At 69.9% G+C, this 53175-nt stretch carries 57 protein-coding genes (1 of these 57 only partly in view); 22 read left to right on the top strand and 35 right to left on the bottom strand.

The window, feature by feature from the left end; genetic code table 11:
* The 4 genes from I7X39_RS20220 to I7X39_RS20205 all read left to right on the top strand — a co-directional run.
* Nucleotides 1-1278: the 3' portion of a GGDEF domain-containing protein gene (locus I7X39_RS20220; protein WP_198112993.1), read on the top strand. Its footprint begins 261 nt before the window's first position; only the last 1278 of its 1539 coding nucleotides appear in the window; the start codon falls outside the window, past its left edge; the stop codon is at nucleotides 1276-1278.
* A gap of 46 nt (nucleotides 1279-1324) precedes the next feature.
* Nucleotides 1325-2023 carry an aspartate/glutamate racemase family protein gene (locus I7X39_RS20215; protein ID WP_198112992.1) on the top strand — a complete coding sequence of 233 codons (699 nt, stop codon included), beginning with the start codon at nucleotides 1325-1327 and terminating at the stop codon, nucleotides 2021-2023.
* Nucleotides 2023-2346, top strand: a complete 324-nt coding sequence (locus tag I7X39_RS20210) for a hypothetical protein (RefSeq protein WP_198112991.1) — start codon at nucleotides 2023-2025, stop codon at nucleotides 2344-2346. The genes I7X39_RS20215 and I7X39_RS20210 overlap by 1 nt, the downstream gene beginning before the upstream one ends.
* Nucleotides 2347-3132: 786 nt before the next feature.
* Nucleotides 3133-4995 carry a M64 family metallopeptidase gene (locus I7X39_RS20205; RefSeq protein WP_198112990.1) on the top strand — a complete coding sequence of 621 codons (1863 nt, stop codon included), beginning with the start codon at nucleotides 3133-3135 and terminating at the stop codon, nucleotides 4993-4995.
* Here I7X39_RS20205 and I7X39_RS20200 read toward each other — a convergent pair.
* Nucleotides 4967-5791, bottom strand: coding sequence for a helix-turn-helix domain-containing protein (locus I7X39_RS20200; protein WP_198112989.1), 825 nt, complete (start codon nucleotides 5789-5791; stop codon nucleotides 4967-4969). The two genes, I7X39_RS20205 and I7X39_RS20200, sit on opposite strands and share 29 nt — an antisense overlap.
* A 235-nt stretch (nucleotides 5792-6026) precedes the next feature.
* Here I7X39_RS20200 and I7X39_RS20195 point away from each other — a divergent pair, with 235 nt between their 5' ends.
* Together I7X39_RS20195 and I7X39_RS20190 are read left to right on the top strand one after the other, a co-directional pair.
* Nucleotides 6027-8111, top strand: coding sequence for a DUF1800 domain-containing protein (locus I7X39_RS20195; protein WP_198112988.1), 2085 nt, complete (start codon nucleotides 6027-6029; stop codon nucleotides 8109-8111).
* A gap of 14 nt (nucleotides 8112-8125) precedes the next feature.
* Nucleotides 8126-9550 (top strand): DUF1501 domain-containing protein, encoded by a 1425-nt coding sequence (locus I7X39_RS20190; RefSeq protein WP_198112987.1) that lies wholly within the window; start codon nucleotides 8126-8128, stop codon nucleotides 9548-9550.
* 21 nt (nucleotides 9551-9571) lie between these two features.
* Here I7X39_RS20190 and I7X39_RS20185 read toward each other — a convergent pair whose 3' ends face one another.
* Both I7X39_RS20185 and I7X39_RS20180 read right to left on the bottom strand, forming a co-directional pair.
* A complete protein-coding gene (locus I7X39_RS20185) occupies nucleotides 9572-11482 on the bottom strand; it encodes an acetyl-CoA hydrolase/transferase C-terminal domain-containing protein (RefSeq protein ID WP_198112986.1) in 1911 nt (636 codons plus the stop codon).
* 57 nt (nucleotides 11483-11539) lie between these two features.
* The gene (locus I7X39_RS20180; RefSeq protein WP_198112985.1) at nucleotides 11540-11992 is read right to left on the bottom strand and encodes a hypothetical protein; all 453 of its coding nucleotides are present in this window, start codon (nucleotides 11990-11992) and stop codon (nucleotides 11540-11542) included.
* 60 nt (nucleotides 11993-12052) lie between these two features.
* Here I7X39_RS20180 and I7X39_RS20175 point away from each other — a divergent pair, with 60 nt between their 5' ends.
* Complete coding sequence (locus tag I7X39_RS20175; protein ID WP_198112984.1) at nucleotides 12053-12307, top strand: YkgJ family cysteine cluster protein; 255 nt, start codon at nucleotides 12053-12055, stop codon at nucleotides 12305-12307.
* A gap of 13 nt (nucleotides 12308-12320) precedes the next feature.
* On the opposite strand, the gene I7X39_RS20170 is transcribed toward I7X39_RS20175, so the two are convergent.
* Together I7X39_RS20170 and I7X39_RS20165 are read right to left on the bottom strand one after the other, a co-directional pair.
* Nucleotides 12321-12788, bottom strand: coding sequence for a nuclear transport factor 2 family protein (locus tag I7X39_RS20170; protein WP_198112983.1), 468 nt, complete (start codon nucleotides 12786-12788; stop codon nucleotides 12321-12323).
* A 55-nt stretch (nucleotides 12789-12843) separates the two neighbouring features.
* Complete coding sequence (locus I7X39_RS20165) at nucleotides 12844-13770, bottom strand: DMT family transporter (RefSeq protein ID WP_198112982.1); 927 nt, start codon at nucleotides 13768-13770, stop codon at nucleotides 12844-12846.
* Between the two features lie 96 nt (nucleotides 13771-13866).
* On the opposite strand from I7X39_RS20165, the gene I7X39_RS20160 reads away from it, so the two are divergent.
* Complete coding sequence (locus tag I7X39_RS20160; protein ID WP_198112981.1) at nucleotides 13867-14499, top strand: LysE family translocator; 633 nt, start codon at nucleotides 13867-13869, stop codon at nucleotides 14497-14499.
* Between the two features lie 92 nt (nucleotides 14500-14591).
* Nucleotides 14592-14876 (top strand): hypothetical protein, encoded by a 285-nt coding sequence (locus I7X39_RS20155; protein WP_198112980.1) that lies wholly within the window; start codon nucleotides 14592-14594, stop codon nucleotides 14874-14876.
* Between the two features lie 18 nt (nucleotides 14877-14894).
* On the opposite strand, the gene I7X39_RS20150 is transcribed toward I7X39_RS20155, so the two are convergent.
* From I7X39_RS20150 to I7X39_RS20135, 4 genes are read right to left on the bottom strand one after another with little or no spacing between them, the layout of a single operon-like run.
* The gene (locus I7X39_RS20150; protein WP_198112979.1) at nucleotides 14895-15701 is read right to left on the bottom strand and encodes a LytR/AlgR family response regulator transcription factor; all 807 of its coding nucleotides are present in this window, start codon (nucleotides 15699-15701) and stop codon (nucleotides 14895-14897) included.
* The gene (locus I7X39_RS20145) at nucleotides 15698-16774 is read right to left on the bottom strand and encodes a sensor histidine kinase (protein ID WP_198112978.1); all 1077 of its coding nucleotides are present in this window, start codon (nucleotides 16772-16774) and stop codon (nucleotides 15698-15700) included. The genes I7X39_RS20150 and I7X39_RS20145 overlap by 4 nt, the downstream gene beginning before the upstream one ends.
* A 31-nt stretch (nucleotides 16775-16805) precedes the next feature.
* Complete coding sequence (locus I7X39_RS20140; protein ID WP_198112977.1) at nucleotides 16806-17471, bottom strand: hypothetical protein; 666 nt, start codon at nucleotides 17469-17471, stop codon at nucleotides 16806-16808.
* The gene (locus I7X39_RS20135; RefSeq protein WP_198112976.1) at nucleotides 17468-18301 is read right to left on the bottom strand and encodes a DUF2306 domain-containing protein; all 834 of its coding nucleotides are present in this window, start codon (nucleotides 18299-18301) and stop codon (nucleotides 17468-17470) included. The genes I7X39_RS20140 and I7X39_RS20135 overlap by 4 nt, the downstream gene beginning before the upstream one ends.
* Before the next feature lie 205 nt (nucleotides 18302-18506).
* Here I7X39_RS20135 and I7X39_RS20130 point away from each other — a divergent pair, with 205 nt between their 5' ends.
* Nucleotides 18507-18974: a DUF1203 domain-containing protein gene (locus tag I7X39_RS20130; RefSeq protein WP_198112975.1), complete on the top strand. Its 468-nt coding sequence runs from the start codon at nucleotides 18507-18509 to the stop codon at nucleotides 18972-18974.
* On the opposite strand, the gene I7X39_RS20125 is transcribed toward I7X39_RS20130, so the two are convergent.
* The 5 genes from I7X39_RS20125 to I7X39_RS20105 all read right to left on the bottom strand — a co-directional run bounded on the left by I7X39_RS20125 (nucleotide 18947) and on the right by I7X39_RS20105 (nucleotide 23773).
* Complete coding sequence (locus I7X39_RS20125; RefSeq protein WP_198112974.1) at nucleotides 18947-19159, bottom strand: DUF2061 domain-containing protein; 213 nt, start codon at nucleotides 19157-19159, stop codon at nucleotides 18947-18949. The two genes, I7X39_RS20130 and I7X39_RS20125, sit on opposite strands and share 28 nt — an antisense overlap.
* Before the next feature lie 111 nt (nucleotides 19160-19270).
* On the bottom strand, nucleotides 19271-20290 hold the full coding sequence (locus I7X39_RS20120) for an acyltransferase family protein (RefSeq protein ID WP_198112973.1): 1020 nt from the start codon (nucleotides 20288-20290) through the stop codon (nucleotides 19271-19273).
* Between the two features lie 26 nt (nucleotides 20291-20316).
* Entirely contained in the window at nucleotides 20317-21498 is a 1182-nt protein-coding gene (locus I7X39_RS20115; protein WP_232352083.1) for an ABC transporter permease, read from the bottom strand.
* Entirely contained in the window at nucleotides 21498-22292 is a 795-nt protein-coding gene (locus tag I7X39_RS20110; protein WP_198112972.1) for an ABC transporter ATP-binding protein, read from the bottom strand. The genes I7X39_RS20115 and I7X39_RS20110 overlap by 1 nt, the downstream gene beginning before the upstream one ends.
* Nucleotides 22289-23773: an alpha/beta fold hydrolase gene (locus I7X39_RS20105; RefSeq protein ID WP_198112971.1), complete on the bottom strand. Its 1485-nt coding sequence runs from the start codon at nucleotides 23771-23773 to the stop codon at nucleotides 22289-22291. Before I7X39_RS20105 ends, I7X39_RS20110 begins: the two co-directional genes overlap by 4 nt.
* A gap of 153 nt (nucleotides 23774-23926) precedes the next feature.
* Here I7X39_RS20105 and I7X39_RS20100 point away from each other — a divergent pair, with 153 nt between their 5' ends.
* Together I7X39_RS20100 and gstA are read left to right on the top strand one after the other, a co-directional pair.
* Nucleotides 23927-24328 carry a GlcG/HbpS family heme-binding protein gene (locus I7X39_RS20100; RefSeq protein ID WP_198112970.1) on the top strand — a complete coding sequence of 134 codons (402 nt, stop codon included), beginning with the start codon at nucleotides 23927-23929 and terminating at the stop codon, nucleotides 24326-24328.
* A gap of 91 nt (nucleotides 24329-24419) precedes the next feature.
* Nucleotides 24420-25028 carry a glutathione transferase GstA gene (gene gstA, locus I7X39_RS20095; RefSeq protein ID WP_198112969.1) on the top strand — a complete coding sequence of 203 codons (609 nt, stop codon included), beginning with the start codon at nucleotides 24420-24422 and terminating at the stop codon, nucleotides 25026-25028.
* Here gstA and I7X39_RS20090 read toward each other — a convergent pair whose 3' ends face one another.
* From I7X39_RS20090 to I7X39_RS20070, 5 genes are all read right to left on the bottom strand, one after another.
* Nucleotides 25029-25796, bottom strand: coding sequence for a substrate-binding periplasmic protein (locus tag I7X39_RS20090; RefSeq protein WP_198112968.1), 768 nt, complete (start codon nucleotides 25794-25796; stop codon nucleotides 25029-25031).
* A gap of 133 nt (nucleotides 25797-25929) precedes the next feature.
* Entirely contained in the window at nucleotides 25930-26865 is a 936-nt protein-coding gene (locus tag I7X39_RS20085; RefSeq protein ID WP_198112967.1) for an NYN domain-containing protein, read from the bottom strand.
* A 658-nt stretch (nucleotides 26866-27523) separates the two neighbouring features.
* On the bottom strand, nucleotides 27524-28027 hold the full coding sequence (locus I7X39_RS20080; RefSeq protein WP_198112966.1) for a hemerythrin domain-containing protein: 504 nt from the start codon (nucleotides 28025-28027) through the stop codon (nucleotides 27524-27526).
* Nucleotides 28024-28410: a SirB2 family protein gene (locus tag I7X39_RS20075; protein ID WP_232352082.1), complete on the bottom strand. Its 387-nt coding sequence runs from the start codon at nucleotides 28408-28410 to the stop codon at nucleotides 28024-28026. The genes I7X39_RS20080 and I7X39_RS20075 overlap by 4 nt, the downstream gene beginning before the upstream one ends.
* Before the next feature lie 22 nt (nucleotides 28411-28432).
* Nucleotides 28433-30337: a TonB-dependent receptor plug domain-containing protein gene (locus I7X39_RS20070; RefSeq protein WP_198112964.1), complete on the bottom strand. Its 1905-nt coding sequence runs from the start codon at nucleotides 30335-30337 to the stop codon at nucleotides 28433-28435.
* A 184-nt stretch (nucleotides 30338-30521) separates the two neighbouring features.
* Between I7X39_RS20070 and I7X39_RS20065 the strand changes: the two genes are divergently transcribed.
* Nucleotides 30522-31463, top strand: a complete 942-nt coding sequence (locus tag I7X39_RS20065; protein ID WP_198112963.1) for a hypothetical protein — start codon at nucleotides 30522-30524, stop codon at nucleotides 31461-31463.
* A 721-nt stretch (nucleotides 31464-32184) separates the two neighbouring features.
* Here I7X39_RS20065 and I7X39_RS20060 read toward each other — a convergent pair.
* On the bottom strand, nucleotides 32185-32874 hold the full coding sequence (locus I7X39_RS20060; RefSeq protein ID WP_198112962.1) for a Crp/Fnr family transcriptional regulator: 690 nt from the start codon (nucleotides 32872-32874) through the stop codon (nucleotides 32185-32187).
* A 142-nt stretch (nucleotides 32875-33016) separates the two neighbouring features.
* Here I7X39_RS20060 and I7X39_RS20055 point away from each other — a divergent pair, with 142 nt between their 5' ends.
* A complete protein-coding gene (locus tag I7X39_RS20055; protein WP_198112961.1) occupies nucleotides 33017-34084 on the top strand; it encodes a hypothetical protein in 1068 nt (355 codons plus the stop codon).
* Between the two features lie 32 nt (nucleotides 34085-34116).
* Nucleotides 34117-35037 carry a LysR family transcriptional regulator gene (locus I7X39_RS20050; RefSeq protein ID WP_198112960.1) on the top strand — a complete coding sequence of 307 codons (921 nt, stop codon included), beginning with the start codon at nucleotides 34117-34119 and terminating at the stop codon, nucleotides 35035-35037.
* 716 nt (nucleotides 35038-35753) lie between these two features.
* On the opposite strand, the gene I7X39_RS20045 is transcribed toward I7X39_RS20050, so the two are convergent.
* Nucleotides 35754-36164, bottom strand: a complete 411-nt coding sequence (locus I7X39_RS20045) for an Imm10 family immunity protein (protein WP_198112959.1) — start codon at nucleotides 36162-36164, stop codon at nucleotides 35754-35756.
* Nucleotides 36165-36294: 130 nt separating this feature from the next.
* Entirely contained in the window at nucleotides 36295-37536 is a 1242-nt protein-coding gene (locus I7X39_RS20040; protein ID WP_198112958.1) for a metal-dependent hydrolase family protein, read from the bottom strand.
* Nucleotides 37537-37730: 194 nt separating this feature from the next.
* Here I7X39_RS20040 and I7X39_RS20035 point away from each other — a divergent pair, with 194 nt between their 5' ends.
* Both I7X39_RS20035 and I7X39_RS20030 read left to right on the top strand, forming a co-directional pair.
* Entirely contained in the window at nucleotides 37731-38162 is a 432-nt protein-coding gene (locus tag I7X39_RS20035) for a potassium channel family protein (RefSeq protein ID WP_198112957.1), read from the top strand.
* Between the two features lie 36 nt (nucleotides 38163-38198).
* Nucleotides 38199-38696, top strand: a complete 498-nt coding sequence (locus tag I7X39_RS20030) for a GNAT family N-acetyltransferase (RefSeq protein ID WP_198112956.1) — start codon at nucleotides 38199-38201, stop codon at nucleotides 38694-38696.
* On the opposite strand, the gene I7X39_RS20025 is transcribed toward I7X39_RS20030, so the two are convergent.
* A complete protein-coding gene (locus I7X39_RS20025; protein WP_198112955.1) occupies nucleotides 38681-39298 on the bottom strand; it encodes a glutathione S-transferase family protein in 618 nt (205 codons plus the stop codon). The genes I7X39_RS20030 and I7X39_RS20025 overlap by 16 nt on opposite strands.
* Nucleotide 39299: 1 nt before the next feature.
* Nucleotides 39300-39929 (bottom strand): LysE family transporter, encoded by a 630-nt coding sequence (locus I7X39_RS20020; RefSeq protein WP_198112954.1) that lies wholly within the window; start codon nucleotides 39927-39929, stop codon nucleotides 39300-39302.
* Between the two features lie 15 nt (nucleotides 39930-39944).
* Here I7X39_RS20020 and I7X39_RS20015 point away from each other — a divergent pair, with 15 nt between their 5' ends.
* Complete coding sequence (locus I7X39_RS20015; RefSeq protein WP_198112953.1) at nucleotides 39945-40817, top strand: hypothetical protein; 873 nt, start codon at nucleotides 39945-39947, stop codon at nucleotides 40815-40817.
* 33 nt (nucleotides 40818-40850) lie between these two features.
* On the opposite strand, the gene I7X39_RS20010 is transcribed toward I7X39_RS20015, so the two are convergent.
* Entirely contained in the window at nucleotides 40851-41300 is a 450-nt protein-coding gene (locus I7X39_RS20010) for a YybH family protein (RefSeq protein ID WP_198112952.1), read from the bottom strand.
* A 172-nt stretch (nucleotides 41301-41472) separates the two neighbouring features.
* Here I7X39_RS20010 and I7X39_RS20005 point away from each other — a divergent pair, with 172 nt between their 5' ends.
* The 4 genes from I7X39_RS20005 to I7X39_RS23845 are packed head-to-tail and all read left to right on the top strand — an operon-like array spanning nucleotide 41473 to nucleotide 43763.
* Complete coding sequence (locus tag I7X39_RS20005; protein ID WP_198112951.1) at nucleotides 41473-41802, top strand: ArsR/SmtB family transcription factor; 330 nt, start codon at nucleotides 41473-41475, stop codon at nucleotides 41800-41802.
* A complete protein-coding gene (locus I7X39_RS20000) occupies nucleotides 41799-42251 on the top strand; it encodes an SRPBCC domain-containing protein (protein ID WP_198112950.1) in 453 nt (150 codons plus the stop codon). Before I7X39_RS20005 ends, I7X39_RS20000 begins: the two co-directional genes overlap by 4 nt.
* Nucleotides 42252-42262: 11 nt before the next feature.
* Complete coding sequence (locus I7X39_RS19995; RefSeq protein WP_198112949.1) at nucleotides 42263-42850, top strand: SRPBCC family protein; 588 nt, start codon at nucleotides 42263-42265, stop codon at nucleotides 42848-42850.
* Nucleotides 42834-43763 carry a GNAT family N-acetyltransferase gene (locus I7X39_RS23845; RefSeq protein ID WP_375140807.1) on the top strand — a complete coding sequence of 310 codons (930 nt, stop codon included), beginning with the start codon at nucleotides 42834-42836 and terminating at the stop codon, nucleotides 43761-43763. Before I7X39_RS19995 ends, I7X39_RS23845 begins: the two co-directional genes overlap by 17 nt.
* Before the next feature lie 12 nt (nucleotides 43764-43775).
* Here the strand turns inward: I7X39_RS23845 and I7X39_RS19985 are convergent, their stop codons facing one another.
* The 10 genes from I7X39_RS19985 to I7X39_RS19940 form a co-directional block, all read right to left on the bottom strand.
* Nucleotides 43776-46094: a calcium-binding protein gene (locus tag I7X39_RS19985; protein WP_198112948.1), complete on the bottom strand. Its 2319-nt coding sequence runs from the start codon at nucleotides 46092-46094 to the stop codon at nucleotides 43776-43778.
* A 133-nt stretch (nucleotides 46095-46227) separates the two neighbouring features.
* Nucleotides 46228-46833, bottom strand: a complete 606-nt coding sequence (locus tag I7X39_RS19980) for a DJ-1/PfpI family protein (RefSeq protein ID WP_198113016.1) — start codon at nucleotides 46831-46833, stop codon at nucleotides 46228-46230.
* 55 nt (nucleotides 46834-46888) lie between these two features.
* Nucleotides 46889-47803 (bottom strand): glutaminase, encoded by a 915-nt coding sequence (locus tag I7X39_RS19975; protein ID WP_198113015.1) that lies wholly within the window; start codon nucleotides 47801-47803, stop codon nucleotides 46889-46891.
* A 58-nt stretch (nucleotides 47804-47861) separates the two neighbouring features.
* Nucleotides 47862-48029, bottom strand: a complete 168-nt coding sequence (locus I7X39_RS19970) for a hypothetical protein (RefSeq protein ID WP_198112947.1) — start codon at nucleotides 48027-48029, stop codon at nucleotides 47862-47864.
* A gap of 65 nt (nucleotides 48030-48094) precedes the next feature.
* Nucleotides 48095-48394 (bottom strand): antibiotic biosynthesis monooxygenase, encoded by a 300-nt coding sequence (locus I7X39_RS19965; protein WP_198112946.1) that lies wholly within the window; start codon nucleotides 48392-48394, stop codon nucleotides 48095-48097.
* Nucleotides 48395-48477: 83 nt separating this feature from the next.
* The gene (locus I7X39_RS19960) at nucleotides 48478-48963 is read right to left on the bottom strand and encodes a P-loop nucleotide/nucleoside kinase family protein (RefSeq protein ID WP_198112945.1); all 486 of its coding nucleotides are present in this window, start codon (nucleotides 48961-48963) and stop codon (nucleotides 48478-48480) included.
* Nucleotides 48964-48981: 18 nt separating this feature from the next.
* Nucleotides 48982-49362, bottom strand: coding sequence for a DUF1801 domain-containing protein (locus tag I7X39_RS19955; protein ID WP_198113014.1), 381 nt, complete (start codon nucleotides 49360-49362; stop codon nucleotides 48982-48984).
* 51 nt (nucleotides 49363-49413) lie between these two features.
* Complete coding sequence (locus tag I7X39_RS19950) at nucleotides 49414-49992, bottom strand: hypothetical protein (RefSeq protein ID WP_198112944.1); 579 nt, start codon at nucleotides 49990-49992, stop codon at nucleotides 49414-49416.
* Nucleotides 49993-50215: 223 nt separating this feature from the next.
* Complete coding sequence (locus I7X39_RS19945; RefSeq protein ID WP_198112943.1) at nucleotides 50216-51457, bottom strand: hypothetical protein; 1242 nt, start codon at nucleotides 51455-51457, stop codon at nucleotides 50216-50218.
* Nucleotides 51458-51516: 59 nt separating this feature from the next.
* Nucleotides 51517-53175 (bottom strand): nitric oxide reductase activation protein NorD (locus tag I7X39_RS19940; RefSeq protein ID WP_198112942.1); only part of this gene is annotated, 1659 nt, incomplete at its 5' end.

The following is a 53175-nucleotide window of genomic DNA, read 5'->3' as shown; positions in this document are numbered from 1 at the left end:
CGCCAGCGCGCCCAGGCGGCCATCGCCAGCGGCATCCTGCTCAACTACGTCATCACCGATGCTCAAGGGCGTCAGCTGCTCAATACCCTGGTGCCGCCCGGTCAGCCCCTGCCGCAGGGTGGCACGCCGCCGGCCTTGCGGCGGGTGTTCAGTGAACGCCGCACCGTGCTGACCGACTGGTTCGTCGGCCCCGTGACCGGCCGTGCCACCGTGGCCATGGGCGTGCCGGTGCGTGTGGGCGATGAGGTGCGCTACAGCCTCAACATGGGCCTGCCGGCCGCGCGCCTGAGCGAGTTCCTGACCCGCCAGGCCCTGCCCGACGGCTGGCTGGTGGCCCTGGTGGACCGCTCGGGCCGCATCGTCACGCGCTCGCGCGACGCCGCGCGCTTCATGGGCCAGCCCGTCACCCCCGAACTGGCCGAGGCCCTGAGCCGGCAGCGCGAGGGCCGCCTGAAGAGCACCACCAAAGACGGCGTGCCGGTCTACACCGCCTTCACCACCTCCGAGCGCTGGGGCTGGCGCGTCGCCGTGGGCGCGCCGGTGGCGCTGCTGCAGGCCGAGCAGCTGCGCCTGCTGCGCGACCTGGCGCTGGCCGGCGCCCTGGCCCTGCTGGCCGGCGTGCTGACGGCGGTGTGGCTGGCGCGCCGCGTGCTGGCCACGGTGCGCGCGCTCAACCAAGCGGCCGCCACCCTGCAGCAGGGCAGCGCCCTGCAGCTGCCCCAGCTGCAGTTGCGCGAGGCCGAGGAGGTGGGCCAGGCCCTGCAGCGCGCCGCCCAGGCCATGGAACAGGTGCAGTACCTGGCCAACCACGACCCGCTGACCGGCCTGGCCAACCGCGGCCTGTTCTTCGAGCTGGGCCACCAGCGCCTGGAGCTGGCGCGCCGCCAGCAGCGCCCGCTGGCCCTGCTGGCGCTGGACCTGGACGGCTTCAAGGGCGTCAACGACCACGAGGGGCATGCCGCCGGCGACGCCGTGCTGAAGGAAGTGGCGCAGCGCCTGCAAGCCGGTAGCCGCAGCGCCGATGTGGTGGCGCGCCTGGGGGGCGACGAGTTCATGCTGCTGCTGGGCGACAGCGATGCCGAGCAGGCCCGGCAGACCGGCGAGCGCCTGCTGGCCGCGCTGGCTCCGCCCTGGGCTGCCACGCAGCAGCCCGTCAGCGTCAGCATCGGCCTGGCGCTGTTCAGCGGCGGCGAGGAAGACCTCGAAGCCCTGATGCTGCGGGCCGACCGCGCGCTCTACGCCGCCAAGGCGGCCGGCAAGCACCGGCTTTCCACGTAGCCCCGCCTTGCCAGATGCGGCCGGCGCCGCCATGCTCCGGCCCAGCATGGACACCCTCAAAGCCATTGGCATCGTTGCCTGCTCCTCCGAAGGCGCGGCGCTCTGCTACCGCACGCTCTGCCTGGAAGCGGCCGAACGCATGGGCCCGCATGCCCACCCCGAGGTGGTGATGCACGGTCATTCCCTGGCCCGCTATGTGGAGGCGCTCGACGCTGGCGACCTGCCCGCCGTGGCCGCGCTGATGCTCGACTCGGCGCGCAAGCTGGCCAAGGCCGGCGCGGGCTTCCTGATCTGCCCCGACAACACCATCCACCAGGCCCTGCCCTGGGTGCTGCCCAAATCGCCCCTGCCCTGGATCTCGATCGCCGATGCCGTGACCAAGGCCGCGCACCAGCGCGGCCTGCGCCGCCTGGGCCTGCTGGGCACCAACTGGCTGGTGGGCAGCGAGGTCTACCCGCAGGCGCTGGCGGTGCGCGGCATCGCCTGCGTGCGCCCGAACACGGCCGAGCGCGAGCGGGTCTCGCAGCTCATCATGGACGAGATGGTGCGCGGCAGCTTCACCGACACCGCGCGCCAGCACTGCCTGCAGGTGATGCAGCGCCTGCGTGACGAGGAGCGCTGCGACGGCGTGGTGCTCGGCTGCACCGAGCTGCCCCTGCTGATGGCCGACACCGAGGGCCCGCTCCCCATGCTCGATTCGACCCGCCTGCTGGCACGCGCCGCGCTGGCGCGCTCGCTCGACTGATGCGCCGCACCGCGGCCCTCGCCGCCGTGCTGCTGCTGACCGCCTGCGCCTACCCGCGCACCGTCAGCGTGTACGACGCCGAGTGCCAGGTCGAGCGCCGAAAGATGGTGCTGGAAGTGGCGGAGTACCACCGCGTGCGCGGCTGCGTCAACGAGGGCTGCGTGGCCCAGCTGGTGTTCGAGGGCGCTGTGCTGGCCACCTCCACGGTGATCTCGGGGAGCATCGTGTTGGTGGGGAACATCGTGTATTGGTTGGAGCAGCGGCGGGGGTGTCCGGAGGTGGTGGTGCCGGCTGCTTCGTCGGCTTCGGCGGTGGGGCGATGAATGCTCTGGCTCGTTGCGCCTATCGAGCGTCCATCGAGGCAGCCCTCGGGGGCTTCGCCCCCGAACCCCGACCCGCATTTCTTTGCTGCGCCAAAGAAACGCGGGGCAAAGAAAGGCGCTGAATGCACGCAGCCGGCCTCGGGCCGGCCGCGACTGCACGTCCGGTTCACATGGCTCCGAGACCCCTCCTGGGACTGCGAAAACCTGCCCGCTAAGCTGGCCGGAGTACCGGCCGACTAGACCACTGCGAACCATCACGGGCTTTCTGCGATGAGCGGAGCCCCATCCAGCACAGGAAGAGGTTTTGTGCTCGTTGGGGGTTTGTTCTTCGGAGCGCCAAGGGTGATGGTCTGCGGTGCCCGGGACGACCGGTACTCCGGGCGCCTTCGTCGTCCTGCCCGTGGAAGTCAGATGAGGGCTCGTGTCAGTGTGAGCCCAAGCACCGCCATCACAGTTCGCCCCGAGGGCGACTGTGCGGGTTGGCGCCCTTCTTTGCCCCGCGTTTCTTTGGCAAGACAAAGAAATGCGGGTCGGGGTGCAGGGGTTGAAGACCCCTGCGGGCTGCGGGCTCCCACACACAAACACCGCCGAACACGATGCGCCCTGGCCAGGATGGCTTTAAGGTCTCACGGGATTGCGGCAGCACACCAGTCCCGGTCTGCGCGATACGGTTACAAGCCCGCACACCCCCTTGTACGCATTGCGGCCCGCGCCCGCCATTGCGTACAAGCCAGCCCGCTCGCATCTGCCGAGCATGCCGGTCCCCCTGTTCACCGGAGACCGACCATGTCCACCCCCCGCCTCACGCTGCTGGCCAGCGCCCTGGCCTTGCTCAGCGCCGGTGCCCAGGCCCAGCAGGTATTGCTGCGCATCCAGCAGGATGGCCAGCAGCAGCTCTCGATCAGCCATGCCCAGAAGGGTCGTTTCGCGCTGCAGCCCGAGCGCAGCGAGGTGGCCGAGGGTGAGCTGCTGGTGATCGGGCGCGATGCCCAGGGTCAGGAGCTGTTCCGGCAGGCCACGCGCCGGCCCAACCACATTCGCGCCGAGGTGTTTGACCCGCGCACCGGCAAGATCCAGCAGGCCAAGGATCTGAGCGGCGCGGGTGCGTTGGAGGTGCGCCTGCCCTATCCCGAGGGCCTGGCCAGCGTGGAGCTGCAGGAGCAGCGCAGCGGGCGCATGACGATCAGCGCCGCCAACGCGCTCAAGCGCATCGGCCGCAACGAGATCGAGGCTCTGGCCCAGGCCGATGCCGCCGCGCGCAGCCGCATCAGCCCGCTGGCGGTGGCCAGCGGCAGCGCCATGCTGTGGGAATCCGGCGCCACCGGCGCGCGCATGGACTTGATCCTGATCGGCGACGGCTTCACCAGCGCCGAGCTGGGCCGCTGGCAGACCGAGGCGCGCCGCATTGCCGACGGCATCCTGGCCGACCCGCTGTTCGCCCGCCACAAGAACGCCTTCAACATCCGCCGCGTGGATGTGGCCAGCGCCCAGTCCGGCGTCAGCGAAGGCGGCGTGACGCGCAACACCGCGCTGGGCACGGTGATCGGTTGCTACAACATCGAGCGGCTGGTCTGTGTGGACGAGAACAAGGTGCTCAACACCGTCAGCCCGCTGACCCCCGCCGATGGCCGCGACGTCTACCTGGTGGTGGCCAACAGCAGCACCTATGGCGGCGCGGCGCTGGGCAATGTGGGCACCATGACCCTGCACCCGCAGTCCATCGAGGTGGCGCTGCACGAGATCGGCCATTCCGCCTTCAACCTGGCCGACGAGTACGACTACGGCAGCTGCGCCACCAGCAGCGAGCCCAGCGAGGTCAACGTCACCCGCCAGACCGCACGCGCCAACATCAAGTGGCGCCAGTACATCAATGCCAACACGCCGGTGCCCACGCAGGCCGGTTCGGTGGCCAACGGCACGGTGGGCCTGTTCCAGGGCGCCAAGTACTGCACCAGTGGTGTTTACCGCCCCACCGAGAACTCGCGCATGCGCGCGCTCAACAACCCCTGGCATGTGGTGAACGAGGCGCGCGCCCAGGTGGTGTTCGACTCCTACACCGGCACCCAGGTCAGCCTGCCCACCATCAGCAGCCAGCCCGCCAGCGTGACGGTGGACGCCGGCCGTACGGCGACCTTCAGCGTCAGCGCCAGCAGCAGCGCGGCGCTGAGCTACCAGTGGCGCCGCAACGGCAGCAACATCAGCGGCGCCACCGCGCCGAGCTACACCACGCCAGCCACCACGGCGGCCGACAACGGCGCCAGCTTCTCCGTCGTCGTCAGCAACAGCCGCGGCAGCGTGACCAGCAACAGCGCCACGCTGACGGTGCGGAGCAGCGGCGGCGGCAGCACGGTGAGCGGCAACCTGACCAGCGGCGGCAAGGCCAGCTACCCCAGCGCCTCGCCCGGCTACCACTACAGCGCCAACGGCGGCACTTTCAGCGCCACGCTCACGGGCCCCGCCGCGCCGGTGGATTTCGAGCTCTTCCTCTACAAGTGGAACGGCAGCGCCTGGGCGGTGGTGGCCAAGTCCGAAGGCCCGACCAGCCAGGAATCCATCAGCTACAGCGGCAGCGCCGGCTACTACTACTGGGAGGTCCGCTCCTACAGCGGCAGTGGCAGCTTCACGCTGAACTACAGCCTGCCCAACTGAGCAAGCCCGGCAGGCTCCCCAGCCCTGGCAGCAGCCAGGGCGAGGGGGCGCGCCGCACCTGCTCGCGCAGCTGCGAGGGCGAGAGCCCCATGACGCGACGGAACTGGCGGCAGAACTGCGCCTGGTCGTAGAAGCCGCAGCCCTGGGCGATCTCGGCCAGGCTCTCGTCGCCCTGCAGGCGCAGGGCCGCGGCGCGCACGCGGTTGTGGACGATGAACTCCATCGGCCCCATGCCGAAGATGCGCCGCACCAGGCGCGCGAAGCTGGCCGGCCGCATGCCCGCCAGAGCGCTCAGCTCGGCCACCGTCAGCCGGCCCTCGCTGGCCTTGGTCATGCGGTCCACCGCCTCGATCAGCCCGTCGTCCACCGCCGCACGCGCCAGGCCCTCGATGTCGCGCGACAGGCTCAGCAGCCCGCATTGCTCGCCGCGCGCGTTCAGCAGCGGGACCTTGTGCGTCACCGCCCAGCCCGGCAGGCCCTCGGCCAGCAGGATGGGGTCGAGCTGCTGCAGCAGCGGCTGGCGGTGCTGCGCCACCCAGTCGTCCTGGCTCTCGTAGCGCTGCGCCAGCGCGGCGGGCCAGATCTCGCGCGCCGGCCGCCCCAGCAGGCGCTCCACCTCGCGCCGGCCCAGGCGCCGCGCCAGCGAGGCGTTGAAGGACACATAGCGCCCGGCGCCGTCCTTGACAACGAACAGCAGGCCCGGCACGCCGTCCAGCAGCATCGCCGTCTGCGCCGCCCCGCGCAGCAGGGCCTGGCTCTCCCCATCGTCGGCCGGCAGCAGGTTCCAGCACTGCACGCAGGGCGCAGCGGCTTGAGGCGACGCGCGGCGGTGACGGGAAGGAAGGGACACGGCAGGCCAGCCAGGGCAAGGGTCGCGCATCCTGCCCGCGCGGCCCGCGCCGCGCGCTCGGGGGCGGCCCGATCCGGTGTGCCCTGACTTGCGGGCGGGGGACGGGCGTGCTTGCGCTCATGGCAAGGTCGGTGGGAAACGATCCGGCAAACTGTGCGGCCCAGAGATTCCGCTGCTGGTCATGACTCAAGCCGCCCACTCACGCCCCACCCCACAAACAGAGGGCGACTCGTCGCAGGACACGACGCGGCTTGCCGCCCTGGGCCTGTTGGCCCTGGCGGCCTGTCAGGACCAAGACGAAACGGCCTGGCCTGCTGCGGCCGGCCATCCCAGCCAGGCTCAGCCGGGTAACCAAATGCGGCGCCGCAGCGCTGTCGGCCCCAGTGCGCGCGTGCCCGACGCGCAAACCCTGATGGACTGGGCCGAGCGCGCTTACCCGCAGTACTTCCCCAGTCACGAAAGCAACCGCGAGGAAGCGCCCTACACCTACCGTTACTACCCCGGCACGGGCAACTACCTGGGTGTAGCGGATGGCGCCGTGTACATCTTCGGGCCGGTGTCCGGCAACACCTTGACCCGAGTAGGGCAGTTGAGCGACTTCTCGGCCCAGGTGTTTCCGCGCTTCGCGCCGCAGGATCGGGCCCAAGCCGCGCGCTTTTTGCTGCAAGCGCAATTCGCCGCGCGCGACACCGAGATCGATGCGGTCATGGGCCAGGGCTTCGAAGCCTGGCTGGAGGCGCAGTTTTCGGTGCCCCCTGGGCCTGCCACTTGGGACTGGCTGGTGGGGCGCGGCTACGCCGAATTCAATGAGCAGCGCTACTACTCCGGGGGGCACCCGTACTTCGACTTCGCTGCCTGGAAGCAGATCCTGAGCGCGGAGGATGCGCTACGGGTGCGGATTCAGCTGGCGCTGACAGAAATCCTGGTTGTTTCGCTCAATAGCGCCACAGCGTGGTGGCCGCATCTGGTCTACGCAACCTACTGGGATGGCCTGGGGCAACACGCCTTCGGCAACTACCGCGACCTGCTGGAGCATGTCTCCACCAGCGTCGCTATGGGCAAGTACCTCAGCATCCTTTACAGCGTCAGCGACCCTGCCACCGGGCGCGTCCCGGATGAGAACTACGCGCGCGAGCTCATGCAGCTGTTCACCATCGGCCTCTACCAGCTCAACCCGGACGGCAGCGTGAAGCGCGACGCCGCCGGAAGGCCGCTGGAGACCTATACCGCGCGGGACATCACTGGTTTGGCGCGCGTGTTCACCGGCTACGTAATTGACGACTCGGGCGAGAAGGTGGTGACGTCTGATGGATCGATCGTCAGCCACCCCACTGCCGCGCGGCGGACCATGAAGCTGGAGCCCAGTCGGCACACCAGAACCGGCCGGGAGTTTCTTGGCTGCCAGATTCCGAACACGGCGGACGGCCACGAAGCGCGCCGGCTCGCGCTGGATCACCTGTTTCAGCACCCCAATGTGGGGCCCTTCATCGGACGCCAGTTCATCCAGCGCCTGGTTACCAGCGACCCCAGCCCCGCGTATGTGGCCCGGGTGGCGGCCGCATTCAACAACAACGGCAGCGGGGTGCGTGGGGATATGAAGGCGCTGATCAGCGCCGTGTTGCTGGATGAGGAGGCGCGTGGTGCGGCGGGCCTTGCCAATCCGCAGTTCGGGAAGTTGAGCGAGCCCGCACTTCGCTTTGCTCAATGGGGACGCACGTTTGGCGTGCGCTCCCGCTCAGGGGCATGGAAGTTCAACTCACCCAATAGCAACCCAGTCGTCAATAACGGCCAGCGGCTGTTCTGGTCGCCTTCGGTGTTCAACTTTTTCCGACCGGGTTTCGTGCCCCCCGGCACCGCCATGGCGCAGCGGGGTGCGACCGCGCCGGAGTTCCAGATCGTTGACGAAAGCACCGTGGCCGGCTACGTCAACGGCTTGGAACTGATGGTCGAAGAAGGCCCCTGGATCTTTGCCCCCGAACGACCGGACATCGACCAAAGTCGACCCAGCAGCCAATCGGGCACGGACGACATGAAGCCCGATTACAGCGCCGAACTGGCTTTGGTTCTCCAGCCCGAAGCGCTGATTGACCGCCTGAACCTGCTGCTTTGCGCTGGGCGACTTTCCCAAACCACCCGCAGGCAACTGGTCAACGCCTTGAACAGCGAACCGATCCAGGCATCGAGCCCTGACTGGGCCAAACGCCGCCAGGTGGCCCGGGCCGTCCTCATGGTCATGGTCTGCCCCGAGTACCTGGTCCAGAAGTGAATGGAGCACGCCGAATGACTTCCTGCAACGCCAGCCGCCGTGCCTTTTTGCGGCATGCCGGACGCTTCGCCCTGGCCGGCACGGCTGCCCCATTGGCCCTGAACCTTGCCGCCTTGGGCGAGGCCGCCGCTTTCACTGCCAGCGACTACAAGGCCTTGGTGTGCGTGTTCCTGTACGGTGGCATGGATCACGCGAACACGCTGGTGCATGCCGACGCGACGCGCCACGCGCAGTACGCGGCCATCCGCCGGGGTCTGGCCGTGCCCTTGAACCAGCTTGACGCCACCCGGTTGCAGCCTGCGCAGGCGCTGCCCGAAGGCCAGGCCTTCGCACTGCACCCCGCCATGCCCGAGCTGAGTGCACTGTTCAACCAAGGCAAGGCGGGAGTGCTCTTCAATGTGGGCCCGTTGATTGCGCCGCTCACCAAGGCCCAGTTCAACAGCGGCGACACCCTGCGCTATCCGGTGCCCCCCAAGCTCTTCTCACACAACGACCACGCCTCGATCTGGCAGTCCTCCGACGTAGAGGGTTCGGTGAGTGGCTGGGGCGGCAGGCTTGGCGATCTGGCGCTGGCTGGCAACGGCAGCTCGGTGTTCACCTGCATCAGTGCTGCGGGCCAGGCCGTGTTTGTGTCCGGCCAGAGCGCTGTGGGCTATCAGGTCACGCACGAGGGTCCGGTGGCCTTGCGACCGTTTCAGAACGGGGTGTTGGGCTCGCAGGCGATGGTGCCTTTCCTGCGCGAATTGATCACGCAGGCGCGCGGCCATGAGCTGGAGGCGGCCTACAACCAGGTCATGGCACGCTCCATCACGGCCGGCACACAGCTCAGCGCTGCCTTGGCGCCCGTGCCCGTGCAGCCCGGCTTTCCGGCCGGGAACTCGCTCGCCGACCAGTTGCAGATCGTGGTTCGGATCATGGCCGCGCGCCAGAGTCTGGGCGTGAAGCGGCAGGTGTTCATGGTGGCGCTGCCAGGTTTCGACCACCACGATGGGCTGCTCGGTGCCCACCCCGCGCTGGTGGGCACGCTCAGCAAGGCGCTGCAGGCCTTCTATTCGGCCACCGAGAGCCTGGGTCTGGCTTCGCAGGTGACCACCTTCACGGCCAGCGACTTTGGCCGCGCGCTCAGCTCCAACGGCGACGGCACCGACCACGGCTGGGGCGGCCATCACTTTGTGCTGGGCGGCGCCGTCAAGGGCCAGGCGTTTTACGGAACCCCGCCACCGCCCAGCGTGGGCGAGAGCACCGCCCCGGAGGACCAATGGCATGTGGGCAACGGGCGCCTGCTGCCCACTTCTTCTGTGGACCAGTTCGGCGCCACCCTGGGGCGCTGGTTTGGCGCCAGCGAAAGCGAGCTGCGGACCGTCTTCCCCAATCTGCACAACTTTGGCGGCTCGCTGGGCGCCCAGGCGTATCCGATCGATCTCGGCTTCATGCGCTGAGAACCCGCATCGCGGGAGTTTCTACAAATTCCCCGCAAACAGCTTCCGAATGAACATCGCCTTGAAGCCCTGCGCCTCATCCAGCCCCAGGCGCTCGAGATAGGCCGGCGGCGCCTCCTTGCCCTCCCAGAAGGCCTTCATGGCCAGCTTCACGAGCTCCACCGGGTTCTGGGTGGCCTTCTTGAGCCGGCGCAGCGCGGCCACGATCTTGAGTTCGTCGGGCGTGAGGTCGGTGCCGAAGGGGAAGCCGGGCAGCAGGCCCTGTTCGGTGAAGGGGTGCAGCTTGGCGTCCAGTTCCTGCGGAGTGTTGTGGCGGTAACGCTCGGGCAGCTGCCAGTCGTCTTCCAGCTTGCCGTGCTGCTTGGCTTCCTTGATGAGTTCGTCTTGGAAGCGCGAGTCGGTGATGGCCAGTAGGCGCTTGACGATCTCGGCGTCGCTGCAGCCACGCAGCTCGGCCACGCCGTATTCGGTGATGACGACATCGCGCAGATGGCGCGGGATGGTGCAGTGGCCGTAGCGATAGACGATGTTGCTGACCGGGCCGTCGGCGGTTTCCTTGGTGGCGCGCAGCATCAGGATGGAGCGCGCATCGGGCAGCGCATGCGCCATGGCGACGAAGTTGTACTGCCCGCCCACGCCGCTCACCACACGGCCGTCTTCCAGCGCATCAGAGGCGGCAGCACCCAGCAGCGTCACCTTCATGGTGGTGTTCATGAAGGCGGCCTTGCGGCGCTGGGCGCGCTTGAGGTCCATGGCAGCGCCACCGTGCGCGTCCAGGCGGTTGATGGCGTCGATGCGCGTCATGTCGATCTGCGCACGCTGCTCGGGCGTCAGGTCGCGCAGCGCCTGGTAGAAGCTGCCGGGGCCCAGAAAGAAGCCGCCGGTCATGCAGACGCCGCCGGGGAGGGTGGCCGGGTCCAGCTTGCCTTCGTTGACGGCGAGTTGGGTGGCCAGGTCGTCGAACACGCGGCGGCGCACGATGCCGGCCTGCATCAGCTGCAGCAGGCCGTTGACGAACATCTCTGAGCAGCCGTACAGGCCCTCGGCAAAGCGGCCGAGCTCGCGGTTGCCCAGGCCGTCGGGGCAGAGCGTGGCCAGCATCTGCCGGTAGGTCTCGCCCTGCTGGTCGCGCAGGATCAAGGCCTGCGCAATCGCGTCGCCCAGGCTGCCGATGCCGATCTGCAGCGTGCCGCCGTCCTGCACCAGCGAGCTGGCGTGCAGGCCGATGGCGTAGTCGGTGGTGCTGATCTTGCCGTTGGGCGGCGCGAACAGGGTGTGCGTGCCCTCGGGGCAATCGACCACGGCGTCGAAGAAGTCGGGCGCCACCACGGCCTCGCCTTCCATGAAGGGCATCTGGCGGTTGATGACGGCGATCTTCAGCAGCGGCCGGCCGGCGGCGGCGCAGCGCTCCACCAGCTCGGCGGTGAGGTCGGGGTTGCTGGACAGGCTGAACTGCTGCACGCCGTCCTGCCAGCGCTCGGCCACCGCCTGCGCCACGACATTGATGCCCTGGCCGACCAGGTCGCGCGCGGCAAAGGTGTAGTTGGTGCTGATGTAGTGCTGCTGCGCGGCAGTGTTGTGCAGGTAGTCGCCGGTCTTCATGAAGAACTCGCGTACCTCGATGTTCGGGGGCAGGCCGGGGCCGCGCAGGTCCTTCACGTAGTCGAAGTCGGGGTAATCGCGGAACACGCGCTCCACCAGCGGGGCCAGGAAGGCCTGTTCGAGCTCGCTCTTGCCGCTGGGCTTTTCCAGCGAGAGCGCGGTGACGATGGCCAGGCGCCGCGTCGGGTCCGCCTTGATGCGGCGGTACAGCGCGTTGACGAAGGGGTTGGGCTTGCCGATGCCCAGCGGCAGGCCGAGCACGATGGGGCCGGGAATGCGGGCGAGCAGGACGTCCACGGCGGCGCCGAGCGAATCGAATCGTTGTGTCATGGGATGGTCTCCTGCCGCGATGCTGCCGCAGCCTCGCAGCGCTGGCGTTGACCTGGGTCAGGCCGAGGCGGGCGGCTCGGCCGTCAGCTCACGGGCGCGGGCCAGCGCGGGCTCCAGCTGCTCGAACAGCTCGACCGGCCGGCTTTCTTCCCACAGCGCCACCATGCGCGGCAGCATCAGCCAGCGTGCCTCCACCTCGGGAGCGGCCACGCACAGGGTGTGGGTGCCGTTCAGGCCGGCGCTCACGAACAGGCGCACGGCCTTCTCGAAGCGGACCCAGGCCTCGGGCGGCATCAGCATGCTGTCCTGCCAGTGCACCAGTTCCACATAGCGACCATCGGCCGGCCGGGCGGCGCGCAGATCGGCGATGGCGGTGGTGCCGCGCACCATCAGTTCGGCATTGAAGGGCCCGCGGGCCTGGATCAGCAGCAGCCGGTCGTTCCAGTCGATCTGCACCTCGCCATGCGCAGGGAAGCGCGCAGGCTGCCAGGGGTTGATCTCGGCGTGCATGGGGCCCAAGCCTATGGCCAGCCGGACCGCCTGCCAAGCCGGGCGTGGCAGCATGGGCGCATGGAATGCCGCCCCCGTTGCGCTGCCTGCTGCATCGCGCCCTCGATTTCCTCGCCCATCCCCGGCATGCCGAACGGCAAGCCCGCCGGCGTGCGCTGCATCCAGCTCGATGAGGAAGACCGCTGCCGGATCTTCGGCAGCCCTGAGCGCCCGGCCGTCTGCGGCTCGCTGGAGCCCAGCGCCGAGATGTGCGGCGAAAGCCGCGAGCAGGCGATGCGCTGGCTGGGCTGGATGGAGCAGAGCACCCAGCCTTGAGCGGGTCAGGGCCTCAGCGCTTCAGCGCCGGGTCCCAGTGCTCGGTGATCTTGCCGTCGCGCACGCGGAACTGGTCGAACCAGGTGGTGGTGTAGGGCTTGCCCTCGGCGTCCTGGCGCGTGGCCACGAAGCTCAGCACCACCAGATCGCCCTCGGCCACGACGGCCACCAGCGGGCTTTGCACGCGCGTCTGCACGGGCTTGGGGGTGGCGCCGGCAAAGGCCTTCTGGAAGCCGGCCAGGCCGGTGGGCACCATGGGGTTGTGCTGCCGGTAGTCGGGGTGCAAGTACTGCGGTGCACGCTCCAGCTGGCGGGCCTCGAAGACCTCGCGCCAGAAGTCGTAGACGAGGCGCTTGTTGGCGGCGAGCTGGGGGTCGGCACTGGCGAGCATCGCCTCGTGGTCGGGGTTGGCGACGACAGGCAGCTCGGCCCAGGCCGGGGTGCTGAGCAGGGCGGCCAGCGCGAGGGCGGCAAGACGCATGACGGGCTCCTTAAGGGGCCGGCAGTGTCGCCAGCCACTTCGTGCCAGCCGAAGGTCAGCGGCGCGCTTTGTTCATCACCACCATGCCGGCCAGCACCAGCGTGCCGCCAGCCAGCAGCGAGGCGTCCACCGCCTCGCCCAGCCAGAAGGTGGCGATGGCCACGCCGAACACCGGCACCAGGCTGATGTAGGCCGAAGCCGCACCGGCGCCCAGCGCGGCCACGCCCTCGAAGTACCAGGCGTAGGCCAGCACGGTGGAGCCCACCACCATGAAGAGCAGGGCGCCCCACCAGCCCAGGCCCAGCTGCAGCGGCAGGGCCAGTCCGGCGGGCTCGAACAGCGCGGCGCTGAGCAGCAGCAGGCTCAGGCCGAAGCCGGCGGTGACGGTGGTGGTGGTGAGCGCGTCGATGCCGCCCAGCAGCTTCTTGCCCAACAGGGTGTAGCCGCTCCAGCACACCACGCAACCCAGCAGCAGGGCCTCGCCCACGCCGGCACCGCCGGTGAAGAGCGTCCAGGGCCTGCCATGCGTCAGCACCACGGCGGCGCCGCCCACGGCCAGGGCCATGCCCAGGGCGATGCGCGTGCTCAGGCGTTCGCCCAGCAGCCAGGCGGCCAGCAGCAGGGTCAGCACCGGGTTGGTCGTCACCACCAGGGCGGCGCGGCCGGCCGGCAGATGTTGCAGGCCCATCAGGAAGAAGGCCGCGTAGCCGAACACGCCCAGGGCCCCGCCCAGGGCCAGGCCGGCCCATTGGCGCGGCGTCAGCGCCTTCAGCGTGGCCGCGCCGGAGCGCGCCAGCAGCCAGCCCAGCAGCAGCAGCAGCGAAAGCGCGAAGCGCCAGCTGCTGGCCGAAAGCGCCGGGGCCTGGCTGGCCACCACCTTGCCGGCCGGCCAGGCCGCCCCCCAGAGCCCGGCCATGCCCAGCAGCTTGAGGTGAACGAGCCAGGGGCGGGCGGCGGCAGGGGCGGTGGCGACAGCGGTCATCGGCGCAGTGTCGGGGTTTCCCCGTAACCGGGTGGGGGATGGGGCTGGGCGACTGCCTAAGATCCGCCCCCTTTTCCCTTGCCGCCCCGACCGTCCATGTGGAGTGCCCTGATTTCCGTTGCCCTGTTGCATTGGCTGGTGCTGGTGACGCCGGGCGCCAATTTCCTGCTCGTGGGTCAGCTGGCGGCCTCGGGGCAGCGCCGGGCGGCGCTGCTGGCCTGCCTGGGCATCACCTGCGTCACCTTCACCTGGGCCTTGCTGGCGGTGCTGGGCGTGGGCGCGGTGTTTGCGCTGCACCCGCTGCTGCGCCAAGGGGCGCAGGTGGCCGGCGGGCTGTACCTGCTGTGGGTGGCGTGGCGCCTGCTGCGCTCCGGCGGCGCGGCCGCGGCGGCCCCCGGGGCAGCCGCACCGCTGCGGAGTGCGCAGGCCTTCCGGCTCGGCTTTCTGACCAACATCCTGAACCCCAAGACGGCGCTTTTCTTCAGCAGCGCCTTCGCGGCCCTGCTGCCGCCGGGGGCTGGCTGGGGCCTGAGCGCCGCGGCGGTGCTGCTGGTCTATCTGAATGCCCTGGTCTGGCATCTGTTCCTGGCGCTGGCCTTTGGCAATCCGCGGGTGCTGCGCTTCTACGCGGCGCGCCGCCAGGGCCTGAACCGCCTGTGCGGCAGCCTGGTGGGCGTGTTCGGCCTGCGCCTGCTGGCGCCCGTGCTGCTGGAGCTGCGCGCGCGCTGACCCCCCCAGGCGCGGTAATAACTCGCCTATTTGTTTGAATTTGTGACGGATGGCGGTTTCCAGCTCGGGGCCGAACTGTCATCCTTGCGCGCATGCCTACACCCGCCCCCCGCTCTGGTGCCCGGCCTGCGGCCGGTGCGTTTTCTCAGGAACGTCGCAGTGGCAGCGACCGGCGCCAGCGCGACGAGGGCCCGCCGCGCGGCCTGCGCGAACGCCGTGTGCACATGGAGGCCCGCCGCCCGCAAGTGGAAGAGCTGGAGATGACGCTGGAGGAGTTCCAGCGCCTGCTGGAGCAGACCGAGGCGCCGCAGCTGGACGAAGCCACGCGCGCGCTGGCCGAGCGGGCGCAGATTGCGCGCGACCGGCACCGCAACTGAGCGCCCTGAGGCGCGGCCCTACATCTCCCGGAACAGGTGCAGGTAGCTGCGGCTCACCGGCAGGGTTTCGCTGCGGCCGCGCAGCTCCAGCGTGGCGGTGTCGTTCTCGGCGCGGCGCACGCGGCGCACCTGGTCCAGATTGACGACGACGGCGCGGTGCACCTGGGCGTAGCGGGCCGGGTCCAGCTGGGCCAGCAGCTCCTTCAGCGGCAGGCGGATCAAGGCCTCGGCGGCGCGGCCCTGGTCGTCGCGGTAGGCCACCAGGGTCAGCTTGCTGTCGGCCTTCAGGTAGTCGATGCACTCGACCGGAATCATCAGCAGCGCATCGCCCACGCTGGCGCGCAGCCAGCGCAGGCGCTCCGGCCCGGCGGCGGGCCCGGCCGCCCCGCCGCCGCGCAGCTGCTGCGCGAGCTGGCCGGCCAGGCGCAGCAGCAGTTCCTCGCTGTGCAGCACCGGCTGGCCTAGGCGCGCCTGCAGGCGCGAGACCGTCTCGGCCAGGCGCGCCGGGGTCACCGGCTTGACGAGGTAGTCGAGCACGCCATGCTCGAAGGCTTCGAGCGCGTACTGGTCGTAGGCGGTGACGAACACCAGATGCGCGCGCCGCCCGATGGCGCGCGCAGCCTCCACGCCGCTGACGCCCGGCATGTGCACGTCCAGAAAGCAGATGGCGGGCTGCAGGCGCTCGAACTGCTCGATGGCCTCGCGGCCGTTGCGCGCCTCGGCCACGATCTGCAGCTCCGGCCAGGCCTTGGCCAGGCGTTGAATGAGGAGCTCGCGCAGCAGCGGTTCGTCGTCGGCAATCAGGGCGGTGGGCGGGGCGTTCAAGCGGCAATCTCCAGGGCCGGGAAGCTCAGCTCCACACGCACGCCATGCGGCTGCACGGCGTGCAGCTGCAGCTGCACCTCGCCATTGAACACGAGCTCCAGGCGCTCGCGCAGGGTCTTTAGCCCGGTGCCCAGGCCGCGGCCGCTGGCGCCCAGGCCCACGCCGGTGTCCAGCACCGTGACGCGGCAGCGGCCGTCCTCGCGCCGCAACTGCAGCTCGATGCGGCCGCCGTCCTCGCTCGGGTCGATGCCATGGCGCACGGCGTTCTCCACCAGGGTCAGCAGGGTCAGCGGCGGGCAATGCAGCTTCAGCACGCCGGGGTCGAACTCGACCGCGACCTGCAGGCGGTCGGGCATGCGCAGCTGCATCAGGTCCAGGTAGGCGCGCACCATCTCCAGCTCCTGGCCGAGGCGGTGGCCGGCTTCATCGAGCCGCGGCACCGCGGCGCGCAGGTAGTCGATCAGGCTCTGCAACACGGCCGGTGCGCGCGCGCTGCCGGTCTCCACCAGGGCCTGGATGTTGGCCAGGGTGTTGAACAGGAAATGCGGCTGCACCTGGGCCGAAAGCAGGCGCATGCGCGCGTCCAGCGCCTGGCGCGCCAGCTCGCTGCGCTCCAGCTCAAAGGCCAGGGCCTGCTCGGTCACCCAGGCCTCGCGCTGCTTGACCAGGGCCGAGAGCGCCACCCAGGGCGCCAGCAGTACGCCGAGGATGGTGAACATGGCGAAGCCCGCCACGCGCTTTTCGTCCATCCAGAACGGCGGCGCGCCGGCTTGCGTGCTGGCGATGTAGATGGCCAGGGTGGCGATGGGCACGGCCAGCCCCACGCCCATCACCTGCAGGGCCCAGCGCGCCAGCCAGCGCGGCAGCTGGCGCGGCCACTGCTCCAGCACACCAAACACCAGCAGCAGCACCGCGCCCAGGCCGAACACGCGCAGCCACAGCCCGGGCAAGGGCGATTCCCAGGGCAGGCTGAGCAGGGCGGCCACGACGGCGCAGGTGATGGCGGTGGCGCGCACCCGGCGCCAGCCAAACAGCTGGCGCCAGCCGCGCGGCTTGGGCAGGGCGGGAGACATGGGCTTCACGATAGCGGCAGCGGCGCGGCTCTCAGGCGGCCACCAGCCCGTCCGCGCGCGCAAGCTGCGGCCGCGCCAGCACCCAGGCCAGCGCCAGGAACCAGGGGATCTGGCCCAGGCCGAACAGCATCACCGCCTGCTGCAGCGGCGGCCAGATGCTCAGCACCCCGCCCAGGCCGATCAACACCCCCAAGCCGTGCAACCAGCGCCCCCAGGCCTGCGCCTGGGCGGCCGCCGCGCCGATCAGCAGCACCCACACGCCGCCCACCAGCTCGTTGCCGCCGCCCAGCGCGTCCTGCACCACGCCCAAGGCCAGCCACATGCCCAGCAGCCCCTCGCGCGAGGGCTGACGCGCCAGCACCTCCACGCCCAGGATGCCGATGAAGCCGCTGGCCAGCAGCAGCCCGGCCCAGACCCAGGCCAGCGGCGTGGCCAGCGCCATCCAGCCCGGCGCCCGCGCGCCCAGGCGTTCCTGCAGGCCCTGCGCCAGCACCCCCAAGGCCAGGCCCTGGGCCGGGTAGAGCAGCAGCCAGGCCTGCCAGGCGCGCCGGTGTTCCAGCACGAAGTCCAGCCGGGCCGCCGGCGTCAGCGGGCTGCCTGGGTTGAACAGCGTGGCCTGCAACACGAAGCTGAGCACATAGCCCAGGCCCAGAAAGGCGGCCGCCCAGGCGGCGGCGCGGCGGAGGTTGAGGTTCATAGCGGCGGGCTCCAGAGCATGTGAAAGGCGCCGAACAGGCCGGCGGCGGTGAGCAGCACCAGGGCGGCCAGCAACAGGGCCACGGCGCCATGGAAAGCGGGGCGGGCGCTGCGGCGTGCCGCGCGCAGCAGCTCGAACACCGCCAGCGGCAGCAGGGTCTGCGCAAAGGCCAGTGTGGTGAGGAAGGGCCCGTCGAAGGTCTTGGGGTCGAAGCCCACGGGCTTGCCATGCCACATCAGCCACAGCGGCAGGCCCAGGCGAAAGAACCACACGCCCGAAACGGCCAGGAAGAGCCGCAGCGCCCAGGCGCGGTGCGCCTCGATGCGGCGCGCCCGCGCCGCCCGCCAGGCCAGCCCGGCGAAAGCCAGCATCAGCAGCGCGTTCAGGCTGATGCCCAGATGCTGGCCCAGGCCGCCGAGGGCCGGCCGCGTCCAGACCAGCAGCAGGCCGCCAACCGCCAGCGTGGCGGCGGCGATCAGGTAAGCGCGGCCGATGCCGCGGTGCAAGGCCGGGCGCGCGCGCCGCAGCGGTGGCAGCAGCTGCAGTGCGCCACCCACCAGGATCAAGAGCGCGAACAGCAGGTGCAGCCCGACCAGGGCGTTGCCCCAGGCATCCCCCGGCGTGTAGCCCTTGGGCAGCTTGAGGTTCCAGGATTCCAGCCGGCCCTGCAGCGTGGGCAGCAGATAGGCCGCCACCAGGTAGGCCGCGAACAGCAGCTGGCCGCCGAGGGCAAGCGCGAGCCAGAGGGCGGCGCTGACGTCGAGCAGGCGCCGCGGCAGGCCGGCCGGTGGCGAGAGCGGCGGTGCAGCCGCCGCGAAGACATGGGACATCGCAGGCTTTCCGAAGTGGCGAGGGGGCCCATGCTGCGCAAGCCCCCCGCGCGGTGGGCCTGCGGCGCGACGACCGCCCGCCCGGCCCGACTGAGCCGCGCCAGATCCGTACCGAAGCGCGCCGGCCAGCCGAACTCCATGTCCGCTTTCAGCGCAGTCGCGCCGCCTGGCTTTCCAGAATGGCCGCACCGTTCTGGAGTGCCCGATGTCCTACCGAATCCTGGGTCTTGACCCACAACCCTTCCTGCCTCTGTACGGCCTGCCCGAGGCCGAGCTGCAGGCACGCGGCGCCCGCCGCCTGCGCGTGACCGAACCCCACGCCGCGCCGGATCGCATCGAGCTGCGCGACGCCGAACCCGGCGAGACCGTGCTGCTGCTGAACCACTGCTACCTGGACGCCGACAGCCCCTACCGCGGCATGCATGCGATCTTCGTGCGCGAGGGCGCGACGCAGCGCTTCGAGGCCATGGGCGCGCTGCCCGATGCGATCCGCCGTCGCCTGATCTCGCTGCGCGCCTTCGATGCCGACGGGATGATGGTGGACGCCGAGGTGGCCGAGGGCACGGCGCTGGAGCCGCTGATCACGCGCTTCCTGGCCGACCCACAGGTGGCCTTTCTGCACGCGCACCACGCGCGGCGCGGCTGTTACGCGGCGCGCATCGAAAGGGCCTGACGGCGCTGCGCCCACCAGGCGCTCAGCCGGCCCCAATGCTTGTCGTGGAAGTAGTGCACGACGGTGTTGACGGCGGGCTCCACGAAAGTGATGGCCCCGGCGATCGCCAGATCGCCCGTCAGCGCATAGCTGACGCCGAAGGCGACCCCGAGGTGCAGAACGCCGAAGGAGGCGGACTTAGCCATGGCGGGCTCCTGTTCATTCAACGGGCCGCCATGATGAAGAAAGGCCGCGTCCGCGGCCAATCGAATGAGTGGATGGTGGCGATAGGCGCCGCGCCGCCGGTCTTCAGCGGCTCAGCCGCTGAGCAGGACGCGGGCCCAGCGCTGCCGGCCCGGCGCGGTCAGGCGCGGCACCAGCCACTGCGTGAGCAGGCGCTGCTGCAGGGCGCACAGGCCTACCGACAGACCCAGAACGAGCAGGTATCGCAAGGGCCATGGGCCGCGCGCCAGCTGCAGCAGTGCGATGTGCCAGAGGTAGATCCAGATGCTGTTCTGTGCACAGAAATCCAGCAGCGCGCGCCGCCGTGTGCCCTCGGGCAAGCAGGCCACCACGCGGGGTGCACTGAAGTAGAGGGCGAGCGAAACGAGCAGCGCGTAGGCCAGGTAGGGCAGCTGGGGCGGATATTTGTGCAACTGGGTGGGCTGCAAGCTGCCCAGCGTTGCCAGTTGGTAGGTAAAAACTGCCACAGCCAGCGCGCCCGCGAACCCCAGCAACAGCCGCCGGCCCAAGGCCTGCAGGCGCGGCAGGCGCAGGCCGACTGCAAACAGCGCGGCGTAGCTGAGCACTTGCACGCCCTCCCGCAGCGCCGCCAGTGCCAGACCCTGGAGCTCGGGCTGAGCCAGCAGCCAGACCGCTTGCGTCACGGCCGCGGCGACGGCGAGCTGGCCCAGGAATTGCGCATCAGAAGCGGTCGCCTGGCTCCAGCGCTGCAGCCAGGGCGCCAACAGTGCCACGCACAGGAAGACGCGCAGGATCCACAGATAGCCGATGCCGCCGATGAACAGGAAGCTCTCCAGCATTTCGGCCGCGGGGGCCGGCCCGGCGGGCCAGCGCCACAGCGCTGCAAGCGCGTAGTAGCCCAGCAGGAACAGCCAGGCCGGCAGCACCAGGCGCTGGAAGCGTGCCCAGGCATAGGCGGCAAACCCGACCCCGCTGCGCGAAGCCTGGAAGGCCAGGCCGGAGACGATGACCATCAGGGGCACATCGAAATTGCGCAACTGGAACAGCCAGGCTGGTGGCCCCACATGGGCCAGCACCACCATGAAAAGGCCCACGGCGCGCAGCCAGTCGATCTCTGCGTGTCTTGCAGTCATCCGATCTCTTCTCCTGCGGCCACCGCTCAGCGGCTCACCGCCTCCCGCATATGCCGCGCCACATACACCAGGCAGGCTGCCGTCAGCACGGCGGCGGTCAGCACGGCCGGGCCCCATTGCAGCAGGGAGATGGGTTCGCCCTTGAGCACCAGCATCATCAGCTGGTTCTGGCCCAGGCCGGGGATCCAGAAGTACCAGGGGCTGTCGCCACCGGGGTTCATGATCGAGACCATCGGTGCCAGGCTCACCAAGGTCATCACCAGCGTGGCGCTGGCCTGCGCTTCCTTGAAGGTCTTGGTGCGGATGGCCACGGCCATCAAGAGCGCACCCAGGGCGGCGCACAGCGGCAGCAGGATGAGGGCAAAGCCCGCCACCTCGCCCCAGCCGAAACGGAACATCGCGGCCAGCGCGTCGCTCTTGAGCAGCAGCTGGGCCGGTATGAAGCTCAAGCTGCACAACCCCGCCACGCCCGCCCCCAGCAGGGCCACGGCCAGCCATTTTCCGCTGACGATGCCCAGGGGCCGCGCCGGGTTCATCAGCAGCGGCTCCAGCGAACCGCGTTCGCGCTCGCCCGAGGTGCTGTCCAGTGCGGCGGTCAGGCAGCCATAGAGCACGGCCATGATGACGAACATCGGGATCATGCTGGTGATGCGCGAGGCGCGCGCGCCGGGGCTGGCGAGGTCGCGCTCGTTCAGGTCCACCGGGCGCAGCAGCTCGGGCGAGACGCCGCGCAGCATCAGGTGCAGGCCGGCGCGTTCGCGGCCGAAGCCCTCCACCAGGCGGCTGATGACGCCGCTGCCGGCGCTGGCACGCTGGTTGGCGCTGTCGGTCACCAGCTCCAGCTCGGGGCCGTCGCCGCGTGCCAGTTTGTCCTCGAAGTCGGCCGGCACCACGAGCACGGGGTCGGCCAGCTTGCTGTTGCGCAGGCGCGCCTCGTAGTCGGCCGGGGCGTCCTTCACCGTGTAGTTCTGGCGCTCCAGGTAGTTGCGCAGCGTGGGGGCGTGCTGCATGCCCTGCACCACGATCTCACGCTGCTCGGCGCGGGTCTCGAACTGGGCGATCAGGCCGCTGAGCATCATCAGCATCAGCGGGCCCATCAGCAGCGCCGGCACGGCCAGGCGCAGCAGGGTGCGGCGGTCGCGCAGGGCGTCCACCAGTTCCTTCAGGAACACGATGGCGACATGGTTCATCAGGCTCGGCGTTGTCATCACGCAGCCTCCTTTTCATTGCCGAAGGCCAGGGCCACGAAGGCGTCTTCGAAACGCTCGCAGCCGGCCTGTTGTTTGAGTTCGTCCACCGTGCCGCGCGCCACCGAACTGCCGCGCGACACCACCACCACCTCGTCGCACAGGTACTCGACCTCTTGCATGATGTGCGTGGAGAAGACGATGCACTTGCCCTGCTCGCGGGCCAGCACGCGCAGGGCTTCGCGCAAGGACCGGGTGGCCAGCACGTCCAGGCCGTTGGTGGGTTCGTCCAGCACGATGTTGGCGGGGTCGTGCACCAGGGCGCGGGCCAGCGCGGTCTTCATGCGCTCGCCCTGGCTGAAGCCCTCGGCGCGGCGGTCGATGACCTTCTTCAGGTCCAGCAGCTCGCTCAAGGCTTCGCTGCGCGCCTCGGCCTGTTCCTGGCTCAGGCCCTGCAGGCGGCCGAAGTAGACGATGTTCTCGCGGGCCGTCAGGCGCGGGTACAGGCCATGGGCGTCGCCCAGGATGCCCATGCGCGCCAGCGCCGCTTGGGGCTCGCGCAGCACGTCGATGCCATCCACCTCGATGCGGCCGGCGTCGGGCTGGAACAGGCCGGCGAGCATGCGCAGGCTGGTGGTCTTGCCCGCACCGTTGGGGCCCAGCAGGCCGGTGATGCGGCCATTGCCGGCCTGCAGGCTGACGGACTTCACGGCCTCCACCCAGCTGGCGGCGGGTTTCTTCAAGAGGGCACCGAGGCCGCTGGCCTTGGGGGCGGGCGCCTTGAAGCGCTTGGCAATCTGGTCGAGCGTGATCATGGCTTCACCTCCGCGTTCTTCTTGTCGGGCTTGGGCAGGCTGGGGTCGGGCGGCACGAAGGCCAGCGGGCGCGGCATCTTGGCGGCGCAGTCGGTCTTCACGGCCAGGGCCTCGGCCTCGGTCTTGGCGTCGATGAAGCGGTTCACCACGTCGCGCATGCAGGGCAGGCTCATCACGCCGTGGCCGGCGGCCGGCACCACCTGATGGATGGCCTTGGCGCCCAAGGCCTTGGCCACGCGCTCGCCGTGGCGCGGCGGGGTCACCGGGTCGGCGCCGCCGCTGAGCAGCAGCACCGGGCTTTGCGCCGCTGGCAGCGTGTAGAAGGCTTCGGGCACGCTGCCACGCGGCCACTGTTGGCACATGCGGCCGTAGAACTGGGCGTCGGCACGGCCGTAGTCGCGCCCCGCTGCTTCCTTCGCGTCGGCCATGCGCGGCAGGTCTTCGGCGCAGATGACCGACAGGTGCATGCCCAGGGCCAGCGCCGTCTGCCGGCCGCCCATGCTGCTGAGCAGGCCGCTGAGCGCGTTGAAGTTGCCCTCCGCGGCGCTGGCGATGGCAGCAGGCAGCGCGCTGGCAAAAGCCGGCACGTACAGCGGCCCACGCACCGCGCGCAGCACATGCTCGCGCTGCAGCACGGCCTTTTCCAGCTTGCCGGTGAGCGGGTGCTGCAGCGTCACTTCGCGCGGCAGGCCGGCCAGCAGGCGCTGCCATTGCTCGGCCAGCTTCGGGTAGGCCTTCTCGCAACCCGGCTGCTGCTCGCAGGCGGCCAGCACGGCATCCAGCGCGGCCTGGTTGTCGGGGCTGAAGGACAGGGGCAGGGCCATGTCCGGCGGGGCCAGGCCGTCCAGCACGGCGCGGCGCACCTTGGTGGGGAAGGCGCGCAGGTACTCCAGCCCGGCGCGCGTGCCGTAGCTGCCGCCGATCAGGTTCCACTGCGCCACACCCAGGGCCTCGCGCACGGCGTCCAGGTCCTGCATGGCGATGACGGTGGTGTATTGGCGCAGGTCGCCATGCGGCAGCTTCTCCAGCTCGGCGCGGCAGGCATCGGTGCGGCGGTAATTGGCCTCCAGGTCCAGGCCTTCGGCCACGGGCAGATGGCGCTCCTCCGGGCACTCCAGCGGGGCGGACTTGCCGGTGCCGCGCTGGTCCACGAACACCAGGTCGCGGCGCTGCTGCAGGCGTGCCAGGCGGCCGGTCAGCATCGGCACCAGCTTGATGGCCGACTGCCCCGGCCCGCCGGCCAGGAAGACCACCGGGTCGGGCAGCTTGTTGCGCGCCAGCGCGGGCACCACCACCACGTGGAGGTTGATGGTCTTGCCTTGCGGCTGGGTGGGGTCGAGCGGGCGCTGGAGCTGACCGCACTGCACCTCGGTAGCCACGCCGCTGAGCCGGCAGGGCTTGAGCTCGATCGTCGGGGCGGCCGCGGCCGCCAGCGGCAGGGCGCTCAGCAGGGCCGCCAGCACGGAGAGTCGTTTGAGCATGGGGGGTTTCTTGGAATGGGACGGCGCGCATTGTGTTGGCGCGCGCGCATGGCAGGCCGCGGCGGTGGGCGAATGGCGGAAGGGCCGGGCGAAAGGCGGGCGCGGCGCCATGAGTGGCGGCGGTTCCAATGTGAGCCCGACTGAGGAGACCCCATGCAAACCGTTTCGCAACTCACGCTCGAAGACGCCCGCCGCGTGGCCGACGCCGCGCGCGCCAAGGCCGTGGCCGAGGGCTGGAATGTCGTCATCGCCATCGTCGACGCCGGCGCCCACCTGATGCTGCTGGAGCGGGCCGACGGCACCCAGCTCGGCAGCGTGGAGGTGGCGCAGGCCAAGGCCCGCAGCGCCATCCTGTTCAAGCGCCCCACCAAGGCCTTCGAAGACGCGGTGCAGGGCGGCCGCACGGTGGTGCTGAACCTGTCCGGCGCCATGCCGATCGAGGGCGGGTTGCCGCTGGTGGCGGCCGACGGCCACTACCTGGGCGCCATCGGCGTGTCGGGCGTGCTGTCCGCTCAGGACGGGCAGATTGCGGCGGCCGGGGTGGCGGCGCTCTGAGCGGCTGACAGAAAGCGCATTCCCGCATGGGCTGCGGGGCTGAGGGTGGGCGGCCTATGGTGCGCGCCTTCGTTCACTCAGGAGGACCCCCATGAAGCTGTACTACGCCCCCGGCGTCTGCTCCCTCTCGCCCCACATCGTGCTGCGCGAGCTCGGCCTGCCCTTCGAGCTGGTCAAGGTCAATACCAAGACGCACCAGACGGCCGACGGCGGCGACTTCTACGCCATCAACCCCAAGGGCTCGGTGCCGGTGCTGGAGCTGGACGGCGGCGAGCGCCTCACCGAGGGCCCGGCCATCGTGCAGTACCTGGCCGACCAGCACCCCGCCAAGGGCCTGGCCCCGGCCAACGGCACACTGGCGCGTGCGCGCCTGCAGGAGTGGCTGAACTTCACCACCAGCGAACTGCACAAAGGCTTCGGGCCGCTGTTCAACCCGGCCTTCCCGGACGCCGCCAAGACCCTGATGCGCGAGCGCTTGCTCAAGCTCTTCACCTGGGTGGACACCCAGCTGGCCGGCCGCGAGTACCTGCTGGACAGCGGCTTCAGCGTGGCCGATGCCTACCTCTTCACAGTCAGCAACTGGGGCCAGCTGGTGGGCGTGGACCTGACGTCCTTGGCGAACCTGTCGGCCTACCGCGCCCGCGTGGCCGCGCGCCCGGCGGTGCAGGAGGCCATGAAGGCCGAAGGCCTCAAGGGCTGATCACACCCGAACCTTGCGCTCGATGCGCGCCAGCGTGCCGTCCAGCATCAGGGTCTTGAGTGCCGCGTCCACGCGCGGCATGAAAGTGGGCTCGGTGCGGGCCCTCGAAAAGGCCAGGTAGTTCGGGCTGTCCGAGTGGTGCTCGAAGGCCTGGCGCAGCAGCTGCTGTTCCAGGCCGAGCTGGCGCACTTCCCAGGCGCCGGCGATGGCGGTCACCACCATGCAATCGGTGCGGCCGGCGCGCAGCATGGCGGCCAGGGCGGCGATGTCCCGCCCCGGCACCAGGCGCGCGCCACCTTCCTGCGCGATCGGTGGCGGGTAGTGAAAGCCCGCCACCACGCCCAGGCGCAGGCCGCGCAGGTCGGCCAGGCTGTTGACCGCCGGCCCGCCGGGCAGGCAGTAGAAGCGGTAGTTCGCACCGCTGCGGTAGGGCGCCGACCAGAGCAGGTAGCGGTCGCGGTCGTCGCGCCGGCTGATGGTGGTGGTGAAGTCCGCGCGGCCCCACTCCAACATCAGCAGGGCGCGCTTCCAGGGCACCAGCTCCAGCTCGCAACCCAGGCCCAGGCGCGCCAGCACGGCGCGGGCGATCTCCACATCGATGCCCTCGCCGTCCGGGTGGCCCGGCGGGTTCACGAAGGGCGGATAGACGGTGTTGACCAGCTGCAGCGGCCGCGCAGCCAGGGCCGTGGCCGTGCCCGCAGGAGCTGCGGCGCCGCCGGGCGGGGCCAGCAAGGCCAGCGGCGTGGACAGAACAAGGCGGCGGTGCATGGCGGGGGCTCGGGCGGGCGGCAGCCCAGGCTAGCCCCGCCGCCCGGCGAGCGCGTCCCCAGGCCCTGCGTGCGACCAAAAAACGCAGCTTTTGGTCTCAATCACGCAGCTGGACCGGCGGTGTGGCCCGGCCTCAGAGCGGCGGCGCGTCCTCGCCCAGCAGGCGCACCTGCTTGGCCACCGGGCCGCGGTCGCCGCGTGCCAGCAGATAGCTCAGGCTGCACTGCAGGTAGAGCTGGTCGGCCGCGCAGTCCTGCAGCTCCGAGACGTGGAAGAACAGGTTGTCGCCGCCCAGCACCGGGCGGATGAAGCCGTAGCCCTTGTCGGGGAACCAGTTCACCAGCACGCCCGGGCGCTCCAGCGCGTCTTCCACCTCGGCGGGGGCCGGCGCGGGCACCGGCGCGTTGCGCGGCGGCAGGTCGGCCGGGCGCGAGAGGAAAAGGTTGTTCACCAGCGGGTCGGCGCGGCGTTCGCGCGCGTCGATCACCTTGTCCATCATCACCGGGTAGTGCACCTTGTCCAGCAGCGCGCCGGAAACCTGGGTGCGGTACTGCTTGCCCTCGCGCTCGAAGCTGAAGTCCCAGCCCAGCAGCATCACGCGCGTGCCCAGGCCGGCGAGCTTGCGCACCAGCGGCACGAAGTCGCCGTCGCCGGTCAGCAGCACCACCACGTCGTAATGCTTGAGCTGGGTCGCCTCGAAGCACTCCAGCGCCATCCAGACGTCGATGCGGCGCTCCTCGAAGCTGCCGTCGGCCAGCACCGAGACATGCTGCTGGAACAGGTTCACGTCGGCACGCAGCAGCATGTCCTCGAACAGGCGCTCGCCGAACAGCTTGTCGCGCTCCTGCGCCATCTGGGCGGTGAGCCGGCCGCGGAAGTAGCTGGCGTCGACGATCTGGCACAGGCGCGGGTCCGCGCCCTCGGCCTTGGCCACCTCGGCCACGATGAAGTCGTGCAGGCCCTTGATGGACAGCCGCGCACGGCGTTCGTGCTGGTAGAGGTAGTAGTTGGTGACCTTGTTGAAGTAGGTGCCGTCGTAGAAGACGGCGATGCGGCAGGGGGTAGGCATAGAGGCGGGAGGATGTTGCGAAGGGATGCTTGGTGCCCTGGCACTTGGGGTGCGCGAGAGGGGGCGCATTGTCGGTGGGCGGGGTTGGTTCGCTTTCGTGGGAGCCCGCAGGGGGCTTCACCCCCTGCACCCCGCCCCCCTTTTCTTTGCTGCGCCAAAGAAAAGGGGGGGGGAAAAGAAAGGCGCTCAAGAACACAGTCGCCCTAGGGGCGACCTGTGATGGCGGTGCTTGGGCTCACACTGACACGAGCCCCCATCTGACTTCGACGGTCAGGACGACGAAGGCGCCCGGAGTACCGGTCGTCCCTGGCACCCAGGACCATGGCCTCCGAGCTCCGAAGAACAGACCCCCAACCAGCGCCACGGGGTACCCAGTTGCTCGTTGGGGGTCCATTCATCGCAGAGAGCCCTTGATGGTTTGCGGTGGTCTAGTCGGCCGGTACTCCGGCCAGCTTAGCGGGCAGGTTTTCGCAGGCAGAGGAGGGCTGTGGGAGCCATGTGAACCAGCCGTGCAGTCGCGGCCGACCCTAGGTCGGCTGCGTGCATTGGCGCCTTTCTTTGCCCCGCGTTTCTTTGGCAAGACAAAGAAATGCGGGTCGGGGTTCGGGGGTGAAGCCCCCGAGGGTTCTCACGATGAGCCCACCAGCCCATCAACCCCTCACCGCGCCTGCCGCCGCCCCGCCATCTCCGCCCCCATCGCCTGCAACTGCCCGGCATCACACTGCGCCGCCGCGGCGGGGAAGGCCTGGCCCTCTTCCAGTTGGATGTGCGCGCGGTAGAGCGCGCAGAACGCCGGCCACTCGGCGCAGTCGGGGTGCTGGGCGCGCTGCACGGCGAAGAGCTGGTCGCGCAGCGGCTGCCAGGCGCCGTGCATGCGCCGGTGGTCGGCGGCGATGCGGTCGGCCAGTTCGGCCAGGCCTTGGGCGCGCAGGCGCGGCAGCACATGGCGCTCCTCGTCCTCGTGGTGGTGCGGCGCGGCGATCTCGAAGTAGCGCAGCACATCGGCCGCGGCTTGTTGGGCCTGGGTGTCGGGGCCGACCTGGGCCAGGTGCGCGGCCAGGCGTTCCAGCAGGTGCAGCATGCGCTCCACCCGCTCGTGGCAGGCGTGCAGCATCTCGAAGGGTTCGTCGAAGCCCGCGCTGGGGGAGGGGTAGAGGTTCATGCCAGCCCCGCCAGAAAGCCCAAGGGATGGCGGCTGCGCGCCACGCTGACGAGCAGGCCCACGCACAGCAGCGCGGCCGCGAAGCAGGCTGCCTTGGCCGCGCGGGTGGGCGCGCGCTTCAGCGCCAGACTGCCCAGCACGATGTAGGCCACCAGCAGGCCCAGCTTGACGGGCAGCCAGGCTTGGCTGACCTGCAGCAGCACCGCCAGGGTCACGCCCGCGGCGAGCAGCAGGGTGTCGAACAGCACGCTGGCGGCGCGCACGGCGCCGAGCATGGGCCAGCGCGCGCCGGCCAGCACGCCCAGGCCGCGCAGGGTGAACAGGGCCACGCTCAGCAGCGCCAGGCCAATGTGCGCATGGCGCAGCAGGGGATACCAACTCATGGCGGGCATTGTCCCCCCGGGTTTACCAGCGCACCTCCAGCCCCAGGCGCCAGGTGCGCGGCAGTTCCTCGTAGCTGAACAGCGGGGACTTGGCGGCCAGGCGCACATCGGTGGCGTTGTCCAGCCCGGCGCGCAGGCGCAGCTTGGGGTGCAGCTGCCAGCTGGCGTGCAGGTTGACGAGGTTGACCGTGGCCACGCGCTGCGGCGGCTGGCCGGCCACGGTGCTGGCCAGGTGCAGGCCCTGCTGGCTCTCCCAGGCCAGGCCGGCGCTCCATTGCGCGGCGCGGTAGTCGGCGCGCAGGCCGGCGGTGCGGCGGGCGCGCTTGTCCAGCCAGTTGCCCTGGCCGTCGCGGGCGCTCAGCCAGGTCTGGTGCAGCTGCAGCTGCCAGACGCCGCTGCGCCAGGCCAGCGCGGCCTCCAGGCCTTGCAGGCGGGCGCGGTCCAGGTTCTCGAACTGGTAGGTGCCGCGCAGCGGCGTGCCGCTGATCAGGCGTGGGGTGATGAGGTCGGTGATGCGGTTGCGAAAGGCCATCGCCGAGGCGCCAAACTGCGCGCCGTCCCAGGCCAGGCCGAGCTCCCAGTTGTCGTTCACCTCGGGGCGCAAATCGGCCCGGCCCAGGTAGGTGTTGGGGCCCTCGTCCTCGCGGTAGCGCGGGTCGATCTGCTTGAGCGTGGGGGCCTTGAAGCCGTGGCCGTAGCCGCCCTTCACCACCCACTCCGGCGCGGCGCGCCACACCGCGTAGACACGCGGGCTGAGCTCGCTGCCAAAGCGCTCGTGGTGGTCGGTGCGCAGGCCGGCGGTGAGCTTCAACGCGGCCAGCGGCGCGCCCTCCCACTGCGCGAACAGCGCGCGGTGTTCGGCCTCGGCCTGGCCGCCGGGCAGGCCGGCGTTGTCGAGCTGCTCGCGGCGCAGCTCGAAGCCGGTGGTGAGCTGCTGGCTGCCCCCCAGGGCGCCGTGCAGCTGGCCCTCCAGCACGCGGTCGTTCAGGGTGTTGGGGCGCAGCGAGGCCACGCCATTGGTCTTGAGGTTGCTGACGCCGAGCTCGGTGGCGTAGGCGCGCAGCTGGCTGTCCCAACCGCCCCAGTCCGCTTCCCAGGCCAGGGCGGCATGGCGGCGTTCGAGCCAGTGCAGACTTTGGTGGTAGCGGCGCTGGCCGCTGCGCTCCCGTGTGTCCAGCCAGCGTTCCTCGTCCTGGTAGCGGGCATCCAGCAGGAAGCGCTGGCCCTTCAGCGGTTCGGCCTCCAGGCGCAGCGCGGTCTCGCGCGGATGGCGGCCTTCCACGGCCGTGAGGCGCGGGTCGTCGGCACTCGGGCTGGCTTCGCGGCGGCTGTCGCTCACCGAGAGCCCGGCGCGCAGGCCCTCGAACAGCGGCAGGCGCAGGCTGGCCTGGGCGCGGTGGCCGGAGCCGCCGCGCGCCCCCTCGCGCCCTTCCAGCAGCGCCTGCGCCTGCAGCTGGTCCGGCAGCGGCTTGGTGATGACGTTGATGACGCCACCCAGGGCCTCGGCGCCGTACAGCACCGACATCGGCCCGCGCACCACCTCCACGCGCTCGATGTCCTGCGCACCGGTCCAGTCGAGCTGGAAGTCCGAGGCGCCCACCAAGCCGTCGCTGGCGGCGATGCGCTTGCCATCCACCAGGATCAGCGTGTGGCGCGGGTCCATGCCGCGCAGGGCCAGGGCCTTGCGGCCCCCGATCGGGCGGCCGAAGCTGCTCACGCCCGGTTCGGCGCGCAAGGCCTGCAGCAGGTTCTCGGTGCCGCGCTCGGCAATCTGTTCGCTGCCCAGCACCGTCATGGCGGCGGGCGCCTCGGCCAGGGGCAGGGCATGGCGGGTGGCGCTGACGACCACGACGGGCAGGGTGGTGGTCTGGGCCAGCAGGGGCGAGGTGGCCAGCAGCAGGGCGAGGGGAGTGAGGGCGAATCGCATGGTCTTTGGGTTCAAGTGGTGACCCGTAGCCTGCGCGCCGAAGGCCTGGCGGGCCTTGAAGCGCTTCAATTTCGCGTGCCGTGCGGGCCGGCCTTGCGCTGCATCAACACGCCGCCGTTTGCTCGCAAAAGTTTGAAGCGGGTCAAGGCCGCGGCGCCGCGTGCTGGTCAGCATCGGGGCCACCATGAGCAGTGTGTGCGCGGGCCTGGGACAGGCCCTTCAACAAGGCTGGCGGCAGGGTTTTCCGCTGCAGGCCTCGCCCTTCCAGGAACTGGCACGCCAGACCGGGGCGAGCCTGCGCGAGCTGCTCAGCCAATGCCAGCAGCTGCAGCGCCAGGGCGCGCTGCAGGGCCCGCGCGTGCACTGGGCCGAGCGCCTGAGCGCCTGGCGCCTGCGCGCCCGCCTGCGCTTGCCGCAAGCCGACGAAGCCGCTGCGCTGCGCCGCCTGGCCGCGCTGCCGGGCTGCACCTGGATCGAGCAGGCCGAGCCCGTGCCCGGCACCGCGCAATGCACCCTGCACTTCGAGCTGCAGGCGCGCAGCGCCGCCAGCCTGCAGGCCCAGCGCGAGCTGCTGCAGCAGGCCTGGGGCCCGGCCCTGCGCTGGCTAAGCCTGCCCGCGCCGCCCTGCCCGGTGTGTTGCTGCAGCGCCCCCGACGGCCCCTGCACCGACCCCGCGCTGGCGCAGCGCCTCGAAGGGGGGCTGCCGCTGTGCGCCCACCCCTTCCAGGCCGTGGCCGTGGAACTGGGCCGCAGCGAACGCGAGGTGCTGACCCGCCTGCGCCACTGGCAGGGCGCGGGCGATCTGCAGGCCCTGGGCCTGGCGCCGCCGCACCGCAGCCAGCACCAGCCGGTGGCCAACGCCTGGCTGCGCGAAGCGCTCACGCCGGCGCACCGCGCCACGCTGGCGCGCCACGCCGGCGTGGTGGACGTGCAGGTGCTCAGCCCCGCCGGTGAGGCCGACGCACGCCTGTGGATCAGCCTGGGCGCGCCACGCGAGCTGGCGCTGCCGCAGCTGGAGCAGCTGCTGGCGGCGGAGGGCTTGCTGGGGCTGGTGCAGGAGCGCTGGCTCGGGCTGCGCAGCGCGCCGCGGGCGCAGGCGCTGTTGTTCGCAGAGGCGGGGGGCTGAGGGCGCGAGCTTCTGTAGTTCTGTACGTGGATCGGTATAGCCCGCCGGGAATTCGTCCCGGCAGCCGAGTTCCTTTTGGCTTGACCCAAAAGGAACCAAAAGGTCAAGCCCCGATGCGCAGCCCCTTGGCGTTGCCAAGGGGTCCCCGCCGCTAGCGCCAGAGGCGCTGTCCTTCGGCAGGCACAAACAGCCCGCATGGGCTGTTTGTGTCCGGCCTCAGGTGCTCGCTTGACTGGGCCGGCCCGAAACTCGCTGCGCTCACTGCGTTCGCTCCGCTCAGACAGTCGGGCCGAGTCAGATGGGAACGCGTGCTTCGCACGCTGCCCAGCCAAGCTGCGCTTCTCGGCAGCGCATAGGGGCAGCAGCCAACAGCCGAACAGCCAGGAAGCGGCGCAACGGTTGAAGCTTGGGCTGTTCGGTATTCGGCTGTTGGCTGTTTGGCAGCCTCCCCTATGCCAAGCCGAGGAGCACAGAAGAGCGGGCCCGCGCGCGTCAGCGCGCCTCGTGTTCTGACTTGGCGCAACTGTCTGAACGGAGTGAGCTCCGCGAACGCAGTGAGTTTTGCGCCTGGGCCCGCTCTTCGCGCACCGCAGGGCACCCCAGCCGCAGGCAGGGGCGTAGGCATCGGGGTCGCCTTTCTTTTGGTTCCTTTTCTTTGGCGAAGCAAAGCATAGGAACTCGGGTGCAGGGGTGAAGCCCCTGCGGGCTGTGGATCAAGCGCTCAGCCCGCCTGGTAATTCGCCAACTGCTGCGGATCCAGGATGTGGATGTCGCGCCGGTCCACGCGGATCAGGCCGCCGTCTTCCAGCTCGCGCAGCACGCGCGAGAAATACTCGGGCGTGAGCGACAGGCGCGAGGCCAGCGTGGCCTTGCTGACCGGCAGCGACACCACCAGCTCGGCCTCCTCATCGCCGGCACCGCGCAGCAGGTAGCCGATGACGCGCTGGATGCCCGACTGCAGCGCATAGGCCTGCACATCGGCCACCAGGCCATGCAGGCGCCGGCTCAGGCCCGCCAGCATGCGCATGGCGAACTTGGGGTCGGCCTCCAGCTCGTCCAGCACCGCCTGGCGCGGCACGCTCAGCAAGGTGGTGTCGGCCAGGGCCTGGGCATTCACCAGGCAGGGCTTGCCCAGGAACATCAGGGCCTCGGCAAAGCTGCCGCCAGGGCCGATCAGCTCGATCACCTTTTCGTTGCCGTTCGGCGCGATGACATACAGCCGCACCTGGCCCACCACGGTGATCCAGAAGTTCTCGCAGGGGTCGCCGACATGGAAGACCATGGCGCCGCGCTCCAGCCGGCGCAGCTGGCAACTGGCGGCCAGGCGCTCCAGCGCCACCGGCTCGATGGCGCTGAACAGCGGCTGGCGGCCCAGAAAGCGCGGGATGTCAAAGGGGCGGGCTTCAAGCATGGCGGGGGCTGCGGCGGTTACAAGCTGCATGTTCAAGCCTGCAGCGGTGGGTGGGCTTGACGCCGGTCAAACCCGTCCGGCTTCGCCCCCCGCCGGGCCGGCAGGCTTTGCATCCAGCGGCCCAGTTCCGCACACTCAGCCCATGCGCACCCTCCATCACCTGCTGGCTGCGGCCCTGCTGCTGCCGGCCGCCGCCCTGGCCGATTCGGCCAGCCTGCAAGCCCTGGCCCAGGCGCGCGACCCGCAGCGCTACGCCACGGCCGTGCAGCTCGGCACCGAGATCCGCGCCACCAGCGACAACAAGTCCTTCACGATGTGGTGGCAGCCCAGCGGCTGGAGCGGCAAGGCCGGCGTCATCGTGCCGCTGAGCGGGCATGACGGCTGGGCGCACGAGGGCATCGTGCTCTGGCAGCCCTATGCGCAGAAGTACGGCTACGCCATCCTCGCCCTGCAATGGTGGTTCGGTGCCGGCGAGGGCATCGACGACTACTACCGCCCCGAGGCCATGTACCCGCTGCTCGCCAGCCAGCTGCAGGCCAAGGCCGTGCGCACCGGCTCGGTGTTCTTCAACGGCTTCTCGCGCGGCTCGGCCAACAGCTACGCCATGGTGGCGCTGGACCGCCAGGCCGGCAGCGGCCAGCGCTACTTCGGCCTGGTGCTGTCGAACGCCGGCGGGGTGGCCGCCAACTACCCGCCCAACCAGCAGATCGTGGCCGGCGCCTATGGCCCCCAACCCTTTGCCGGCATGGCCTGGGCGATGTACTGCGGGCGCAAGGACCCCGACCCCAGCGTCAACGGCTGCCCCGGCATGGAGGCCGCGCGCAGCTGGGTCACGGGCTACGGTGCCCAGGTGCAGCTCTTCATCGACGACCCCAATGGCGACCATGGCGGCTTCATGCTCAACAGCGCCAACGTCGAGGCGGCGCTGGCCGCCTATGCCGGCGTGCTGGCCCGCAGTTCATCAAGCTTCGGCAACGCCGAGACCGACTGCCTGCTGAACTGGGGCGAGGAGCAATACCCCAGCCTGCTCACGCCGCGCCGCGCGGCCTCCCAGCGGGCGGCGCCCTACTACTACCGCGCCTACAGCGGCAGCGGCAGTTATGTCGGCGTGTCGGCCACGGACCAGCATCTGTACTTCCTTGACGCCAAAGGCGTGATGAGCGATCTCGGCCTGGCCGCCGTGTGGTCGCAGCAGGCGGGTTGCCGCTAGGCGGCACCCGGCCCTGCGTACGATCCCGCGCCATGGAAGAGCTGGCATTCGACGACCTGCGCCTGTTCGCACGCCTGGCCGCACTGGGCACCCTGACGGCCCTGGCGCGCGAGCGCGAGGTGCCGGTGAGCCAGATCTCGCGCTCGCTCACGCGCATCGAGCAGGCCTGCGGCGCCAAGCTCGTGCACCGCTCCACCCAGGGCCTGAGCCTGACGCCCGAGGGCGAAAGCTTTCTGGCCCATGGCCAGCGCATCCACCAGGCGCTGGAGGCCCTGCAGTCCGAGTTCGCCGACCGCAGCGGCCGCGTGCGTGGCCTGGTGCGCGTCACCGCCAGCACCCTGGTGGCACGGCACCTCGTCATCCCCAGCCTGGGCGCGCTGGCCGAGCGCCACCCCGAGCTGCAGGTGGATGTGGTGGTCTCCGACCGCGAGCTGGACCTGGTGCGCGAAGGCATCGACATCGCGCTGCGCTCCAGCAGCAGCCCGCCCGAGGCCATGGTGGCGCGGCCCCTGGGCCCGCTGCGCCGCGCGCTCTACGCCGCGCCCAGTTATGCCGAGCGCTTCGGCCTGCCCGCGCACCCGGACGAGTTGGCGGAACACCGCCTCATCACCAACAGCGCCGCCCCGCACCTGAACCAATGGCCCTTCGTCATCGCCGGCCAGCGCGTGCAGCGCGCGGTGCAGGGCCATTGGCAGAGTGGCGATGCCAGCCTGCTGGCCGAGATGGTGCTGCAGGGTCTGGGCATCGGGCGGCTGTCCACCCTGGTGGGCGCCGAGCTGCTGACCAACCGCCAACGCCTGCTGCCCGTGCTGCCCGAGTTCGTCGAGCCGCAGCAGCTCACCCTCTACGCGCTGTACGCGCGGCCGCGCCAGCGCAGCGCCAAGCTGAAGGCTTGCGTGGAGCATTGGGAGGGGTGGTTTGGGCGGGAGTTGGGGCTGGGAGGAGCGGCCTGAGCCTGCAACTGTGCGATGCCTCAGATCAATCCGGGTCGGTGCGATGAAGGGCCTTGGGTTGTACTAGCAAGAGCCCGCCGGGATGTCGTCCCGGCAGCCGACCTACTTTCTTGCTCGTGCAAGAAAGTAGGCAAAGAACACGCGCCCGCTCCACTGTCCCCGGCCTGCGGCCGGGGATTCCCTGCGCTGCTCGCGCCTTGGGGCTGCAGGGCGGAACGCACTGCGTTCGCTTCGCTCACTCCGTTTGAACGGCCGCCCTGGGCCAGAAGTGGATGCGCGCTGCGCGCGCGCCCCAAGCCGCTGTGTTGCTCGGCAGCTACGAAGGGCGAGCAGCCAACAGCCGAACAGCCAGCAGCCGGGAAACGGTGCAAGGGTTGAAGTCCGGGCTGTTCGGTATTCGGCTGTTGGCTGTTTGGCTGCTGCCCCTATGCAGGTGCCGAGCAGCACAGAAATGCTGGGCGGCGTGCGGCACGCACGCCCACCCAACTGACTCGGCCCAACTGTCTGAGCGGAGTGAGCGAAGCGAACGCAGCGAGTTTTGGGCCGGCCCAGCATTTCGCGCAGCGCAGGGGACCCGGCCGCAGGCCGGGCGCCGGAATCGGGGCCGTGTTCTTTGCTTCCTTTCTTGCACGAGCAAGAAAGGGAGTCGGCTGCCGGGACGAAATCCCGGCGGGCTCTTGCCAGTGCCGCCAGACAGCCTTACCGCTGTACTGCTCTCATTGCTGATGTTTTTCGTCGGCAATCTCGAGGCATCCGCTGCCGAAGAAGATGCACTTCAGCGCCTCTTGGAGAGCGTCCCACTCATCAGCAGAGAGCTGAAAGCCTATGGACAGATGCTTGATGCCACCAAGCGCGATGGCCATTTCGGGCCGAAAGGTCAACTCAGCCAGGCCGCGCTTGAGGGTGAACTTCGCCACACCACCATAGCCAGAACGCTCCTGACCGCACCACTCGACGTAATAGGTGTTCATGCCAAGTTCGACGTCCTGCTCATCCTCCTCAAAGGAACGCTGAAGCATGAGATACGTCTTGGTGTCCCGTTCATGGTCCGCGAAGCCAACCAGGTGGCATTCACCATCTGGATGCCGGTTCACCACGCACGAGGCTTGGAATGCAAACACTGTCATGCCAAAGGGCCCTCAATCAGATCGATGCCGAGCGCTACTCAGAATTTGGGCACCAGTTCAGGGCACCCGCGTGGGTATGAGCGTCACAGGGCAAGCATTGCTGGCTTGCAGCGCCTGGTCCGCACAGACCTCACCGATCACTCCGAATCACCTCCCCACCCCGCACCACGCACCCCAGCTTCCGCCCATCCGCCGCCAGCAACCCGATGTCGCGCAGCGGGTCGCCATCCACCACGATCAGGTCGGCCTGTGCGCCCACCTGTACGCAGCCGATCTGGCCCTGCATCAGCATCATCTCGGCCGCCGTGCTGGTGGCCTGGCGCAGCAGTTCCAGCGGCGTGAACACCTGGCCGCGCAGCGTGAACTCGCGGCATTGCTGGGTGTAGGTGCTGCCCAGCAGGTCGGTGCCGAACACCACCTTGACGCCAGCGCTGCGCATCAGGTCCAGGCCGGAGATGGCCTGCTGAGCCACCAGCTCGACCTTCTCCTGGCTCTGCGCCGGAAAGCCGAGCTCGCGGCCCATTTCCACCAGGGCGTGAATGATGACCATCGTCGGCACGATGTAGGCGCCGCGCGCGGCGACGAAGGCGGCGGTCTCCGCGTCGATCAGGGTGCCGTGCTCGATGGCACGCACGCCGTACTCGACGCAGCGGCGCACCGCGCTGGCCGGGTGGCAGTGGGCGGCGGCATAGCTGCGGCGTGCCTCGCATTCGCCCACGATGGCGCGGATCTCGTCCTCGCGGTACTGGTTCATCCAGATCGGGTCGGTGGGTGAGGCCACGCCGCCCGAGCCCATCAGCTTGATGCAATGCGCGCCCTGGCGCAGCTGCTCGCGCGCCTGCTTCAGGCACTCGTCCACGCCATCGGCCATCACCGAGAACATATTGGCCTCGACGCAGGCGCAGGCCGGTGCGTAGCGCGGCGTCTGCTCGATCTGGCGCATGTCGCCATGGCCGCCGGTCATCGAGAGGATCTTGCCGGCATAGTGGAAATGCGGGGCGCGGAACAGGCCGTCGGCGGCGGCCTTGTAGAGCGAGTAGTTGCCGCCGCCGATGTCGCGCACGGTGGTGAAGCCGCAGTCCAGCGCGTGGCCGAGCATGCGCACCGCATGCGCCGTGCGGTAGGCCTCGCCCACCGCCTCGATGCGCGCCACCGCCACGTCGCTGGCGAAGGCGTGCACATGGGCGTCGATCAGGCCCGGCATCAGCGTGCGGCCGGCGACGTCGATGACACGGGTGCCTTCGGGGGCCTGCAGCGGCTGGGCGGAGATCTCCTGGATGCGGCCATCGGCCACGCGCAGCCACTGGCCCTCGGCGCAGTCGGCGCTGGTGCCGTCAAAGATGCGGGCGTTCTTGAACAGCAGGGAATGCATGGTCGGGCGCTCCTGGGTGGGGTGGCGCAGCGTAGCTGCCCGGCGCCGCTGTGGCGCGGCCGCATTGACTTGCGCCGCTTTGCCCCCATTTGCGCCATGCTGGCGTGCCCGGCGGCCTGTTGCCCGCCCTGCCGACGGGTTGGTGTTCGGGCCTGAGCCTGTGCGCCCCTCCGCAACCTGAAGCCTCTCTTCCCATGCCCCTGGTCGCGCTGATCTGTGCACTGCTCGTGGTGGCCACCACGCTGATCCACTACGAGGCTCTGCGGGCCCTCAATTACGGCTTGCCGACGCTGCGCATCGCGGGCCGGCTGAAGCTGGTGGTCGTCATCCTTGTCGCCTTCGTTGCGCATGCGGCGGAAATGCTGCTGTACGCCATCGCGTTCTACGGCCTGGTGGTCTGGCTGGGTGCCGGTGAGCTGAGCGGCAACACCCCGTTCAGCTTCGCGAACTGCCTGTACTTCTCCGCCGAGACCTATACCTCGCTGGGCTTTGGCGACTTGGCGCCGGTGGGGGCGGTGAGGTTGCTGGCGGGCATCGAGGCGCTCAATGGCCTGCTGCTGATCGGCTGGTCGGCTTCCTTCACCTACCTGGCCATGGAGCGCTTCTGGGGCCCCGGCTCGCAGTAGGGCTCACCAGACAATCCGCGGAAAGGATCCCCGCGCATGACATCAACCCGCCCTGCTCTCTCCAACTTGGCGCTGCAGCAGGTGCCTTACAGCGCGGCCTGGCTGGATGCCTTGATTCCCATGTGGCGTGCCAGCTTCGAAGCGGGCGTCGGGGTGACGGACCCCCATCCGCTCCAGGAGCAGCGGCAGTTTTTCCTGGACGCGGTGCTGCCCCAGTACGAAGTGCAACTGGCCTTGTCGGCCGGGCAGCTGGTCGGCTTCATCGCGGCGTCGGCGGAGTCGGTCAATCAGCTCTATGTGCGGGTGGATTGCCAGCGTCTGGGCGTGGGCAGCCTCCTGCTGGATTGGGCGAAGGCGCAATCCGCCGGCAGCCTGTGGCTGTACACCTTCCAGCAAAACGCCGTCGCCCGCGCGTTCTACGAGCGCCATGGCTTCGAGGTGCTGGAAGAGGGCTTCGAGCCCACATGGGGGCTCAAGGACCTGAAGTACGGGTGGCGTCGCAGCACGGGCCCGGCCGCTCAGGCCTGTCCCTGATCCCCCTGCGCCACGAAGGCCGGCCGCTGCGCCAAGCGCGCCAGATAGGCCTGCACCGCCGGCAGCTCGGCATGCGCCATGGGCGCGCGCTGCCAGCGCAGCGCGGAAACGCCCAGCACCACATCGGCCAGCGTGAACTCGGCGCCCAGCACGAAGGCGCCGCTGCGCGCCAGCTGGGCGTCCAGGATGGCCATCTGGCGGTTCCAGCTGGCCACGCCGGCCTGCAAGGCCTCCGGCGCCGTGGGCTGGCCGCGCACCAGGGCCATGAAGGGCACGCGCCAGCTGGTGTTCAGGTCGGTGGCCTGCCAGTCCATCCACTGCTCCACGCGGGCGCGTGCCTGCGGTTCTTGCGGGAGCAGGCGGCCGGCGCCGTACTGTGCGGCCAGGTAGCGGCAAATGCTGTTGCTCTCCCAGAGCGTGAAGTCGCCATCCACCAGCACGGGTATTTGAGCGTTCGGATTCAGCGCCAAGAAGGCCGGCTCCTGGGGCGAGCGGAAGCCCGCGCCCCAGTCCTCGCGCTCGAAGGGCAGCTCCAGCTCGGCGCAAGTCCACAGCACCTTGCGCACATTGATGGAGGACACACGGCCAAGAATCTTCAACACGTCAGCTCCCGGTTTGAACCAGAGGGAAGGCGGCAGCCAGCAGGCTCAGGCCCAGGCCGCCCATGATGAGGGCGCTGCCGCGCGCGAGCCAGCGGCTGGCGCGTTGGTAGGCGGCGCGCACGGCGGGCATGGAGAGGCCCCGCGCCAGCAGCAGGTACCAGGCGGCGCAGGTCAGCGTGACCAGCAGCACGGCGGCAGCCAGGCCGGCTGCGCCGGCGTCGGCGGGCAACACGGCCACGAACACGCTGGCAAAGAACAGGGCGGCCTTCACATTGCCCAGATTGGTAAGCAGGCCGCGCGCAAAGGCCCGGCCGCGGCTGAGCGGCGCGGCCGGCTGGCCTGGCGTGCGCAGGCCGCTGCGCCACAGCCCGCGCGCCAGGTGCAACAGGTAGAGCCCACCACCCAGCTGCAGCGCCAGGCGCAGCGCCGGCAGGGCCTGCAGGGCACTGCCCAGGCCCAGTGCGGCGGTGCTGGCCCACAGCCCTGCGCCGGCTGCCACGCCCAGGCCGGCCCAGCGCGCGCTGCGCGCCTGGCCGCTGGCCGCCAGCTGGCTCACCAGCAACTGGTTGACGCCCGGGCTGAGCATCAGCGCCACGTAGAGCAGCCAGAGGGTCAGCAGGGAGGCGAGCATGGGCGCGGGGGTGGGGTGAACGAGGCCGCGCAGCATCGCGCCGAAGCATGCGGCGCGAAAGCCGCTCCGCTGCAACAGGGCTTTGCGGCTTCTGCAAGGCATCGAGGAATGGGCTTTGCCGGCTCCCCCTTGCCCCGGGCTTGCCACGTCGCGGGCATGATCGGCGCGATGCACCCCACCCTTCACTGGATGACGCTCGGTCTGCTGGCCTGGGTCCTGCCCGCCGGCGCAGACGGCCTGCGGCCCGAATCGGGCGTACTTTCCGCCTTCGATGAGCCCTCGCCCTACGAGCTGCGGCTGCGGCGGGAGCTGCTGCGAAACGACGTCTTTCGCCTGTGCCAGATGCTCTCCATCCCTCCCCGTGAGCCGGAGCGCGCCGTCTTCATGCTGAAGGCGGACGATGGGTCCTTCACCGTGATCAGTCGCACCCTCAAGGATTCGCTGTGGCATGCGATGTTTCGTCAGATGGATGGGGCGCATGCCAGGAAGCGCAGCCATGCCATCGGGCCGGAAAGACGGACTGCCACGCTCAAGCGCGTTCGCGCCCACGTGCGGACCGAGGTGGCCACCCTGGATCCGGAGACCGGCACGCTGGTTGCGGAGACCTGCGAGGCCGTGCTGCTGAAGGTGGCGCCAGCGACGGAGCCGGAGCTTGTGCCAGATGGCACCCGGCACCACGCCAGTCATTGGGTCCGCGGGGCCGTCCTCAGTGGCACAACCAGCTCCCCCGAGGAAGGCCGCCTGGCGGCCGACTTTGTGGCGATGGAGGACAGCCTGCGGGCGTTTGCCGAAGCCAAGCCGCAGGCGCGTGCCGCGGCCCGGTCGGATCTGCTGGGCAAGGCCAGGCAACTGCGAGACCGCTTGGGCGTGAAGCCTCATTCCCCGTGAACAGGCCGCAGCAGGGCGCCGTGGCCTGCAGCCTCAGCCCGCCGCGCGCCGCGGGGGCGGGGTGTTGCCGTTGTCCATGTCGGAGAGGATGCGCCATTGCCCCTGGGCGTCCTGCCGCAGGGTGAGGGTGAACTTGCCCTGGTCCGCCGGGCCCGGGCCGTAGCGGTAGGCGCCCAGCAGCACCGCTAGCGGGCCCGAGCGTTCGACGGCGAAGGCACGCAGGCTCAGCGGCCCGCCGGCCACCGGGGCGTAATGAGCGCGGATGGCGGCCCGCCCCTGCACCGGCTGCTGCTCGCTGGAGAGCGCGTAGCCCTGGGGTTCGAACAGCGCCACCAGCGCGTCCAGGTCCTTGCCACGCCAGGCCGTCTCGTACTGGCGCAGCAGTTGCTCGAACTCGGGGGGCAGCGCCATGCTGGCCGGGGCTTGTGCCTGGGCGCTGAGCGTGAACAGGGAGAAGACCAGGGCGGGCACAAAGCGCAGCATCGCGGGCTCCGTTCAGGAAGGCCCGCGATGCTGCCCCGGCTCAGCCCAGGCTGACCCAAGTCACGCTGAGCGCTCGCACCGTCCGCGCAAAGACCGTCTGCACGTGGGCTTGCCATTGCGTAACCATATGGCTACAGTAACCCACAGGTTACCTAAAGACAGCGCAACAGCCATGAAGTACGACAGCAATGCCCTGATGGTGGCCCTGGCCGACCCAACCCGCGAGCAGATCGTGCGCCTGCTGCTGGATGGTGAGCATTCGGTGGGCGACATCGCGGCGCAGCTGCCGGTGAGCCGGCCGGCGGTGTCCAAGCATCTGCGCCTGCTGGAGGACTGCGGTCTGGTGGCCTTCCGCAGCGAGGGCACCCGCAATGTCTACAGCCTGCAACCCGACGCGATTGCAGCACTGCGCGACGAACTGAACCGCATGTGGGAGCGCGCGCTGGCGCGCTTCGCCCTGGTGGCCAACAACACGAGCCCAAAGAAAGCGAGCAAGCGATGAGTGCCCTGCCCCCGGTTGAGAAGCGCATCGAAGTGGCGCTGGATGTCGAAGCCGCGTTCGACCTGTTCACGCGCCAGATGAGGCGTTGGTGGCCGCTGGCCACCCATGCCTGCGGCGAGGGCGGCGGTGAAGACGTGCGCTTCGAAGAGCATGTCGGCGGCCGTGTGCTGGAAACCGGCAAGGACGGCAAGGAGCATGTGTGGGGCACGCTCACCGCCTGGGCACCGCCACACCACTTCGCGATGACCTGGCACCCCACCCGCCCGGTGGAGCAGGCCACGCAGGTCTCTGTGTGCTTCGAAGCCCTGCCCGACGGCGGCTGCGCGCTGTTGCTCTGGCATGGCGGCTGGGAGGCGGCAGGCGAACAGGCCGCCGCCATGCACGAGGGCTACGAAGGCGGCTGGGTCGGGGTGCTGGCGCTGTTCCAGCAGGCCGCGCAGGCGGCGTGAGGAGTGTGGCCATGACGCACTGGATGCATCGCCTGCTGTTGCGGGGTTCGCTGCTGGGCCTGCTGCTGGCCGCGCCCCTGCTGCGTGCCGCGGAACCGCTGATCGAACACCGTACCGAGGTGGCGGCCTCGCCGGCCGAGCTGTGGCAGGCCTGGACCACGCGCGAGGGCCTGCGCAGCTTCTTCGCGCCCGACGCGCGCATCGACCCGCGCCCCGGCGGCCTGTTCGAGATCCACTTCAACCCCTACATGCCCGAGGGCCAGCGCGGTGCCGATGGACTGCGCCTGCTGGCCCTGCAGCCCGAGCAGATGCTGAGCTTCGAGTGGAACGCCCCGCCCCATCTGCCCGAGGTGCGCGCGCAGCGCACGGTGGTGATCGTGCGCTTCGAAGCGCTGGGCGAGGGCCGCACGCGCGTCACGCTCAGCCATCTGGGCTGGGGCAGCGGCGGCCAATGGGACGAGGCGCGCGCCTACTTCGGCAAGGCCTGGAGCTTCGTGCTGGGCAATTTGAACCGCCGCTTTGCCGAAGCCAAGCCCATCGACTGGACGCCCTGGCTGGCGCGCCTGAAGGCGGAGGCCGAGCGTGCGGCCAAGTCCTGAGCCGGCCCAGATCGAGCACGCGTTGCGAATCCTCGCGGCGCCCGAGCGGGTGTTTGCCGCGCTGGCCAGCGCGGCGGGGCTGGATGCCTGGTTCACCACAGGGTCCGAGCTGCAGCCCTGGGTGGGCGGGCGCATTCACTGGCGCTGGCGCGGCTGGGGGCCGGATGAAGAGGATTCGGAAGACCAGGGCGAGGTGCTGGCCTATCAGTCGCCGCATCACTTCGCCTTTACCTGGCACCCCAGCGGCCAGCGCACCCGCGTGGACATCCGGGTGGCCGCGCACCCACAGGGCAGCCGCGTGCATTTGGAAGAGCACGGCTTTGCCGACGACGCAGCGGGCCGGCGCGCGCTGATGCGCAATGCCTGCGGCTGGGGCGAAGCCCTGACCCTGTGCAAGCAAGCGCTGGAGCAGGCCGAGCCCTGGCGGCCGCAGCCCCGAGCCCCGTTGCGCTGGGCTCGCCCCGAAGACCTGCCCGCCCTGGTGGCTCTGCTGGCCGACGACGAACTGGGCGCCCGACGTGAAAACCCTGCGCAACTGCAGCCATATGCCAAGGCCTGGGCCGCCATCGCCCGCGATCCGCGCCATGGCGTGCTGGTGCTGGAGCAGGAGGGCGAACTGCGCGGCATGCTGCAGTTCAGCGAACTGCCGGGCCTGAGCCAGTGCGGCCAGTGGCGGGCGCAGATCGAAAGCGTGCGGGTAGCCCGGGCCCACCGCAGCCAGGGCCTGGGCAGGCAGTTGGTGCTTGAAGCGCTGCGCCTGGCGGCGGCTCAGGGTTGCGGCTTGGCCCAGCTCACCACCGACACCCGCCGGCCGGCGGCCCAGCGCTTCTACGAGCGCCTGGGCTTCGTGGCCAGCCATGCCGGCATGAAGCAGATGCTCGCGGCGGATCGGGCCACGGCCCGATCCGCCTGAGCCGGGGCGCTCTTACAGCCCCAGATCGGCCAGGCCCAGGAAGATCGTCTGGCCCACCAGCTCGATGTTCAGGTCCATGCTGCCGTCGCCGTCGGCGTCCACCTGCACCCAGGTGCTGTTGTCGGCCCATTCGTAGCGCACGCTGCCCTGGCCGCCGCCGGTGAAGGCGCCCTGCACCACGAAGGCGAGGGCCTGGTCGCCGGCCATGGCGGGCTTGGCGTCGATGGCGCTGAAGTTCAGCTTGTCCTGGCCCTGCTGGAAGTCGAGCACGCGGTCTTGGTCGCCCTTCATGGCGGCGATGTAGGTCCAGGCGAAGGTGTCGGCGCCGGCGCCACCCCACAGGCTGTCATGGCCCATGCCGCCGTCCAGGTAGTCCTTGCCGTCCTCGCCGCGCAGCCAGTCGCTGCCATGCTCGGCCAGCAGCACGTCGTCGCCGTTGCCGCCCCACAGGCTGTCGTTGCCCATGTTGCCGTACAGGAAGTCGTTGCCGCCCTGGCCCAGCAGGGTGTCGTTGCCTTCCATGCCGAAGAAGGTGTCGCTGCCGGCATTGCCGGTGATGCGCTCGCCATCGGCCGTGCCGTGGGCGGTGTGGGCCGCCTCGTTGGTGAACACCAGTTCTTCCACGTTCAGGGGCACGGTGGCATCGGCCAGGGTGGTGAAGGCCATGTCCCAGCTGCCTTCGCCATCGGCCTCGGCCACCAGGTCGGCGGGGTTGTCCATCACATAGCGGTCGTTGCCGGGGCCGCCGGCCATCAGGTCGGCACCGCTGCCGCCGTCCAGCAGGTCGTTGCCGGCGCCGCCATACAGATGGTCGTTGCCGCCCATGCCGTAGAGGCTGTCGGCGCCGCTGCCGCCGCGCAGCACATTGACCTGCGCGTTGCCGGTGCCGGTGAAGTCCTGGCCGCCGATGGCCGTGAGGTTCTCGACGAAGGAGAAGGGCACGGTGCCCTGGTTGTCGTTCAGGCTCAGCGCGGTCAGCGTGGTCTGCACGGTGTCGGTGCCGCCGTTGAAGTTCTCCAGCACGACGTCGCCCACGTTGTCGACGATGTAGGTGTCGTTGTGCAGGCCGCCGTACAGGGTGTCGGCGCCGGTGCCGCCGTCCAGCAGGTCTTCACCGCTGCCGCCGTCCAGGAAGTCGTTGCCGTCGAGGCCGCGCAGGGTGTCGTTGCCGTCGGCGCCACGCAGCTCGTCTTCCAGGCTCCAGCCGGTGAGGACGTTGGCCGCGCTGTTGCCGGTGCCCTTGAAGCGCACATCGCCCAGCACCTGGCCGTTGGCGTTCAGGGTGACGAAGAACTCCAGGTTCTCCACGTTGGAGTTGAGCACCACGCCGGAAATATTGGCGCGCACGGTGTCGGTGCCCTCATTGGGCATCTCGAAGGTCCAGTCGCCCAGGTTGTCGACGTCGTAGACATCGTTGCCGGTGCCACCGGCCAGGTAGTCGGCGCCGGCGCCGCCCAGCAGCAGGTCGTTGCCGCCCGCGCCGTAGAGCTCGTCGTCGGCGCTGCTGCCGCTGATCTGGTTGTCCAGCGGGTTGCCAATGCCCTTGAAGCCGCCCGCCGGGGCCTGGCCCATGAAGCTCAGGTTCTCCACGGAGGAATCCAGGTAGTACTCGGCCAGCGTGGTCTGCACCGTGTCAAAGCCCGCGTTCGGGCCCTCGATCACCTCGTCGCCCAGATGGTCCACGCGGTAGATGTCGTTGCCCAGGCCGCCCATCATGCGGTCGGCGCTCAGGCCGCCATCCAGCACGTCGTTGCCGTTGCCGCCGATGAGTTCGTTGCTGGCCGCGTTGCCGGTGAAGTAGGCGTTGCCGATCAGCTTGTTCACGTCCGCCACCAGGCGTTCGATGTGGCTGGGCAGGGTGACGTGGTTGACGTCGGTGTAGAGCGTGTCCCAGCCCTCGCCGGCCACTTCGGTCAGGCTGTCCATCGCGCCGTACACAAGGTAGAGGTCGTCGCCCGCGCCGCCGTAGAGCTGGTCGGCGTCGGCGCCGCCATTGAGCACGTCGTTGCCGGTGCCGCCGTACAGCTTGTCGTTGCCGGCGCCGCCGCGCAGGTCGTCGTGGCCGCCCTGGCCGTAGAGGGTGTCGTTGCCGATGCCGCCGTCCACCCAGTCGTCGCCTTCGCCGGCGTAGACGGTGTCGTTGCCGGCCTCGGCACTGATCGCCTCGGCACTGGCCGAGCCGATGAAGACGTTGTCGAACTGACCCAGCTTGGTGCTGGGCAGCTGGCGCATCGCCGTGGCGGGGGCGCCGTTGTTATTGATCGTGAAGGGGACCGAGGTGACCGGTTCGTTGGTGTCGCCGCCGCCTTCGCCAATCAGAATGCTTGCCATCGTCTGCTCCGTTCAAACGCCGCGCTTGGGGCGGCAGGTTGTTGATGGGAGTCAGTGTGGAAAGTGCCGGTTTCAATGCGGCTTGCGCTCGGTTGCCTTTGTTGGCGGCCTTGTTTCGTTCGTTGATCGAGGCTCAGGCCGGCTCGAGAAAGGGGCTCAAGTGCTTCAAGGCGCGGGCCACCGCCTCTTCCTTTTCTCCTACCGGGGCCACGTAGTGCAGGGCGGCGGCGGCGGCGTCCCGTCCCACGCAGCGGGCAATGACCCAGGCGGCCAGGTACTGCGAGGCCATGCAGCCGCCCGCGGTGGCCACATTGCCGGCGGCGAAGAAGGGCTGGTTCAACACCTCCACGCCGGCCTCCTGAACCCAGGGCTTGGTGATGAGGTCGGTGCAGGCCGGCACCGCATCCAGCAGGCCCAGCTTGGCCAGGATCAGGGCGCCCGAGCACTGCGCACCAATCAGCTGGCGCCGCGGGTCCAGGCGCAGCTGGGCCATCAGCGTGGCATCGGCCACCACCTCACGGGTCTTGACGCCGCTGCCCACCAGCACGACATCGGCCGTCGGCAGCGCATCCAGCCGCGACTGCGCGTGCACGGTCACGCCGTTCATGGAGGTGACGGTGGGCGCGGGGCAGCACAGCGTGACACGCCAGCCGGGCTGCTTGACGCGGTTCAGGACGCCCAGGGCAATCAGGGAGTCGAGCTCGTTGAAGCCTTCAAAGGTGAGGATGGCGATGTGCATGGGGGGCATGGGGCATGAGGTGGAAGCCGGGGCGATCTTCAGAGGCCCCGGCGGTTCAGAACAGCGATCGCCCCGTCAAGGTGGTGAACCACTCCAGCGCCATCGAGCCCGCCAGCGAGTTGCCCGAGGGCTCCAGCGCGGGCGACCACACGCACACCCCGCATTCGCCCGGAACCAGGGCCACGATGCCACCGCCCACGCCGCTCTTGGCCGGCAGGCCCACGCGGAAGGCGAAGTCGCCCGCGGCGTCGTAGGTGCCGCAGGTCAGCATCAGGGCGGAGAGCCGCTTGGCCGGACTCTCGTCCAGGATGCGCGTGGCCGTGCCGGGCAGGCAGCCGCGGTTGGCCAGAAAGCCCACCGCGCGCGCCAGCTCCACGCAGCTCATCTCGATGGCGCATTGGCGGCAGTAGGCATCCAGCACCCGCTCCACCGGGTTGTGCAGATTGCCGAAGCTCTTCATGAAATGCGCCATCGCCGCGTTGCGGTCCGCATGGCCCAGCTCCGAGCGCGCCACGCGGCGGTCGTAATGGATCTCGGCCTCGCCGGCCAGCAGCCGCAGGAACTCGACCACCGCGTTCTCCGGCACCGCGAAGCGGGTGCAGAGGATGTCGGTGATCACCAGCGCGCCGGCGTTGATGAAGGGGTTGCGCGGCCGGCCGGCCTCGTGCTCCAGCTGCACCAGCGAATTGAAGGGGTTGCCCGAAGGCTCGCGGCCCACGCGCTGCCACAACGGCTCGCCCACGCGCTGCAGGGCCAGCACCAGGGCGAAGAGCTTGGAGATGCTCTGGATGGAAAAGCGCTGCCGCGCCGCGCCCACCTCGAACACCTGGCCGTCCAAGGTGACCACCGCCATGCCGAACTGCCTGGCTTGCACCCGCGCGAGCTCGGGGATGTACTGCGCCACCTGGCCCTGGCCCATCAGCGGCTGCACGCGGGTCTCAATCTCCTGCAGCACCGCGGCGTAATCAATGCGCGAACTCATGCGGCCGGATTGTGGGTGGCCGGCCTTGCCGGTGCGGCAAGCCAGGCTAGCCCGGCGCCTGTCCGTCTTGCTCGATCGGCTCCACCTGCTCCTGCGCCGGCCGCGTGCGCAGCGGCGGTGCAAAGGGCGGCGGAAAGCCGACGAAGCACAGCACCAGCAGCACCGGCAGCAGCAGATAGAACAGCGGCTTGCGCAGGCTGAGCTTGAGGTTCATCGGGCGCAGATGGAGCCACCCCGCCTGGTTGCAAGGGTCGAGGCGGGCGTGAGCCCGCAGGCCGCTCAGGCCTTCAGCTCCAGCACCACCTCGCCCGACACCGGATCGGTCACCCCCAGGCCCTCGCCCAGCTCTTCCAGCAGGCCGCGGATCTTGTCCAGCTGGGCAATCATGGCCGGCCGCGCGGCCGCCAGCTGCTCCATGCCCTGCCACTCACCCACCAGGCAGAAGCTGCGCTCGCCGGTGCGGAGCATCACCACCCGCTGCAGGCCCTGCCACTGCGGCTGCAACTCGCGGTGGGCATCGATGAAGGCCTGCTCCTGCCCCGGCTTGACGCGGAAGCGCACGACGTTGAAGGCACCCATGATTCGAGCCTCCTTGGCTGCTGAGTGGAGGGGCCATGTTCCCACCGCGGCGGGGTTTGTGCACCCGTTGGATGGCCCGGCGCCTACGCTCGCGGGCAGCGCACCACGCGGAAGCCTTCGGCTGCGTCGGGCGCCTGAAACCAGGCCGTGACCGCATCGAACTCGGCCTCGCTGGTCCAAGGCGTGCCGGGCGGCAGGTGGGCGCTGCGCTGCCGCAGCTGCTGCTTGCACAGCGCGTCGGGGGTGTCGATCCAGTGCAGCTCATGGGCTGCGCCGGCCGCTTCGAACAGCTCGCGGAACCAGGCACGCTGCTTCAGGGTGTTGGCCGGAAAGTCCAGCACCACATCGAGGCCACGCCGCAGCAGGGCCTTGATTTGCGGCGCCAGCGCCGCCTGCAGCCGACCCGCGCAGCGCTCGAAGTCCTTCAGCGTCAGGATCTCGCCGGGGTAGAGCGTTTCCAGCAGCGCGTCCTGTACGAACAGCAGCGCACCCGTCTGCGCGGCCAGGGCCTTGGCGTGGGTGGTCTTGCCGGCGGCCATCTTGCCGCAGAGAAAGTAGAGCGTGGCCATGGCCTGATGCCCGTTGGCTCAGCCGGCCAGGCTGGCGCGTTGGGCCAGCTCCAGGTAGTGCCGCACCTGCTTGGCCGCCACATCTTCCGCCGTGCGGAGCTTGATGTGCCGGCGCAGCTTGCCCGCGCCTTCCAGCACCCGATGAACGTCCGGCAGGGCAGCCCCGGCGCTGAATTCCAGCGACACATGCTCGCGGTAGGCGAACAGGCCGCAGAAATGCGCATCGGCACCGAACAGGATGCCGCCGTACTTCAGCTCCTCGCGGATGCCGGGGCCCAGCCCCAGCGCCAGCGTGCGCACCTGCTGGAGCAGGTCATGGCGTTCGGCGCTGACGAGGTGGAGGTCGGACAGCAGTCGCTGGATTCGGGGGTCGTTGGGGGCTGGATTGCGGGCGGTCATGGGCAACAGGGGGCTCAAGGTTCGTCACGATAGGCCCTCCGCTGCGCGGCGCTAAGACCGAAAGAATGAGGGCCTCCAAGCCCGCATCACCCGCTGCCATTCCGCGCTGGCTTGGCCGGCAGGCCAACTGCGTGCGCGCTGATAGGCCAGGAAGCGCAGCCAGTCCAGGGTGAAGCCCTTCTCCTCCAGGAACTGCAACGAGTCGTCCAGCCCCAGCAGTCGAGCAGGCCCACCCACCCCCGGCAGCGCCAGCAGCAGGAAGCGCCGGTCACGCTGCGTGGTCCAGGTAACGCGCGGATCCGGGGACACGAACACCACGTTCTCCTCGATGCGCCAATGGCCGAGGTCGGTCAGGGTCTCCGGCAGGATGTCGGCCCACTCGGACGCGGCAAATCGCCCATCGGCGAAGAAGTAGAGCGTGTTGCCTGACAAGTCGCTTTCGGTCTCGGCCATGTGCCATTCGCCCGTCAGCTGTTGCGGGTTGAGGGGCAGGCGCCGCACCGGCAGCCGGCTCGCGAGCCGCCGCCAGCAGTGCGCTGCCGCGCAGGGTGCGGGGCTGGCAGGCGCGCTCGGATGCCCTGCCGCCAAACCGAGGGCAACCAGGCGGGCCAAGAAGCTTGCGCGTTTCATGGTGTCGGATCCTCGGTCGGTGTCAGGTGTTGCAGAAGCCTTGCGCAGCGCCCAGTCGCTTGGGCACACCCGTTGGAGGGCTGCAGGGTCCAGTCGGACAGCCGCCCTTGTTTGGCCAGGACTTCAAGGACCATGAATTCGTACTCCGCTTCCCTCTTGCCTAGCTGAGCTGGCTCCGCTGGCGCTGTTGACCGGCTCCAGGTGTCGCAAAAAGTGCGGGCGCTCATGGGCTATTCGGCTTCGGCAGTTCCACTTCATAGGTAGCGCTGCGCTCGAAGCAGCGCTGCACCCGATCCGGGCGATAGGGCAGGCCGCAGGGCCGCCATCCCACCCGAAACCTGAGCACTTCGCCGCTGAAATCAGCGCTGATGAGGAAGCGATGCTCCCAGGTTGCTTCGCCTTCCTGCGGTAGTTGTATGTGCCAGATCTGAAGCAGTCTTCCGGCAAGGGCCCGCTCCTCCAAGCGCAGGAAATAGGACATTCGGTCTGCCGCCTCGACCAGCCAGCGCTGACCATGAACCAGCCCGTAAGGCAGATTGGTCGTCGACAGCTGATTGCGGTCGACTTCGGTCTGGGCGCAGCCCCAAGGGCCTGTCGTGTTGCCGAACTCACATCGCGCTGTCGGCGGAACGAAGCGCTCAAGGTCGTGCCTCGTCAATCCGCGCCCACTTTCCTTCAGTTCTAGACTTTGAATATGACGCTTGAGTTCAGTGGCGAGAAGTTTGGCCTTGCGGCTCGATACGGGCGCCGCAATCTGGCTTCGTCTTGCCTGTGAACCAAGGCCAAGGGTGCGCCCCGCCAAGGCCTGCATAAGGCCTTCGATGGAGTCGGACAAGACTTGGCCGCCGCACCATTTCCCGCTGTTGTCCTGGTAGTCCGTCATGCTGCCAAGTTCCTGCCCTCGCGCATCGCTCACGACCAGCTTCATGCCAAAGACGGCATGGGCGGTACCTGGCACAACCTCTCTCAGCCTGCTGAGGTCCACGTACAAGGACGCCGGATCGGGTGGTTCGGGAAAGTGCTCCACTATCTCCACGTGGGGTGACAAGGTGGAGGCATCGACAGAAAGCCCGAGTGCCCTCAGCTCTTGTTCTGCTGGCGTGCGAAGGAAGATGCGATTTGCATGCGCTCCCGTCACAGAAGCGTATGACTTGACTCGTTCAGTGCATGCCAAGTGCTCCGCATGCATCAGCGCCAGCGTGTCAAGCCGCTGCTGCTCCTGGTGCCGCAAGAGGCTGTAACGAAGACCAAGTGCAAGCAGCAGCAACAAGGCGGCTGCTATGACAACGCCCTTCAGTCGGGCACTGACATAGCCCGCCAACAGCGCAGCGACAGAAAGAGCAACTGCAGCAACGGTGAGCAGACTCTTGAAGTCCAAGACCAGCGGGACGTCGGACCAGGCGGGCAGAGGTAGGCAGACTGCGACACACGCCAGCAGCGCATTGCGTAAGCCCCAAACCTTCATTGCTCCTCCTCCCTGTAGGTGAGCACTCTAGAGGGAGGACGGTCATGAAAATGCTGCTTCTACCGCGTCAACTGCCCATACAACCCCGCCAACCTCCCCGGCAGTTCCTCCGGCCGCCGCACCCAGGCCCAGCCCGCGTCCCCAAACAACCCGGGCAACACCTCGGGCGCCGCCTCGTCGATCGACACCGCAAAGGGCAGCAGCCCGGCGGCGCGCGCCTCCAGCACGGCCTGGCGCGTGTCCTCCTGGCCCCAGCGGCCCTCGTAGCCGTCGAGGTCGTGCGGCTTGCCGTCGGTCAGCAAGATCAAGAGCCGCTGGCGCTCAGGCCGCTGCTGCAGGCGGCGGGTCGCGGCGCGCAGGGCGGCACCCATGCGGGTGTAGTAGCCGGGCTTGAGCGCGCCCAGGCGCGCCTGCACGGCCTCGTTCCAGCGTTCGTCGAAGCCCTTGAGTTCGTGCAGGCGCAGCTGCCGGCGTACAGAGCTGAAGCCCAGCATGGCGAAGGCGTCGCCGCTGCTGCTCAGCGCGGAGCCGAAGCAGTAGAGCGCGTCGCGGATGACGTCGATGACGCGCTGGGTGTTGTTGGCGTGGGCGTCGGTGCTGAGCGAGAGGTCGGCCAGAAGCAGGCTGGCCAGCTCGCGCTGGGCGCGCACGCGGCGCTCGTACACCGCGGCCACGCCGACGGGATGGCTGGCGTGGCGCACCCAGGCGTCGAGGTCGAGCTGCTCGCCCTCGCGTTCGCCGCGGCGCCAGCGCGGCGCGGCGCGCTGCAGCTCCAGGCGGCGGCGCAGCTGGGCGGCCTGGGTGCGCAGGGCGGCTTGCGGCGCCCAGGGCTGCGGGTCGCGCGCCTGCAGGGCCTGGGCCAGCACGCGGCGGGGCTGCAGGCTCTGGGTGCGCGGCTGCCATTCGGGCAGCCATTCCCCTTCGCCGACGACGAGGTCGTCGGCGCTGGCGGCGGGCAGGTCGAGGTCGAAGCGCACGCGTGCGGCCAGGCTGCCCTTCTGCTCCTGCTTTTGCAGCACCAGGGTGTCGAGTTCCTCGGCGGCGACGTCGGCGTCGCCATCGTCCTGGTCGTCCTGCGCGCGGTCGATCTGGAAGGGGTCGGAGAAGGTCTTCAGCCACTCGGTCTTGGAGCCCAGCAGGAGGGGCGCGCGGCTGGCCTGCAGCTCGTCCTGGCGCTGCACGCGGCGGCGCTGCGCCAGGGTCTGCTGGCGGGCGCGGGCGGCCGGGTCGGCCTCGGGTTCAAGCGCCTGCGCCACCGGCGTGCCGGCGGGCATGGGGCGCAGCCAGCACCACAGCGGGGCCAGCAGCACGGGGTCGAGCTCGCCCTCGGCCTCGCCGCTGAGCAGTGCGGCGCGCAGCTGGGCCTCGGCGGGCGATTCGGGTTCGGGCCGGCGCAGCGCCAGTTCGGCGCTGCGCAGCTGCTCCCAGGTGTCGGCCAGGCCGGGGAAGGTGTGCAGCACGCGCCGGGTGGCGGCCAGATTGCCCTGCAGCCAGCCGGCGTTCGGATCCAGCTGCGAGGCCAGTGCAGCCAGCCAGCGGTAGAGCGCGCGGTTCAGCGCCTGCTCCGGGTAGCGCGCCAGGCGCTCGGGCAGGGCCAGTACCTCGGGGTCCAGCTGGGCCAGGGGCGCGCGGGTGCCGGCCCCGGCCAGGCGCTGCCACAGCCCGCGCTCGCCGCCCACCCGCACCGGCGCGGCCTGGGCCAGGCGGGCGCGGCCGCC

It is taken from the genome of Inhella proteolytica (assembly GCF_016093275.1).
Lineage (GTDB): Bacteria > Pseudomonadota > Gammaproteobacteria > Burkholderiales > Burkholderiaceae_C > Inhella > Inhella proteolytica.
The sequence above is the reverse complement of the archived record's forward strand: the minus strand, read 5'-3'. Positions and strand labels throughout refer to the sequence as shown.

Excerpts from the sequence above, each read along its gene's own strand:
- I7X39_RS20215 (WP_198112992.1), top strand. The coding sequence starts at position 1,325 with ATGGACACCCTCAAAGCCATTGGCATCGTTGCCTGCTCCTCCGAAGGC.
- I7X39_RS20210 (WP_198112991.1), top strand. The coding sequence starts at position 2,023 with ATGCGCCGCACCGCGGCCCTCGCCGCCGTGCTGCTGCTGACCGCCTGC.
- I7X39_RS20205 (WP_198112990.1), top strand. The coding sequence starts at position 3,133 with ATGTCCACCCCCCGCCTCACGCTGCTGGCCAGCGCCCTGGCCTTGCTC.
- I7X39_RS20195 (WP_198112988.1), top strand. The coding sequence starts at position 6,027 with ATGACTCAAGCCGCCCACTCACGCCCCACCCCACAAACAGAGGGCGAC.
- I7X39_RS20190 (WP_198112987.1), top strand. The coding sequence starts at position 8,126 with ATGACTTCCTGCAACGCCAGCCGCCGTGCCTTTTTGCGGCATGCCGGA.
- I7X39_RS20185 (WP_198112986.1), bottom strand. The coding sequence starts at position 11,482 with ATGACACAACGATTCGATTCGCTCGGCGCCGCCGTGGACGTCCTGCTC.
- I7X39_RS20180 (WP_198112985.1), bottom strand. The coding sequence starts at position 11,992 with ATGCACGCCGAGATCAACCCCTGGCAGCCTGCGCGCTTCCCTGCGCAT.
- I7X39_RS20175 (WP_198112984.1), top strand. The coding sequence starts at position 12,053 with ATGGAATGCCGCCCCCGTTGCGCTGCCTGCTGCATCGCGCCCTCGATT.
- I7X39_RS20170 (WP_198112983.1), bottom strand. The coding sequence starts at position 12,788 with ATGCGTCTTGCCGCCCTCGCGCTGGCCGCCCTGCTCAGCACCCCGGCC.
- I7X39_RS20165 (WP_198112982.1), bottom strand. The coding sequence starts at position 13,770 with ATGACCGCTGTCGCCACCGCCCCTGCCGCCGCCCGCCCCTGGCTCGTT.
- I7X39_RS20160 (WP_198112981.1), top strand. The coding sequence starts at position 13,867 with ATGTGGAGTGCCCTGATTTCCGTTGCCCTGTTGCATTGGCTGGTGCTG.
- I7X39_RS20155 (WP_198112980.1), top strand. The coding sequence starts at position 14,592 with ATGCCTACACCCGCCCCCCGCTCTGGTGCCCGGCCTGCGGCCGGTGCG.
- I7X39_RS20145 (WP_198112978.1), bottom strand. The coding sequence starts at position 16,774 with ATGTCTCCCGCCCTGCCCAAGCCGCGCGGCTGGCGCCAGCTGTTTGGC.
- I7X39_RS20140 (WP_198112977.1), bottom strand. The coding sequence starts at position 17,471 with ATGAACCTCAACCTCCGCCGCGCCGCCGCCTGGGCGGCCGCCTTTCTG.
- I7X39_RS20135 (WP_198112976.1), bottom strand. The coding sequence starts at position 18,301 with ATGTCCCATGTCTTCGCGGCGGCTGCACCGCCGCTCTCGCCACCGGCC.
- I7X39_RS20130 (WP_198112975.1), top strand. The coding sequence starts at position 18,507 with ATGTCCTACCGAATCCTGGGTCTTGACCCACAACCCTTCCTGCCTCTG.
- I7X39_RS20125 (WP_198112974.1), bottom strand. The coding sequence starts at position 19,159 with ATGGCTAAGTCCGCCTCCTTCGGCGTTCTGCACCTCGGGGTCGCCTTC.
- I7X39_RS20120 (WP_198112973.1), bottom strand. The coding sequence starts at position 20,290 with ATGACTGCAAGACACGCAGAGATCGACTGGCTGCGCGCCGTGGGCCTT.
- I7X39_RS20115 (WP_232352083.1), bottom strand. The coding sequence starts at position 21,498 with ATGACAACGCCGAGCCTGATGAACCATGTCGCCATCGTGTTCCTGAAG.
- I7X39_RS20110 (WP_198112972.1), bottom strand. The coding sequence starts at position 22,292 with ATGATCACGCTCGACCAGATTGCCAAGCGCTTCAAGGCGCCCGCCCCC.
- I7X39_RS20105 (WP_198112971.1), bottom strand. The coding sequence starts at position 23,773 with ATGCTCAAACGACTCTCCGTGCTGGCGGCCCTGCTGAGCGCCCTGCCG.
- I7X39_RS20100 (WP_198112970.1), top strand. The coding sequence starts at position 23,927 with ATGCAAACCGTTTCGCAACTCACGCTCGAAGACGCCCGCCGCGTGGCC.
- gstA (WP_198112969.1), top strand. The coding sequence starts at position 24,420 with ATGAAGCTGTACTACGCCCCCGGCGTCTGCTCCCTCTCGCCCCACATC.
- I7X39_RS20090 (WP_198112968.1), bottom strand. The coding sequence starts at position 25,796 with ATGCACCGCCGCCTTGTTCTGTCCACGCCGCTGGCCTTGCTGGCCCCG.
- I7X39_RS20085 (WP_198112967.1), bottom strand. The coding sequence starts at position 26,865 with ATGCCTACCCCCTGCCGCATCGCCGTCTTCTACGACGGCACCTACTTC.
- I7X39_RS20080 (WP_198112966.1), bottom strand. The coding sequence starts at position 28,027 with ATGAACCTCTACCCCTCCCCCAGCGCGGGCTTCGACGAACCCTTCGAG.
- I7X39_RS20075 (WP_232352082.1), bottom strand. The coding sequence starts at position 28,410 with ATGAGTTGGTATCCCCTGCTGCGCCATGCGCACATTGGCCTGGCGCTG.
- I7X39_RS20070 (WP_198112964.1), bottom strand. The coding sequence starts at position 30,337 with ATGCGATTCGCCCTCACTCCCCTCGCCCTGCTGCTGGCCACCTCGCCC.
- I7X39_RS20065 (WP_198112963.1), top strand. The coding sequence starts at position 30,522 with ATGAGCAGTGTGTGCGCGGGCCTGGGACAGGCCCTTCAACAAGGCTGG.
- I7X39_RS20060 (WP_198112962.1), bottom strand. The coding sequence starts at position 32,874 with ATGCTTGAAGCCCGCCCCTTTGACATCCCGCGCTTTCTGGGCCGCCAG.
- I7X39_RS20055 (WP_198112961.1), top strand. The coding sequence starts at position 33,017 with ATGCGCACCCTCCATCACCTGCTGGCTGCGGCCCTGCTGCTGCCGGCC.
- I7X39_RS20050 (WP_198112960.1), top strand. The coding sequence starts at position 34,117 with ATGGAAGAGCTGGCATTCGACGACCTGCGCCTGTTCGCACGCCTGGCC.
- I7X39_RS20045 (WP_198112959.1), bottom strand. The coding sequence starts at position 36,164 with ATGACAGTGTTTGCATTCCAAGCCTCGTGCGTGGTGAACCGGCATCCA.
- I7X39_RS20040 (WP_198112958.1), bottom strand. The coding sequence starts at position 37,536 with ATGCATTCCCTGCTGTTCAAGAACGCCCGCATCTTTGACGGCACCAGC.
- I7X39_RS20035 (WP_198112957.1), top strand. The coding sequence starts at position 37,731 with ATGCCCCTGGTCGCGCTGATCTGTGCACTGCTCGTGGTGGCCACCACG.
- I7X39_RS20030 (WP_198112956.1), top strand. The coding sequence starts at position 38,199 with ATGACATCAACCCGCCCTGCTCTCTCCAACTTGGCGCTGCAGCAGGTG.
- I7X39_RS20020 (WP_198112954.1), bottom strand. The coding sequence starts at position 39,929 with ATGCTCGCCTCCCTGCTGACCCTCTGGCTGCTCTACGTGGCGCTGATG.
- I7X39_RS20010 (WP_198112952.1), bottom strand. The coding sequence starts at position 41,300 with ATGCTGCGCTTTGTGCCCGCCCTGGTCTTCTCCCTGTTCACGCTCAGC.
- I7X39_RS20005 (WP_198112951.1), top strand. The coding sequence starts at position 41,473 with ATGAAGTACGACAGCAATGCCCTGATGGTGGCCCTGGCCGACCCAACC.
- I7X39_RS20000 (WP_198112950.1), top strand. The coding sequence starts at position 41,799 with ATGAGTGCCCTGCCCCCGGTTGAGAAGCGCATCGAAGTGGCGCTGGAT.
- I7X39_RS19995 (WP_198112949.1), top strand. The coding sequence starts at position 42,263 with ATGACGCACTGGATGCATCGCCTGCTGTTGCGGGGTTCGCTGCTGGGC.
- I7X39_RS19985 (WP_198112948.1), bottom strand. The coding sequence starts at position 46,094 with ATGGCAAGCATTCTGATTGGCGAAGGCGGCGGCGACACCAACGAACCG.
- I7X39_RS19980 (WP_198113016.1), bottom strand. The coding sequence starts at position 46,833 with ATGCACATCGCCATCCTCACCTTTGAAGGCTTCAACGAGCTCGACTCC.
- I7X39_RS19970 (WP_198112947.1), bottom strand. The coding sequence starts at position 48,029 with ATGAACCTCAAGCTCAGCCTGCGCAAGCCGCTGTTCTATCTGCTGCTG.
- I7X39_RS19965 (WP_198112946.1), bottom strand. The coding sequence starts at position 48,394 with ATGGGTGCCTTCAACGTCGTGCGCTTCCGCGTCAAGCCGGGGCAGGAG.
- I7X39_RS19960 (WP_198112945.1), bottom strand. The coding sequence starts at position 48,963 with ATGGCCACGCTCTACTTTCTCTGCGGCAAGATGGCCGCCGGCAAGACC.
- I7X39_RS19955 (WP_198113014.1), bottom strand. The coding sequence starts at position 49,362 with ATGACCGCCCGCAATCCAGCCCCCAACGACCCCCGAATCCAGCGACTG.
- I7X39_RS19950 (WP_198112944.1), bottom strand. The coding sequence starts at position 49,992 with ATGAAACGCGCAAGCTTCTTGGCCCGCCTGGTTGCCCTCGGTTTGGCG.
- I7X39_RS19945 (WP_198112943.1), bottom strand. The coding sequence starts at position 51,457 with ATGAAGGTTTGGGGCTTACGCAATGCGCTGCTGGCGTGTGTCGCAGTC.